We start from the raw sequence: 57,671 nt of genomic DNA on the forward strand, positions 1-57,671 counted from the left end.
TGGCCAGCGCCACCCGCTCTCCATCGTCAAGGAGGCCGCATGAGCCCCCCACGGATCATGGTCGGTGTCTCCGGCGGCGTGGATTCCTCGGTCGCGGCCTGGCGGCTGGTCCAGCAGGGCGAGCCGGTGGCGGGACTGTTCATGCAGAACTGGGCCGATGACGGCAGTGGCGACTGCCGTGCCGAAGATGACCGCCGCGATGCGGTGGCGGTCTGCGGCCTGCTCGGCATCCCGTTCCACTTCCGCGATTTTTCCAGCGAGTACTGGCAGGGCGTGTTCGAGCATTTCCTGGCCGAGTACGCCGCCGGCCGCACGCCCAACCCGGACGTGCTGTGCAACCGCGAAGTGAAGTTCAAGCATTTCCTCGACGCCGCGCGCGAGCTTGGCGCCGAACGCATCGCCACCGGCCATTACGCGCGGATCGCCCAGGTGGGCGGCCGCTGGGCGCTGCTGCGCGGCGCCGACCGCAGCAAGGACCAGAGCTACTTCCTGCACCAGCTGGGCCAGGAACAGCTGGCCGCCACCCTGTTCCCGATCGGCGACCTGCAGAAGAACGACCTGCGCCGGATCGCACGGGATGCACGCCTGCCGACCCACGCCAAGAAGGATTCGACCGGGATCTGCTTCATCGGCGAACGCGACTTCCGCGAGTTCCTCGGCCGCTACCTGCCGGCCAGGACGGGCGAGATCCGCGATCCCGATGGCGCCCTGATCGCCGAACATCCTGGCGTGTTCTATTTCACGCTCGGCCAGCGCGAGGGCCTGAACATCGGTGGCGTGCGTGGCCGGCCGGCGGCCCCGTGGTACGTCGTCGGCAAGGACGTGGCCAGCAACGTGCTGTACGTGGACCAGGACCGCGAGAGCCCGTGGCTGCAGTCCACCCGCCTGCATTCGGAGGCCGCCCACTGGATCGCCGGCGCCCCGCCCGCGCGCCGCTTCGAGTGCACCGCCCAGACACGTTACCGCCAGCCCGACGAGCCGTGCACCGTCACCGTGCGCGACGATGGCACCGTGGACGTGCGCTTCGCGCGCCCGCAGCGTGCCGTCACCCCGGGCCAATCGCTGGTGTTGTATGACGATGAGGTCTGCCTTGGTGGCGCCGTCATCGCCGCCACCGATGCGCCGCTGGAACAACGCCTTCGCGCCACCCCTTCTCCTTTCGAGGTATCTGCTGCATGAGTTTTTCCGTCGACGACCGCGTACTCGCTCTGGCCGGCATCGCCCAGGCCCTGCAGCAGGTGCGCCGCATCGCCGAAACCGGCCACTCCGAAGCCGCCGTGGTCCGCACCGCGGTGGAGAGCGTGTTCCGCATCGATGCGGCCAGCCCGCAGGACATCTACGGCAGCGCCAGCAATGTCGCCCCCGGCCTGCGCCTGCTGCACAACTACCTCAGCAGCCAGGGCCAGGACGAGCAGTTGCCGCGCCTGGCGCTGTCGGTGCTGCAGCTTGAGCGCCGCTTCGTGCGCGAGGACGCGATCGTGGCCAAGGTCAGCACCGGGATCGAGCGCGCCCGCGCCCAGGCCGGCGAGCTGGGCGACAGCGCCCACCCGGACGTGCTCGCCGCGCTGGGTGGCCTGTACGCGGACACCATCAGCAACCTCAAGCCGCGGGTGATGGTCCAGGGCAACCCGCACTACCTCGGCCAGGCGGGCGTGGTCGCCGAGATCCGTGCGCTGCTGCTGGCCGCAGTCCGTTCGGCGGTGCTGTGGCGCCAGACCGGTGGCCAGTACTGGGACTTCCTGTTCTCGCGCAAGACGATGCTGGAAGCGGTCGCGCGCCAGCTGCGCTGAGCTCGGCAGCCACCCATCGGGTGGCTCCACCCGGGGGGCCGGGACGCGCGGTTTTTGATCGAATGTGTTGTGCAGGACTAAAGCAAACGGGGGTACGGCCGATACAGCATCCGTGCACCTCCCCGAGAACGTCCATGTACTCACGCCTCTTCATCCGCCTGGCCGCCCCCCTGGTCCTGACCCTTCTGCTTCCCTTTGCCATCGGCTTCGAGTGGCCCGCCGCCCTGCGCTGGGCGATCCTGAGCACGATGACGCTCAGCTGGCTCGGGTTTGCCTGGTGGAGCGCCCGCGCCCAGACCCAGCGTTCGCCTGAACAGGCCCGCATCATGCGCGAGCAGGACCAGCTGCTGACCGAGCTGCGCTCGTTCGTCGGCAACGAAATCGACGGCTCGCGTGGCGAAGTCGAACGTGCCCGCGACCTGATCCGTCATGCGGTCGGTGGCCTGGGCAGCAGCTTCGATGCGATGAACCGCAAGTCGCGCCAGCAGAGCCAGGCCCTGGCCCGCATCGTCGACCGCGCCGGCGAAGAAGGCGGTGCCGGCGTCGACGTGGCCCGTTTCGCCCAGCACGCCAGCCAGCGGATGGAGCAGCTGGTCGAGGCGCTGGAACAGGTCAGCGGCCAGAGCAGCAACACCGTGCAGCACATCGATCAGATGGCCCAGCACCTGGATGGCATCTTCGCGCTGCTGGAGGACGTCAAGTCGATCGCCGACCAGACCAACCTGCTGGCCCTGAACGCGGCCATCGAAGCCGCACGTGCCGGTGAAGCCGGCCGTGGCTTTGCGGTGGTCGCCGACGAAGTCCGTAACCTGTCCGAGCGCTCGACCACCTTCAACGAGCAGATCCGCAAGCTGGCGCACAGCTCCAAGGACGCCATCGCCAAGGTGCGCGAGACGGTCTCGCACATGGCCTCCCGCGATATGGACCGTTCCCGCGAAGCGCGCCACGAGGCGGCGCAGATGCTGGAGAACGTGGCCCAGATCAATGCCTCGCTCGGTGACGGCATGCGCGAGATCTCCGAATGCGGTCGCGCCATCGACAGCAGCGTCGCTGAAGCCGTGCGCGCCCTGCAGTTCGAAGACATCGCCACCCAGGCCCTGGGCGGCGTGCACACCCACCTGGACCGCCTGACGGCGATCAACCGCGAGGCCGTCGCCCTGCAGGAGCTGCTGCATCGCAGTGGCGGCGTGTTCGACGAGGAGGTCGTGACCGCCCTGCAGCGCACCGGCAGCCGCCTGCGTGACATGCGCACCGAGTGGGAGCGCCCGCCGCACAAGGCGGTCGCCCAGCAGAGCATGGCCGCAGGCGCGGTCGAGCTGTTCTGATCCAGATGTCCCGTGCCGACCCCGGCACAGCCAACGGCCCCGGTTTCCCCGGGGCCGTTGCGCTTGCACGACCCGCCTTGGCTGCAGATGATTACCCGATGTTGAACGCGTCCGTGTTGTCCGTTGCATCCGTTGTCCCCGCCGAGCTGGAGCCGGCGGTGCAGCGCACTGAGACTGTCACCGCCGTTGCGGCGCCTGCCGCTGCGGCAGCGCCGGTTGCCCCGCTGCAGGGCCGCGCCCTGATCGCACGGCTGGAGCAGCTGGCCCAGCAGGAACTCGCGCAATTGGCCAAGCGCCCCGCGCCGGGCATCGTCGCCCTGCCCTCCGCCGTCGACCCCGCCCTGGCCGGGCTGGCCTGGGATCTTGGCCTGAGCGGTGATGATCTGGATGCGGCGGCGCGCTGACGCTGCCTGCCCGATCTGCGCTGCGGGTCGCCGAGCGCACTCGGTCGCGCCCTGAGTTGATCTACTGAAACGCCGGTCGATTGCGACAAGCAGCATCGACATCTGCCGCGGCTGCCATCAACCTCCGCGTTCCTCCCTGCAAACCCAGCGCGATGATGACGCCTGCCTTGCGCCTCGCAATCGTCCTTCAACCGTTCGCGGACGATGCGCAACCGTGGATCCTGGAGCCGGCAACGCTTCAGGCGCTGAGCACCACCATCGACGAGACCGGGGGATTTCAGCAGCGCTACGCAGCGCTCGTCGACGTCACCAGCCCCGAACTGGGCACTGTCGATGCCACAGTCGAGGTCTCCGCCGCACAGCTTGAAGACGGCACACCGGTTGTTGTCTTTGAAGACGATGAAGGCGACGGAAGTGCCCGCTTCCTGGTTCTGCAAGCCCAATGGCAGGAATTTCCGGCAGGCACCCTGCTGCAAGGGCGGGATCCAGCCATGACCGTCGTCACGCGTGCTGATGACGATGCGTCGGGGATGCGTGCGCAGGCGCTGCTCGGCTCCCTTGAGCTGTTGAAGATGGCGACACCGCAGCGCGATCGGTCCGATCTGCAGGCGGTGGCGCATCGCGTACCGGACGACCTGCCGGGGTTCCTGGCCGCATTCACTGCCAGCACGGCGGGCGAACCGGTGGATGGCGCTCTGCTTGATCGCTGGCAAGGCCGGCTGCCTGATACGCTGCTGGCGCTGTGGCAACGCGACGGTCTGGCGCGCTACCTGGAAGACCGGTTGATGCTGGTCGATCCTGAGCGTTATTACGCCACACTTGCGCCGCTGCTGGTGAACAGCCGGCTGGAAGGCGTTGATACCTTCCATGCATTTGCAGTAACGGCCTTCGGCCAAGTCTTCGTCTGCGGTGAGAACACTGCCGTGGAAATCATTGCCGACCCGTACACCGGTGCCATCCAGGTGCACCCGTCGATGCTCGCGGCAAGCGACGCTGACGAGCGCAATGGGCGGTTGCGTTTTCTGCTGACCCTGCTCGAGCCGGAAGAGCTGGACGTGACGGACATGCAGGGCGACTCGGTGTATGCCATGACCCGCGACCGGCTGGGTCCGTTGGCCGCAGATGACGTCTACACCCCCGGCCCTGAGGGCCTGGTGGAAGGCTGGGAGACCCGACTGATCCGGCAGGACGCGTTCAAGGCATGGGAATGGTCAAGGCACTGGGGGACGCGGTGATGCTTGGCAGACCCTCATGAACATTGACCGCGAACGCGCACTTGAGACCTTTGACGACTTTCTGATGCTCATGGACGGGCAGCTGGCTTGGCTGATCGATCAGGCGCAGGCGCGTGGCGTGGATCTGGATGGCCGTGTGGAAAGCCTTGATCGTCTTGAGGAGCTCCACGACGTCATGGCCGCGACCCTCGATGAAGACGAATGCTCCGCCCTGCATGTGGTATTCGCTCGATACCTGGGGGAATGTGTCCGTACCTGTCATGGCGGCCAATGGATGCTCCCGCTGGATGACCCGAAGGACGTGAACTTCAACATGCCGGTAATCATCGGGCATTCCTCCTGCACCTGGCTGGAGTTCAACCCTATTCACACCATTCGCTCCTATTCGCTGCGTCCTTACGCGGGAAAGATCCGCGACATTGTGAAGCACAGCGTTGCGCCGGCGATATTGGATCTCAGCGATCTGACCGACGAATGAGGGCATCCAAGCAGCGCACCTCCCCGTTCGATCGGGGTCCAGCGGCACCCGATCTGGATGTGCCACTGTCGGGCTGTCCTCTCTGCCCTCGCCGGCCTGCAGCGATACCGGCCTGAAGAAGGAACGGCATGAAGAACGGAGGGGACCGGGGCCGATGACGGCTGGACTGACATCTACCGCATGGCCGTGCAGACCTACGAAGGCGCCACGGTTGCGAAGATACCGGGGCCCCGGCGTCAGGACCCAATACGGACGCGTGGATAGGTAGAGCCGACCGTTGGTCAGCTGCCGCGGAAACGGCCGACCAACGGTTGGCTCCACTGCGGACCGTCCGCGTCCGGCCAATGGGCCGCGGGTCGCGCGCGCTCAGACGGCGTGGCTCAGCGCGACCACCGCCTCCAGCGGTGCGATACGCGTGTCGCCGGCCTTCAACCACTGCGCCAGATCGCGCGGCGCCAGCGGGCGCGAGTACAGGTAGCCCTGGATCTCATCGCAGCCCTGGCGGCGCAGCATCGCCTCCTCCTGCTCGGTCTCCACGCCTTCGGCGACGACCTTCATGCCCAGCGCGTGGCCAAGGTGCACGATCGCCTGCGTCACTTCGGCCGTGCCGGCGTCATGCAGCATGCCCTGGACGAAACTGCGGTCGATCTTCAGGCGCCCCACCGGGAAGCGGTTGAGGTAGTGCAGGTTCGAGAAGCCGGTACCGAAGTCGTCGACCGCCAGCGGCACGCCGTGGCGTTCGAGCACCTCGAAGCAGTGCCGCAGCACGTCGGTGTCACGGATCAGGGCGGACTCGGTCAGCTCCAGCTCCAGGCGCTGCGGCGGCCAGCCGTGGGCATGGCAGATGTCGATCACGCGTTCGGCGAACCCGCGGTCGCGCAGCTGTACGGCCGACACGTTGACCGCCACGCGGTCGAACTGCAGGCCGGCGGCGTCCCACGCGGCGGCCTGGCGGCAGGCCTCGGCCAGCACCCAGTCACCGATCCGCACGATCTCGCCGCACTTCTCGGCAATTGGAATGAACTCGGCCGGGCTGCAGTAGCCGATGCCGGGCCGATGCCAGCGCAGCAAGGCCTCGATGGCTGGCGGCTGGTCGTTCTCGGCATGCAGCAGCGGCTGGTAGGCCAGGGTGAATTCTTCGCGCTCGATCGCGCCGAGCAGTGCGTGCTCGATCTCCAGCTTGCGCTGGATCTTGGCCAGGGCATCCTGGCTGTAATACTGGTAGGTGTTACGCCCGGCTTCCTTGGCCGCGTACATGGCGGCATCGGCGGCGCGCAGCAGCGATTCGAAATCCTGGCGGCTCTCATCGAGCATCGCGATGCCGACGCTGGCGCCGACTTTCAGCGTGCTCTCGCCGCGGTGCAGCGGCTCGGCCAGCGAGGCGATCAGTTTGCGCGCGACATGGCCGGCATCTTCCGGCGCGGCCAGGTCGCGCAGCACGACGATGAACTCGTCGCCGCTGAAGCGGCCGAACAGGTCGTTGTTGCGCAGGCTCTGGTGCAGGCGCGAGGCAGCCGCCTTGAGCAGCGCATCGCCGGTGGCGTGGCCGAAGGTGTCGTTGATGGTCTTGAAGCCGCCCAGGTCGATGAACAGCATCGCCAGCGGGCTGCCGCGATCGCGCGCCACCTCGATGGCATCGGCGGTCTGCTCGCGCAGCAGCATCCGGTTGGGCAGGCCGGTGAGCAGGTCGTAATGGGCCAGCAGTTCGATGCGCTCGTTGGCTTCGCGCTCACGGGTGATGTCACGGAACAGCACCACGAACCGCGTCGGCAGGCCATCGCGGCGGTCCAGCTCGATCAGCACCTGGACCCAGATGCGCAGTCCGGACTGCCGGTAGAAGCACAGGTCCAGCTGCTCGGGCAGGCCACCCTCGGCGATCCGCACCAGCGCCGCCTCGAACGCATCGCGCGAATCCTGGGTGTACAGGCTCAGGGCCTGGTCAAGGCTGATCGGCTCCTTGCGCAGCCCGTGGATGCGGTAGCACTCCTCGGTCCACTGCATGTGGCGGGTGCCCACCTCGATCTCGCAGCCGCCGATACGACCCAGGGCCGAGACGCGGTTGAGCAGCTCGGTACGCCAGCGGATCAGCGCATCGGTCTGGTGTTGTTCGGTAATGTTCTGGACCTGGCCCAGCAGGCGCTGGATGCGACCGTCCGGCCCGATCAGCGGCTGCATCCACACGCGCAGGTGCAGCGCGCCGTTGTCGCGGATCAGCTCCAGCTCCAGCGTGGTGGCCGCACCGTCGCGCCACATCCGGCGCCAGGCATGGCGCAACCGGCCGCGCGACTGCGGTTCGAGCTGACGCAGCCAATGGCGGCGACCGTGCGGCGGTGTTTCGCCGGTGCCCAGCAGCACGCGGAACTCGGGCGACCACCAGAACCGGCGTGCCTCCGGATCCCAGGACCAGCTGCCCATGCTGGCGATGCGCTGGGCTTCGCGCAGCTGCACCTGCTGCTCGCGCAGCTGGACTTCCATCTGCTTCTGGGCCTGGATGTCGGTATGGGTGCCGACCATGCGCAGCGGCTGGCCATCGGCCGTGCGGGTGACCACCCGGCCCCGATCCAGCACCCAGCGCCACTCACCATCGGGGTGCCGGGCGCGGAACTGGGCCGTATAGGCCTCGCTCTCGCCGCGCAGGTGCGCATCCATCGCCAGCCGCACCGCCGGCTGGTCGTCCGGGTGGACGTTCTCCAGCAGCGCGCTCACGCCCTCGGCACGGCTGTGGGAGTCCTCGATGGGCTGACCATCCCAACGCCGCGAGCGGCGCACGCTGTCGCTGGGCAGGTCCCAGTCCCACAGCCCGTGCCCGGCATGATCCAGGGCGACTTCCCAACGGCTGCCGGCATAGGCGGCGACCGGCTCGGGCACGCTCAGGGTGAAGGCCAGCAGATGCCCATCCGGATCGTGCACGGCGCGCATCCAGCCATCGAAGCGGCCACCGGGCCCACCGGGCAGCTGGCAGGGCACCAGCCCGCCGTCCGCGGCGAGCAGGCGCAGGTCTTCCAGTACCTCGCCGTACGCGGCGACGGTTGCCGGCAGGCCGTGCTCGCGCGCGGCCGGGTTGGCGGCGATCGGACGACCGGCACGGTCGAGGATCACCAGCGCCGAGGCCAGTGGGTGCTGCAGCAGACTCGCGATAATGCCTTGGTCCACGCCCTGTAACTCCGAAAACGCACCCGACAACCGGGGAACGCAATCGTTAACGGCGGAGATTGCGGATTATTGAGTTCCCTGGCGACCTGCATCCTCACCCCGGGCAGGTAAGATGACGCTCGCCTTGTCCGACTGGCCCCGCCCTGCCCCATGCCGACCCACCTGCCAGGCCCTTCCGCACCCGCTGACGACACGCCCCTGGCCCGCGATCTGCGCCGCGACCGCTGGCGCGTGGTCGTGGCCTACCTGGTGCTGGCCCTGGTGTGGATCCTGTGCAGCGATGCGGCGGTCAAGGTGGTGGCCGGCGACCTGCAGACCGCGGCGCAGTGGCAGACCATCAAGGGCACGTTCTTCGTGGTCGCCAGTGCGGCGCTGATCTATCTGCTGCTGCGGCCGCTGGCCCAGCACGTGCTGCACACCCATGCGCGGCTGGAGAGTTCGGAAACCCGTCATCGGCAGATGTTCGAAGGCAATCCCGGCCCCATCCTGGTGTATGACCTGGAATCGCTGGCGATCCTGGACGTCAATCCGGCGGCGGCGGGCTTCTTCGGCTACAGCCGGGAAACCTTCACCGCGATGCCGATCACGGCGCTGTGGCCGCCCGGTCACGAGGCCCTGCTCGAAGCCAAGCTGGACCACATCCGCGCCAACCCCGAGCAGCTGTGCGTGATCACCGCCGATCTGCGCCTGAGTGATGGCAGCACCCGGCGCATGGAGATGCGCAGCAATTTCATCGATTACGGTGGCCGCCGTGCGCGACTGCTGATCGCGATCGACCGTACCCGCGAAGACCAGGCCCTGCTGCGCCGCGACCAGGCGTTGGCCCGCGTGGAGGAAGCGCACGAGATGGCGCGCATCGGCGCGTGGGAGATCGACCCGGCCACCGGACTGGGCCGCTACGCCAACCAGGTCTACCGCCTGCTGGGGCGGCGCGCGCCGGAAGCCCGGCGCTGGCACCGTTTCGAGGAACTGCTGGTGCCCGCCGATCCGGCCACCGCCGCGCTCAGCGAACAGCTGTTGCAGGAAATGAGCTCGGGCGAACCGGTGCAGATCGATGTGCTGCTGCCGTTGCTGGCAATGGACGGGCGCGCCTTGATGGTGCACCTGCGCGCCGAGAGCGGCCAGGACGATGCCGGGCGCCCGCGGGTGCTGGGCACCCTGCAGGACGTCACCGAGCGCGAGCAGTCGCGGCGCCTGCTGCGTGAGCGCGAAGAGCAGTTCCGCGAGCTGGTGCGGGTGCTGCCCGATGGCGTGGTGATCCTGTCCGAAGAACACGTGCTGTACGCCAACGCCTGCGCCGCCACCCAGTTCGGGTATGGCCACAACACCCTGCTCGGCGAGCCGCTGGCCGCGCTGGTGACCGCCGACGATCTGCCCCGCGTACGCGCCCAGCTGTTCGCCCAGCTGCCGTTGCACCATGGCGGGGCCGGCGAGGTGATCGGCATGCGCCGCTTCAACGGCCAGGCGTTCCAGGCCGGCCTGGCGGTCGGCGATGTGCGGTATGGCGGCCGCAACTGCAAATTGTTGATCGTGCGCGACCTCAGTGAGCCCGAGCGCATCCGCGAGGCGCTGGAAACCAGCAACCGCGAGCTGCAGGCGATGGCCGGGCGGCTGTTCTCGCTGCAGGAAGACGAGCGCCGCGCCATCTCGCGCGATCTGCACGACGATATCGGCCAGGCGATCACCGCGATGAAACTGTCCGCGTATGCGGCCCAGGATGAGCAGGACGCCGCCCGCCGCGACGAGGACCTGGCCCAGATCATCCAACTGGCCGATGCGACCGTGGGCAAGCTGCGCGACATCTCGACCCTGCTGCGCCCGCCGCAGCTGGATGCACTCGGGTTGGAAGCGGCGCTGCGCTGGCAGGCCGGCGTGCTGTTCCGGTCGGCGGCGATCGAGCTGCTGCCCGATATCCAGTCCCTGCCCCGGCGCCCGGCCGGCGATATCGAACAGGCCTGCTTCCGCATCGCCCAGGAAAGCCTGACCAACGTGCTGCGCCATGCGCGTGCGAGCCAGGTGAACCTGCATCTGCGCGATGTGGACGACCACGGCCTGCACCTGCAGGTCCGCGACGACGGCGAGGGCTTCGACCCGGATGGCCCGCGCGGGCTGGGCCTGATCGTGATGCGCGAGCGCGCGCAGAGCGTGGGTGGCACATTACGCATTGAATCGGCCCATGGCGCCGGTACCCTGATCGACCTTTACCTGCCGTACCGCGCCACCGGCGCGACGGCTCACGACGCACTGGAACACTGAGCTCATGTGGAACCCTTCCCTGCCCCTGGTCAGCATCGAGGACGCCCCGGCCCGCCTGGGCGCGGGCAATCCCGAACTGCAGGCGATGGTGACCGAGGCCGCGTCCGGCGGCACGCCGCTGATGCTGATGCACGTGGACATCGACCACTTCGCCTCGGTCAACGAGAACATGAGCGCCGAAGTCGGCGACCAGGCCCTGGTGCTGGTCGCCCAGCGCCTGCAGCACCACCTGCGTGGCCGCGGCAAGCTGTGGCGCCACGGCAGCGATGAATTCCTGCTGGCCGTGCCGCGCACCGCCGACATGCCACTGCCCGAAGACCTGGCCGAGGAAATCCGCCAGCAACTCGAGCTGCCGCTGTCGGTGCTGCCCTACACCCTGTTCATGACCGGCAAGCTGGGCGTGAGCCTGTGCCCGGAACACGCCACCGGTGTCTCGCGCCTGCTCGACCACGCCGAAGATGCGCTGTACCAGGCCGCCCGCGAAGGCGGCAACGCCGTGCGCATCCACGCCGTGGATACCCCCTCCAGCGCGCACAGCGAGAGCATCATCGCGCGCCAGATTGTCGATGCGATCCCCAACGGCGAGCTCAAGCTGCGTTACCAGCCGCTGGTCAGCGCACGCGACGGCCACGTGGTGGGGATGGAGGCACTGCTGCGCTGGCAGTCGCCCACCCTTGGGATGCTGGTGCCCGAGCGCTTCATGCGTACCGCCGAGCGGCTGGGCATCATCGTGCAGATCGGCACCTGGGTGCTGGAAGGCGCACTCAAACAGGCCAGGCTGTGGCGCGACCAGGGGTTTGATGACTTCACCATCGCGGTGAACGTCTCCACCCTGCAGCTGCTGCGCCCGAACTTCTTCGCCGAGGTGATGTCACTGATGCAGGCGGCCGGCGTTCCGGCGCAGATGCTGACGCTGGAGATCAACGAAAGCGCGCTGACCAACAACGTCAACTTCGTCCACGAGACCCTGGTCAACCTGCGCAACGAAGGGATCAGCCTGAGCCTGGACAACTTCGGCACCGGCGATTCCAGCCTCAGCGCGCTGGTCCGCTATCCGGTGGACAAGCTCAAGATCGACCGCAGCTTCATCAAGAGTGCGCCGGCCGGCAATCGCGAGGCCGCCATCGCGCGCGCGATCATCGCCATGGGCCACCAGCTGGGCATGACGGTGATCGCCAACGGCGTCGAGTCGCAGGCACAGCTGGGCTTCCTGCGCCGCAACGACTGCGATGTGTTCCAGGGGTATTTGTTCGGCGAGCCGATGTCGGCCGACGCGGCCGGGATGACCCTGCGCCGCCGTTACCTGCGCCCGGAGGCCTTCGCCGAGACACGCCCGGACCGCACGCTGCTGCTGCTCGACGACGAAGAGAACGTGCTGCGCTCGCTGGTGCGCCTGTTCCGCCGCGACGGCTACCGCATCCTGGCCGCCGGCAACGTGCGCGATGCGTTCGATCTGCTGGCCATCAACGATGTGCAGGTGATCCTCTCCGACCAGCGCATGAGCGACATGAGCGGCACCGAGTTCCTGGGCCGGGTGAAGATGCTCTACCCCGACACGATCCGGCTGGTGTTGTCCGGCTACACGGACCTCAATACGGTGACCGACGCGATCAACCGCGGTGCGATCTACCGGTTCCTGACCAAGCCATGGAACGATGATGAGCTGCGCAAGCACATCCACCAGGCCTTCCGCACGCACGAGGAACAGCGCCGGGCGAACACGGCACCGGCGCCAGCGCTGCCAGCGGTTGACGCGGATTGACGCGGATTGAGGCGGATTGACGCGGCAGCCGACCAACGGTCGGCTCTACGTTGCACGCGCCAGATATCCAGGTAGAGCCGACCGTTGGTCGGCTGCTCTTGCTCAACCGAACGCGATGCCTGAAAGCCCCCGCAATGCCGGCCAGCGACCGGCACGACCATTGCCGGCTCAGCGCGGCTGCTTGATCGGCAGCACCACGCGGAACTTCGAGCCCACGCCAGGGGTGCTCTCCAGATCGATGCGGCCGTGGTGCTTGTTGATGATGCTGTAGGAGATCGACAGGCCCAGCCCCGTACCGCTGCCAACCGGCTTGGTGGTGAAGAACGGATCGAAGATGCGCTGGCGCAGGTCCGGTGAGATGCCGCCGCCGGTATCTTCGAATTCCACCCACACCGTGTCGCCGTCCACACCGGTGCGCACGTGGATCGTGCCGCGGTCGGCGATGGCGTGGCCAGCGTTGAGCAGCAGGTTCATGTAGACCTGGTTCAATTCCGAAGGCAGGCACTCCACCAGCGGCAACTGGCCGAACTCGCGGTGCAGGGCGACCTTGTACTTGAGCTCGTTCCAGATGATGTTGATCGTGGATTCCAGGCCCGCATGCAGGTCCACCAGCTTCCACGATTCATCGCGGCCCGAATACGAGAAGTCCTTCAGGTCACGCACGATCCGGGTCACCCGTTCGATGCCCTCGCGTGATTCGGCCATCAGCTGCGGCAGATCGCGGCTGATGAAGTCGATGTCGAAGCGTTGACGGATGTCGTCGATTTCCGGGATCAGTGCTTTCGGGTCCGGCGCACGCAACGCGCGCTCGTAGGCTTCGATCACGGTGAACAGGCTGCGCAGGTATTCCTGCAGACTGCCCAGGTTGGAATGCACGTAACCGATCGGGTTGTTGATCTCGTGCGCCACGCCGGCAGCGAGCTGGCCGATGGAGGCCATCTTTTCCGACTGCAGCAGCTTTTCCTGGGTGCCGTTCAGGCGCAGGTAGGCCTGGCGCAGTTCGGCATGGCGCTGCTGCAGTTCGCGTTCGTAGTCCTCCTGGCCCTCGATACGCCGGAACAGCGCCAGGTAGTGCCGCTGTCCAGCGTCGTCGTGATGGTAGACATGGGCAATGACCATGCGCTCGCCGACCGGCAGGCTGCCGTTCCAGTGGCCGTTGAGGCGCGCGTGTTCCAGGGCATCCGGTGGCAGCAGCTGGCGCAGCCATTGCGCCGGCGTCTGCTCGGCATCGCGTTCGGCCTGGCCGAGGATCTCGCTGACCGCGGCATTAGCCAGGGCCACGCTGCCATCCTCGCGGAACAGCAGCACGCCCTCCTTGATCCGCTCGAACAGGGCAAGCAGGACCGGATGCGGAGGCAACGGGGCGGTGACAAGGGTGGAAGTTACGGTCACGGTCACATCGAGGCGGCTGGAAACAGGCGCTCAATATACGCGGTGACGTTCACATCGGCAGCCTGGGGCTGCCAGACGGGGAGATCAGGCGACCGCGAGGGGCCGCCGGGTGTGCAGGATGTGCGACTGGCCCTTGGCGTCATACGCCGAGGATTCTTCACTGCGGCCGAGCTGGCGCAGCGCCCAGTTCACTTCGCGGCGGCGGCGCGACAGCAGCACCCCGTTGGCGTGGTTGCGCTCGGCCAGTTCCTGCACGCGTTCGGCCTGGCCGACCGGCAGCGCGGCCTCGAGCGCCCGAAGCGCTTCCAGTTTGGCGCCGGTCGCACGGATCAGCGCGTGCACGTCATGCTCGACCAAGGCCTGGCGTTCGACGTCCAGGGCATCGCTGAGGCGCTGCAGCGGCTCGCTCATCGCCAGCTTCATCCCTGCAGCTGCTGGTCCAGCTCAAGCATGCGCGAAGCGATCGCGTCAGGATTGATCTTGTAGCTGCCGTTCTGCAGGGCTTCGCGCACCGCCTGCACCCGCCCGGCATCGATCGCCGGCGCCGAGGACAGTTCACGCTGCAGGGTCTGCAGGCTGGTCGCTTCGCCGGTCAGGCGCAGGCTGTCAGCGGCTTCCACCGGGCGGGCCGGGGCATCGGTGCTGACGCTCGGCTTGTTGCCCGGAGCGACGCTGCGCAGATGGGCGGTGGCCGGGAGGTTGCCGTCGATTTTCTGGCTCATGGAGTTGTCCTGGGAATGCGGTTCACAAGGGATAACGGCCGGGCGGACGCCATCTTTAGGGGAATATTGCAGGTTTCGCGGGGAAAGTGGCGCGTATTCACAATGGTGTTCAGCGCGTCACTAAAACGTCACCGGTGGCCGCGACGGTGCCCTGCACGATCTTGCGCGAGGACAGGTTCTCGACCGAGACCCGCTCGTTCTCGCCGGCATCGGCCATGGCGCGTCCGGCTACCCGGACCTCCACCCCGCCCCGTCGCGACACCAGCGCGACACTGTCGCCCCGCCGCACCAGCCGCTGCGCGACCAGATCATTGGCCGAGAGCAGGCTGCCCGCACTGAGGGTCCTGCGTGCCACGCGACCGACCGCGGCGGCCGGATCGGCCAGCGCAGCACCGGCGATCCGTGCCGCATCACGCTGGCCAGTGGTGATATCGGCCGCCGAGAGGGTTTCTCCAGCGGCCACGCCACGGTTGAGGATCAGCACGGTCTGGTTGCGACGCACTTTCACGGGCACGAACAGGCGCCAGCCACCCGCATCGGGGCAGCTGACCTCCACGGTGCTGCTGCCGGTCGGCTGGGCCGCCAGCGGCTGGCCGCAGGCCGGCAGGCGCAGTGCCGAGTCCAGCGTGGTGTCACCTTCACTGCCGGCCGGCAGGGTGCCCAGCGCCGCCTGGCGGATGCTGTCCACGGGTTGCCAGCCACCGGCGGCCCAGGCGGGCGCCACCAGCAGCAGCGCGGCAAGGACAAGAGAACGCATGGGCACTCCACGGGCAAGGAACATGGGCAGCACGATGCAAGGGCCGTGCCGAACCCCTGCGCATGCCGCGCTCAAGTCATCGGCGGTGCCGCCGATACCAAGGCCATGTCCCATGACCTGCTCAACCGCATCGACCAGCGTACGCGCCTGGCCGGCCACAATCGTCTGGCCCTGCTGCTGTTCCGGCTGGGTGGACGTCAGCTTTTTGGCGTGAATGTCTTCAAGGTGCAGGAAGTCCTGCGCCGTCCCGGCCTGTTCCAGGTGCCGGGGCTGCCCAGCCAGTTCGCCGGCGTGGCCGATGTGCGTGGCCGCTCGGTGCCGGTGCTGGACCTGGGCCTGGCGATCGGCCACCCCGAGCGTGAGCCCGATGCCGACAAGGCACCCGGCTACCTGGTGGTGACCGAGTTCAACCGCTCCATCCAGGGCTTCCTGGTCAGCGGTGTGGAACGCATCGTCAACATCGCCGTGGAAGACATCCACCCGCCGCCGGAACTGGGCGCCGAGTCGAGCTACCTGACTGCCGTGACCCGTTTCCAGGGCGAGCTGATCCAGGTGATCGACGTGGAAAGCGTGCTGGCCGACATCGCTGAGATCCGCGGTGAGGCGGTGCTGGATCCCTCCATGGCCCTGCCGCCCGATGCCCCGCCGATGCAGGTGCTGGTGGTGGACGACTCGCGCGTGGCCCGCCAGCAGATCCGCAGCGTGCTGGACCAGCTGGGGGTCGGGGCGACCCTGCTCTCGGACGGCAAGCAGGCCCTGGATCACCTCCTGCAGATCCATGCTTCGGGCGAGAACCCGGCCGAGCGCTACGCCATGGTGATCTCCGATATCGAGATGCCGGCGATGGACGGCTACACCCTGACGACGGAAATCCGGCGTCACCCGGGCCTGGCCGGCCTGTACGTGCTGCTGCACACCTCCCTGTCGGGCGTGTTCAACAACGCGATGGTGGAACGGGTCGGCGCGAACGCGTTCGTGGCCAAGTACTCCCCGCATGAGCTGGCGGACTTCCTGCTGGACCGCCTGCGCAAGGTGGCGATGGCGGCATGACACGCCGCCCACCGCGGCCGGAATGACCCCCGGCCGCTAGACGACATCCACGCCCGGCGTGGATCCACCCCGGCGTGAACACGCCGCCGGGGAGCGGCCTGCCGCCCCTATGGCACGCCGCTTGCACTGCCCCAGGCATCGTCCCGTGGGAGTGCGTCATGCCCAATCTGATTTCGAACTATCTGGGTGTCCACGCCCAGGCCATGCCGTTGCGCGAGCAGCGGATGAAGCTGATCGCCAGCAACCTGAGCAACGCCGACACCCCCGGGTACAAGGCCCAGGACCTGGACTTCGATGCCGCCCTGCGCAATGCCCAGGGGCTGGATGCCAACGGTCTGATGAAGACCACCAACGAACAGCATTATGAGATCGGCAACGGCTTGAACCCGTTCCAGATTGCCAAGGAAGGCGTGCAGCCGAGCATCGACGGCAACACCGTCGACCCGGATGCAGAACGTGCCGCCTATGGCCGCGCCGCGCTGGAGTACCGCGCCTCGCTGAGCTTCGTCGAATCCAAGGTGCGCTCCATGCTCACCGCGATCACGGGGCAGTAAGCCATGAGCAATCTGCCCATCTTCGACATCGCCGGGTCCGCGCTGCAGGCGCAGTCCGTGCGCATGAGCACCATCGCCTCCAACCTCTCCAATGCCGACACCGTCGCCGGCTCGGCCGATGCGGTCTACAAGCCGCTGGAGCCGATCTTCCAGTCGGTGACCAGCCGCAACGATCCGAACATCACCACGGTGCAGGTCAAGGAGATCAGCCAGAGCAACGCCGCGCCGATCCAGCGCTACGAGCCGGGCCACCCGCTGGCCGATGCCGATGGCTACATCTACCAGCCGGACGTGGACCCGGTCGCGCAGATGGTCAACCTGATCTCCACCTCGCGCAATTACCAGGCGGGCGTGGAAATGCTGACCACCGCCAAGGAACTGGCGCTGGCCACGCTGACCATGGGTCGCTGACCCTCCAACCGCAGGAATCCCCTCCCATGAGCAGCACCACCGGCGTCGGCCAGAACAGCAGCGACATCTACAGCGCACTGGGCCTGAACGCGCCCAACAGCGATACCAGCAAGAAGAAGAGCACCCTGGACCAGGCCGATTTCATGCGCCTGATGACCGAGCAGCTGCGGCACCAGGATCCGCTCAAGCCGATGGACAACACCCAGATGGTCGCGCAGATGGCGCAGCTGTCGCAGGTCCAGGGCATCACCGACCTCAACAACACGGTCAAGGGCTTCCAGGATTCGATGTCCAGCGACCAGATCCTGCGCGGCGCGGCCCTGGTCGGCCACGAAGTGCTGGTGCCGTCGGAAAAGCTGGCCCTGGAGAAGGACGGCGATGTGACCGGCATGGTCGCCGCGCCCGGTGCGGGCTTCGTGACGGTGGACATCACCGACGCCAACGGCGTCAAGGTCAACCAGATCAGCGTGGAAGCCAAGGCCTCCGGCGAAGTCACCTTCGATTGGGACGGCAAGGATGCCAACGGCAACCGCATGGCCGAAGGCACCTACACCATCGCCGCCTCGCACACCGATACCGCCGGCACCAAGACCAAGCTCAACACCTACGTGCAGGCCCCGGTGGAGAGCGTCACGGTCGGCACGGACGGCCTGTACCTCAACCTCAAGGGTCTGGGCACGGCCCCGATCGATTACGTGCTCCGCATCAGCTGAGCCGCCTTACCCGCATCCACAGGAGCATCCCATGGGCTTCAACGTCTCGTTGTCCGGCATCAACGCAGCCAATGCCGATCTGAACGTCACCGCGAACAACATCGCCAACGTCAACACCACCGGCTTCAAGCAGTCGCGCGCGGAGTTCGCCGATCTGTTCTCGGCCACCAGTTATGGCCTGTCAAAGAACGCGGTCGGTTCCGGCGTGCGGGTGACCAACGTGGCCCAGCAGTTCTCGCAGGGCAACAACGAACAGACCGGGCGCAGCCTGGACATGGCCATTTCCGGCGAAGGTTTCTTCACCCTGACCATGAACGGTGAGCGCGTGTACTCGCGCGCCGGCAATTTCCAGACCGACCAGGCCGGTTACGTGACCAACCCGCAGGGTGCGCGACTGCAGGTGTTCGCCCCGAATGCGGACGGCACCAACTTCGATGCCGGCCGCCTGACCGACCTGCAGCTGATGACCACCGACAGCCCGCCGCGGCAGACCGGCAAGGTCGATGTGAGCTTCACCCTGCCGGCCAACGCCAAGCAGCCGACGGTCGCCGCCTTCGACCCGACCGACTCCAACAGCTACAACCACTCCACCGGCGGCATCACCGTGTACGACTCGCTGGGCGTGAGCCACACCCAGACCTCCTACTTCGTGAAGACCGAAAACCCGAACGAGTGGCAGGTTTACAACTACGTGGACGGCAAGGCCGCTGGGACCCCGACCACGCTGCAGTTCTCCGACAGCGGTGCGTTGACCAGCCCGGCCGACGGCCAGATCGTCATGGATCCGTTCATCCCGACCACCGGCGCCGGCGTGCTGTCGATGTCGCTGAACCTGAGCGGCTCGACCCAGTACGGCGAGAAGTTCGCGCTGCGCAACACCCAGCAGGACGGCTATGCGGCAGGCAAGCTCAACGAGATCACCGTCTCCGAAGAGGGCATCGTCTACGCCCGCTACTCCAATGGCGATGACAAGGCGCTGGGCCAGGTCGCCCTGACCACCTTCAACAACGCACAGGGCCTGGAAGCCAAGGGCAACAACCTGTGGACGGAAAGCTTCGCCTCGGGCACGCCGCGTACCGGTGCGCCGGACAGCTCCAACCTGGGCAAGATCCAGGCCGGTTCGCTGGAGGCCTCCACGGTCGACCTGACCGAGCAGCTGGTCAACATGATCACCGCCCAGCGCAACTTCCAGGCCAACTCGCAGATGGTCTCCACGCAGGACCAGATCACCCAGACCATCATCAACCTGCGTTGATGAGCCACTGACCGCAACACGGGACTACACCGATGGACAAGGCACTCTACGTGGCGATGACCGGTGCACGCGCCTCCCTGCAGGCGCAGGGCACGCTGTCGCACAACCTGGCCAACACCGATACCCCCGGCTTCAAGGAGGCGCTCGCCAACACCGAGGCCTTCCCGATCAAGGGGACCGGCTATGCCTCGCGCGTGGATGCCCTGCACGTGGATGCCGGCTTCAACCGGCGCATGGGCGCCCAGCAGATCACCGGCAACCCGCTGGATCTGTCCCTGCAGGCCGGCAACTGGCTGGCCGTGCAGGCACCGGGCGCCAATGGCGGCGAGGCGTATACCCGCGGCGCGGCGCTGTCGATCACGCCCAATGGCCAACTGGTGACCGCCGGCGGCCATCCGGTACTGGATGAGAACGGCAACCCGATCGCGATCCCGCCGCACCAGGCGATGGACATCGGCAACGACGGCACGATCTCGATCATCCCGCTGGGCGAAGGCCCGCAGACGATGGCCAACATCGGCCGCATCCGCGTGGTGCAGGCCGACGACGCACGGCTGGAACGCGGCCTGGATGGGCTGATGCGCAACAACGACCCGCAGCAGCCCTTCGTGCAGGCCCAGGGCAAGTCGCTGGAAAGCGGCCAGCTGGAAGGCAGCAACGTCGATGCGGCCGGTGCGCTGGTGCAGATGATCCAGCTGCAGCGCCAGTACGAAATGCAGGTGAAGGTCATCAAGCACGGCGATGACAACGCACGCAGCGCCAACAGCCTGCTGCGCCTGGGCGGTTGACCGCGCGCCGTGACGTAATCCCGGCGCGGTTCTGGCACGCGCCATGCATTGCCCTTCGCAAGGGCCGCACCACGCGGCCACCCGCTACAACACAGGAATGACGCCATGAACCAGGCATTGTGGATCGCCAAGACCGGACTGGATGCGCAGCAGACGCGCATGTCGGTGGTTTCCAACAACCTCGCCAACACCAACACCACCGGTTTCAAGCAGGACCGTGCCAGTTTCGAAGACCTGCTGTACCAGCAGGTCCGTCAGCCGGGCGGTGCGTCCTCGGCGCAGACGCAGCTGCCCACCGGCCTGCAGATCGGCACCGGCGTGCGCGTGGTGGCCACCGCCAAGAACTTCGAGCAGGGCAGCCAGCAGCAGACCGGCCGCGCACTGGATGTGATGGTCAACGGCCGCGGGTTCTTTGAAGTGCAGATGCCGGACGGTTCTTCGGCCTATACCCGCGACGGCTCGTTCCAGCGCAACCAGGATGGCGAGCTGGTCACCAACAGCGGCTACCCGGTGCAGCCGGGCATCCAGATTCCCGAAGGCGCGCAGTCGCTGACCATCGGCACCGACGGCACGATCAGCGTGAAGATGGCCGACGACGCAGCCTCGGTGGAAATCGGCGCACTGACCCTGACCGACTTCGTCAACCCGGCCGGCCTGCAGGCCCGCGGTGAAAACCTGTTCCTGGAAACCACCGCCTCCGGCCCGGCGCAGAACGGCAATCCCGGCCTCAACGGCCTGGGCACCGTGGTGCAGGGTGCGCTGGAAGGCAGCAACGTCAACGTGGTGGAAGAGCTGGTCTCGATGATCGAAACCCAGCGCGCCTACGAAATGAACGCCAAGGCGATCTCCACCACCGACGCGATGCTCGGTTACCTCAACCAGAACGTCTGATCGGTCGACCCGGGAACCTGCCATGTCGCGTCTTGCCCCTACCCTCCGCCTGCTCGCCGCCGCCGTCCTCATCGCCACCCTCGGGGGCTGTGTGATCGCCGGTGATGTCCGCCCCTACCCGGCCATGGCGCCGGTGGAACCGATCATGCCGCCGTCGGCCCAGGCCACCGCCGGCGCGATCTACGCCGCCGGCCCGGGCCTGCAGCTGTATTCGGACCGCCGCGCCCGCGACGTCGGTGACCTGCTCACGATCACCCTGACCGAGAACACCACCGCGCAGACCACTGCCAACACCTCCACCTCGAAAGAGTCGGAGCTGAGCATCGGCACGCCGACGATCTTCGGTGCGCCGGTGACGCTGGGCGGCAAGGACATCCTCAGCGCCAGCGCCGCCGGCTCGCGCGACTTCACCGGCAAGGGCACCAGCGCGCAGAGCAACCGCCTGCAGGGCAGCGTGACCGTCACGGTGATCCAGCGCCTGCCCAACGGCAACCTGGTCGTGCAGGGCGCCAAGAACCTGCGCCTGAACCGGGGCGATGAGCTGGTGCAGGTGCAGGGCATCGTGCGCGCGGCGGACATCTTCCCGGACAACACCATTCCCTCCAGCCGCGTTGCCGATGCTCGGATCGTCTACGGCGGCCGCGGCGCGATCGCCCAATCCAACGCGATGGGCTGGCTGAGCCGCTTCTTCAACTCGGCGCTGGCGCCGTACTGAGCCTGACATGACCTCCCTCTTCTCCCTCATTTGCGCGAAGCGAAGCCCCGAGCGGTGCACCGAGGCGATGCGGTCGGCACTGGGCGCGTGGCGACGCGCCAAGCCCACCGGCGCCCATCGGTCATGGGGCGCGGCGTCGCTCTACACGTCGCAGCAACGACGCGTGGTGTCGCACGGCGCGACGCGTGCCGTGCTGGCGCTGCTGGCCGTGTTCGCGCTGGTCGCGCCCGCCTCCGCCGAACGCATCAAGGACCTGGCCCAGGTCGGCGGCGTGCGTGGCAACGCGCTGGTCGGCTACGGTCTGGTGGTCGGCCTGGATGGCAGCGGCGACCGCACCAGCCAGGCGCCCTTCACGGTGCAGAGCCTGAAGAACCTGCTGGGCGAGCTGGGCGTCAACGTGCCGGCCAACGTCAATCCGCAGTTGAAGAACGTGGCGGCCGTGGCCATCCATGCCGAGCTGCCGCCGTTCGCCAAGCCCGGCCAGCCGATCGACATCACCGTTTCCTCGGTAGGCAACGCGGTCTCGCTGCGCGGCGGTTCGCTGTTGATGGCGCCCCTGCGCGGCGCCGATGGGCAGGTCTACGCCATCGCCCAGGGCAACCTGATCGTGGGCGGCTTCGGTGCGCAGGGCAAGGATGGCTCGCGCGTTTCGGTCAACGTGCCCAGCGTCGGGCGTATTCCCAATGGCGCCACCGTCGAGCGTGCGCTGCCGGATGTCTTCAGCGGCGGTGGCGACATCACCCTGAACCTGCACAAGAACGACTTCACCACGGTCTCGCGGATGGTGGCGGCACTCAACAATGCCTTTGGTGAAGGCGCCGCGCGTGCGATCGATGGCGTCACCGTGGCGGTCAACGCGCCGTCCGACCCGGGCGCACGCATCGGCCTGCTGGCGCGCATCGAGAACCTGGAACTGACCCCCGGCAGTGCGCCGGCCAAGGTGGTGGTCAATTCGCGTACCGGCACAGTGGTGATCGGCGCGCAGGTGCGCGTGGGCGCCGCGGCGATCTCCCATGGCTCGCTGACCGTGACCATCAACGAGAACGCCAACGTCAGCCAGCCGGGCGCGTTCAGTGGCGGCCAGACCGTGGTGACGCCGCAGTCCACCATCACCGCTACCAACGATGGCAGCCGCATGTTCAAGTTCAACGGCGGCACCACCCTGGATGAAATCGTGCACGCGGTGAATGCCGTGGGCGCGGCCCCGGGCGATCTGATCGCCATCCTGGAAGCCCTCAAGCAGGCCGGCGCGCTCAGTGCCGAACTCGAGGTGATCTGACATGCGCATCCAACCGGCTCTGGAACTCAATCCCGCCCAGCCCAACAGCCCGGCCAAGGTCGACAAGGTCGCCCGCCAGCTGGAAGGCCAGTTCGCGCAGATGCTGATCAAGAGCATGCGCGAGGCGAGCTTTGGCGATTCGCTGTTCCCCGGCGAAAACACCATGTTCCGCGAGATGTACGACCAGAAGATCGCCGATGCGATGACCCGCGGCCGCGGCCTGGGGCTGTCGAGCATGATCGCGCGCCAGCTGGGCGGCGCCGAAGGCGAGGCGGCCAAGCCGGTCGACACCACGCTCAATCCGGCCGCGGCGCTGCGCGCCTACCGCCTCAATGCACCGGCCGCCGGCATGCCGCTGCCGGCCAGTGCCGCGCCACCCGCGCCGCGCGAGGTAGACCTGCTGCAGCAGTTGAACGGCGATGCACCGTCCGCCGTGCTGCAGCCGATGGAACGGGCGCTGGACCTGATCGCTGGCCGTGAAAGCAGCCAGATGCATGAGGCGATCGGCCGCAGCGATCCGTATGCGGCGGCTGCCGGGAGCGACCCAGCCAGCGCCGACTGGGCCATGGGCGATGACCGCTGGAGCGGTGTGACCCGCCCGGCGGCCAGCGGCCCCAACGCCGTCGACAACCTGGCCGCCTCCACCGCCGCGGCCGAACTGGGTCCGCATACCCCGGCCGGCTTCGTTGCCAGCATCTGGGGCCATGCACAACAGGCCGCGCGCGAACTGGGCGTGGATGCCAAGGCGCTGGTCGCCCAGGCCGCGCTGGAAACGGGCTGGGGCCGCAAACTGGTCCGCCGTAGTGGCGGTGACAGCTCGAACAATCTGTTCGGGATCAAGGCCAATGGCTGGCAGGGTGAACGTGCCACCAGCGGCACCCACGAGTACGTCAACGGCGTGCGCCGCAACGAGACGGCAAGCTTCCGCGCCTACAACTCGGTGGGCGAGAGCTTCGCCGACTACGTGCGCCTGCTCAAGACCAGCCCGCGCTACCAGAACGCCCTGCAGGCCGGCAGCGATGTGCGCAGCTTCGCGCAGGGCCTGCAGCGCGCCGGCTACGCCACTGACCCGACCTACGCGGCCAAGATCGCCGCGATCGCCGGCGGCCCGACCATCGAGCGCGCCGTTGCGGCGGTGAGCGATGCCGGCCAGCGCCTGGGCCGCACTTTTGCCAGCACCGCCAGCCCGACCGGGCTGGGTGTCATCCGTCGTTGAGGTAACCCATGTCCAGCGTACTCTCCACCGGCACCAGCGCCCTGCTCGCTTTCCAGCGGGCCCTGGCGACCACCAGCCACAACGTCGCCAACATCAAAACGCCTGGCTACAGCCGGCAGAAGGTGGACTTCGCCACCGCCAACCCGCAGAACTACGGGTATGGCGACGTCGGCAATGGCACCCGCATCACCGATGTCCGCCGCGTGGCGGACCAGCTGGCCATCTCGCGCCTGCTCGATGGCAGCGGTGAGCTGGCGCGCCTGAAGCAGTTGTCCACGATGGCCGACCGGGTCGATGCCATGTTCTCCGACGCCTCCACCAACGTGGCCGGGGTCTGGTCGAACTTCTTCGATTCGGTCAGCGGACTCTCATCCAACGCCTCGGGCAGCGCCGACCGGCAGAACGTGCTGGACAGCGGCAAGACGCTGGCCAACCGCTTCCAGCAGCTCAATACCCAGCTCAACAACCTCAATGGCGAGGTCAACAACGGCCTGATCGCCGGCGCCACCGAGATCAACCGGTTGGCCCAGGAGATCGCCCAGCTCAATGGTTCCATCGGCAGCAACGCAGCCACGGCGGCCCCGGACCTGCTCGATCGCCGTGACCAGCTGATCGCCAACCTGGTCGGCTACACCGGCGGCAATGCGGTGATGCAGGACGGCGGCATCATGAATGTCTACACCGCCGGCGGCCAGGCCCTGGTGGTCGGCACCACCGCCTCCAAGGTCACTACCGTGACCGATCCGTACCAGCCCGAGCGCCTGCAGCTGGCGCTGGAGAGCCAGGGTCAGAAGATCACCATTGATGGCAAGACGCTCGGTGGGCAGATCGGTGGCCTGCTGGAGTTCCGCAATACCGTGCTGACCCCGGCGCAGGCCGAGCTGGGCAAGCTGGCGATCGGCATGGCCAGCAGCTTCAACGATGTCCACCGCCAGGGCGCGGATCTGTACGGCAACATGGGCGGCGACTTCTTCACCATCGGCAACCCACGCATCACTGCCAACAGCAGCAACACCGGCACGGCCAGCATGAGCGCCAGCTTCGGCGACCTGTCCAAGCTGGATGGCCAGAACATCGTGATGAAGTTCGATGGCACCCAGTGGCAGGCCACCCGCGCCGACACCGGCGCCACGATCCCGATGACCGGCACCGGCACCGCAGCCGACCCGCTGGTGCTCAATGGCGTCAGCCTGGTCATGAGTGGTACGCCGGCCAAGGAGGACCGCTTCCTGCTGCAGCCCACCGCAGGCGTGGCCGGCAGCATGGAAGTGGCGATCACCGACACCTCGCGCATCGCCGCCGCCGCGCCGATCAAGGGCAGCGCCGCGATGGCCAACACCGGCACCGGCAAGCTCACCGGGGTCAAGGTGACCGATGCGGGCAACCCGGCGCTGCGTAATCCTGCGGCGATCGTGTTCACCAGTGCCACCGAATACACCATCGATGGCGTCGGCCCGAACACCTACACCGCCGGGCAGACCATCACCGCCAACGGCTGGAGCTTCGTGCTGGACGGCGCACCCAAGCAGGGGGACACCTTCACCATCGGGCCGACCCCGGCCGGCTCATCGGACAACAGCAATGCGCTGCTGCTGGCCAAGGTCGAAGATGCCAAAACGTTCAATGCAGGCACGGTGACGCTCAGCGGCGCGCTGGGCGGCTTGACCACCCAGGTCGGCGCCGCCGCCCGCTCGGCCGAGTACTCGCTGCAGGCCCAGCAGGTGATCACCGATCAGGCCCAGGCCGCACGCGACTCGATATCCGGCGTGAACCTGGATGAGGAAGCGGCCGACATGCTTCGCCTTCAACAGGCTTACCAGGCTGCATCGCAGCTGATCTCCACCGCCGACACCATGTTCCAGACGATCCTGGGAGCCGTACGCTCATGAACAACCGCATCTCCACCGGCATGATGTTCAACCAGTCGGTTTCGCTGATGCTGGCCAAGCAGGCCAAGCTGAACCATCTGGAGAACCAGATCGCCACCGGGAGCAAGATCGTCTCCGCCAAGGACGACCCGGTCTCGGCCGGCGCTGCGGTCGGCCTGGATCGTGTCGTCGCCGGGCTGGAGCAGTTGGGCAAGAACGCCAACAACGTCCAGAACCGCCTCGGCATGCAGGAGAACGCGTTGGCGCAGGTCAACGACCTGATGTCGCGCGCGGTCGAGCTGAGCATCCAGGCCAACAGCCCGGTGCCCAAGAGCAGCGACCTGAAGGCCATCGTCAGCGAGCTGAAGACCATCCAGCAGAGCCTGTTGTCGCTGGCCAATTCCAAGGACGGCAGTGGCCGCTACCTCTTCGGCGGAAACAACGATGCTGACTCCCCCTTCCTGCTCACCGGCGGCAGTGTCAGCTACACCGGTGACCAGAGCCAGCGACAGGTGGAGGTCGCCCCCGGGCAACTGGTATCCGATGCCCTGCCCGGCAGCGACATCTTCATGCGCATCCGCACCGGCGATGGCACGGTGGATGCCAGTGCGAGCGCCGCCAACACCGGCAGCGGTCTGCTGACCTCGGTCAGTCGCGACGGCACCGGCGCGTGGGCAGGCGGTTCGCTGACCGTGCACTTCACCGATGCCGGTGAGGGCGCCTACGAGGTTCTGGACGCCGGCGGCGCCGTGGTCGGCACTGGCACGCATGCTGCCGGGGAAGACATCGTGGTCGCCGGTGTTCGTCTTCGTATCGAAGGCAAGCCCGCCGCCGGCGATGCGTTCAACGTCGGCGATGCGGAGACACGCGACATCTTCTCCACCCTGGACAAGCTGGTCAGCGCGCTGGAAACCGATCCGTCGACCGACAGCGATCGCGCGGCACTGCAGAACACCCTGCAGTCCAGCATCCGCGACATCACCCGCGCATCGGAAAACATGATCGATGCGCGTGCCAAAGGCGGAGCCCAGCTGGCCGCCATCGACAGCGCGGCCAGTGCGCGTGAATCCACCGCTGTCACCGTCAAATCCACGCTGTCGACCATGCGTGACCTCGACTACGCCGATGCCATCGGCCAGTACAAGCTGGAGAGCGCCGCTCTCCAGGCTGCGCAGACCATTTTCAGCCAGATGCAATCGATGTCCCTCTTCAACATGATCCGCTGATCCCTCCTTCCCTTCATCTGAATCCACGCAGGGCGCATCCCGCGCCAGATCCACCCGACCCGAATCGAGCACCCACGGAGACGCAACATGGCACAGATCATCAACACCAACACGATGTCGCTGAATGCTCAGCGCAACCTGACCACCAGCAGCAACTCGCTGGCCACCTCCATCCAGCGCCTGTCGTCCGGCCTGCGCATCAACAGCGCCAAGGATGACGCGGCCGGCCTGGCGATCTCCGAGCGCTTCACCACCCAGATCCGTGGCCTGAACCAGGCTGCCCGCAACGCCAACGACGGCATTTCGCTGGCGCAGACTGCTGAAGGCGCGCTGGGCGAAGTCGGCAACAACCTGCAGCGCATCCGCGAGCTGGCCGTGCAGGCCCGCAGCGCGACCAACTCCTCTTCCGATCGCCAGGCGCTGAATGCCGAAGTGCAGTTGCTGAAGCAGGAAATCCAGCGCGTGGCCGAACAGACCACGTTCAACGGCACGAATCTGCTCGACGGCAGCTTCACCAACCAGGCCTTCCAGATCGGTGCCGATCAGGGCCAGACGATCAGCATTTCGCAGATCGCCAATGCGAATGTACATAAGCTGGGCAGCTGGACCAGTGCCTCGACGAACGCCTCTGCTCAGGGCGTCATGCCGGACGGTGGTGCCGTCAAGGCGGAAGCGTCCATCTCGGCAGTGTCCGGCGTCTTCCAACCGGTCGCTGCGGGTGGTACGGACGCGTACAACCTTACTGTCGGCGGCGTAGAGATCCTGGGCCGCGCAGCCGGCACTGCTGTCTCGGCGGGTGAAATGCAGACGGCGATCGACGCCAAGACTGAGCAGCTCAAGGCCGCCGGCATCACCGTTACGGGTACCGTCACGGGTGGGGATATCCAGTTCAGCCGCGCAGATGGCGGCAACTTCACCATTACCCAGACCGGCGGCGGCTTCGACGGCGCCGCTTTTGCAGCCGCCGTCAACAACGGTATCGAAGCCACACCGGCAACCTTTGGCAAGACCAGCTTCACCATCACCGGCACCGTGAACGGCGCCCCGGGTCAGGCAGTGACCATTGACCTGGACAGTGCCAAGACCGCCGCAGAGCGCTCGACTCAGATGGTCAACGCCATCAATGCCAAGACCCATGAAACCGGCGTAAGCGCGTCGCTGGTGGATGGGGCGCTGAAGCTGACGTCGAAGGACGAGAACTTCACCGTCGGTGCCATCGGCACGGACCAGACCGCGGCTGCGGCCGCGTTGGCGCAGCAGACCGGCCTGACCGCCGGTGCCACCACCAACTACGCCGCCGGCACTGCGCAGGTTGGCTTCGCCGAGTTGGACATTTCCAACCAGGAGAACGCTGACAACGCCATCCTCGCGATGGACGCTGCGTTGAATTCCATCAACTCGGCCCGCGCCGACCTGGGCGCGATCCAGAACCGATTCACCTCGACCATCGCCAACCTGAACACGACCTCGGAAAACCTTTCCGCCGCGCGCAGCCGTATCCGCGACGTGGACTACGCGCAGGAAACCGCCGAGCTGACCCGCGGCCAGATCCTGCAGCAGGCGGGTACGGCCATGCTGGCCCAGGCCAACCAGGTGCCGCAGAACGTGTTGCGACTGCTGCAGTCGTAAGCCGCCGCCGGTAACAAGCTCTGAACGGGCCCCGCCATGCAGATGGCGGGGCCTTTTCGTTGCCCGCCACGAAAAAAACGGGAAAGACCGCTAAAGGCAGGGCGTGGGGTGCCGTTATTGATTTCAGCAGCGGTAGCACACCCCTTGGTGGGGCGCCAGCCACTGCCCCCCGAAACCGGTCAGGCTGCTCTGCCGGACACACTGCCAACAAGGAAACCGCACCATGGCACAAGTCATCAACACCAACACCATGTCGCTGAACGCCCAGCGCAACCTGAGCACCAGCGGCACCAACCTGGCCACCACGATCCAGCGCCTGTCCTCCGGCCTGCGCATCAACAGCGCCAAGGATGACGCGGCCGGCCTGGCCATTTCCGAGCGCTTCAGCACCCAGATCCGCGGCGCCAACCAGGCCGCCCGCAACGCCAACGACGGCATCTCGCTGGCCCAGACCGCCGAAGGCGCGCTGGGTGAAATCGGCAACAACCTGCAGCGCGTCCGTGAGCTGGCCGTGCAGTCGCGCAGCGCCACCAACTCGGATTCGGACCGCCAGGCGCTGAACGCTGAAGTCCAGCTGCTGAAGCAGGAAATCCAGCGCGTCGCCGAACAGACCAACTTCAACGGCACCAGCCTGCTGAACGGCAAGTTCACCAACCAGGCCTTCCAGATCGGCGCCGACCAGGGCCAGACGATCAACATCTCGCAGATCGCCAACGCCAACATCAGCAAGCTGGGTAACTGGACGACCGCCTCCCAGGCAGCAACTGCGACCGGCGTCGTGCCGGTTGGCGGTGCGACTGCGGGCACCCCTAACGCCACTGCCGCTACGGTCGCGGTCGCCGATTTTGATGCGCCGTCCGGCACCTTTGCATATGCCAGCTCCACCCTCACCGTGAACGGCACCGACGTGACGGTCGCCGCAGCCAGCGGCACCGACGAAGCCACCGCCCGCGTAGACCTGCTCGCCAAGACGGCCGCTGCCATCAACGGCAACGCGACCCTTGCTGCTGCCGGCATCACGATGGACGGCACCTCGGGCGTCGTGTCCAACGCGGGCGCTGGCTTCACCATGACCGGTGGCAACCTCACTGCTGACAAGACGGTGGCCGCTGCTACTGAACTGCCGGCCGCCGCCGACTTCTCGACCGGCGTCACCGCTGGCCAGCTGCAGATCAGCAAGAGCGATGGTTCGGGCTTCGTCGACATCACCGTCGGTGGCGCAAAGACCGCTGGCGATCGCAGCACCGCCCTGGTCAATGCCATCAATGCAAAGACCCACGAAACCGGCGTCACCGCATCGCTGGTGGAAGGCAAGCTGCAGCTGACCTCGGAGAAGGCTGACTTCGAAGTGAAGAGCAGCCTTGACGCCGATGCGCTGAAGGATGCGACCGGCCTGGCCGAAACCACCGCCAAGTTCACCGCCGGCAAGGCCGCTGAAGGCTTCGCCGACCTGGACATCTCCTCGGTCAACGGTGCCGACAACGCCATCCTGGCGATGGACGCCGCCCTGAACTCGATCAACTCCTCGCGAGCAGACCTGGGCGCCATCCAGAACCGCTTCACCTCGGTGGTTGCGAACCTGAACACCTCGTCGGAGAACATGTCCGCCGCCCGTAGCCGTATCCGCGACGTGGACTACGCTTCGGAAACCGCCGAGCTGACCCGCAACCAGATCCTGCAGCAGGCCGGTACCGCCATGCTGGCCCAGGCCAACCAGTCCAGCCAGAACGTGCTGAGCCTGCTGCGCTGATCCAGCAGTAGTACCTTGCAATAACGGGAGGGGGGCGAAAGCCCCCTTCTTCGTGTCCGGAGCAAACGTGGCACGGAGCTTGCAGCACGCAGGGATGCGCCCAGGCGCTCAAGCTAGTCCATCAACAGCCGATAGCAGATGCAGGACATCCGCACGGCCCGCCCCAGAACAAGGATCCCCTTCATGGCCCTCGGCACGATTGGCTCCGGCCTCGACATTCCCTCCCTGGTTTCACAGCTGGTCGCCAAGGAGCGCGAACCCCGGGAAAAGCAGATCAATACCGCCGGCGTGGCCGCCAGCGCCAAACTCTCGGCGCTGGGCACCATCAAGAGCGGCATGACCGGTCTGCAGACGGCGCTGACAACGCTGACAAAGGGCATGGCCACCCCCGGGCTGAAGACCAGCACGCCGACCGAGTCCAACTTCACCGCTGCATTGGATACCAGCACCACCGCTGGAAAAGCGGCAGCGGGCACCCACCAGGTGGAAGTCAAATCCCTGGCACAGAACCAGAAGCTGAGTTCGAAGGCCTATGAGAAAGAAGCGGTCGTCGGTGACGGTACGCTGACGATCGGCTATGGCGACAAGAGCATCAGTGTCACCATCGAAGCGGGCGCAACGCTGGCCAAGATCGCGGCCGAGATCAATTCCGCCGCCGCCAGCAAGGGCGTGACCGCGGCGGTCGTCACCGCCGACGATGGCGAGCACCTGGTGCTGACGGCGGTGGACGCCGGCACCAAGGGTGCCCTCAAGGTCAGCGCCAGCGGCGGCAACGGCGGGCTTGCGGCGCTGCAGTACGACGGTACCGATGCCTCGACGATGGACGTGATGGTCGAAGCCAAGGATGCGGTGGTGGTGGTGGACGGGTTCACCCGGACCAGCAGTTCCAACACCATTACCGATCTGGTGCCCGGCGTCAGCCTGACCTTGACCAAGGCCAAAGAGGGCGAGACCCAGACGCTGACCATCAGCCCGGACAACAGCACGCTCAAGACCAACCTCAACGCATTCATCACCGCCTACAATTCCATCCAGTCCACGCTGAAGAATTCCAGCGCCTACAACGCCGAAACCGGCACCGCCTCGACCATGACCGGCGATGCGATGGTGCGCGGCCTGCAGCAGCAGCTGCGCGGGCAGATAAGCGCGAACGTCAACGACCTGAAGGCGCTGGGCGTGACCATCGCCGCCGATGGCACCCTGAGCCTCAACTCGACCACGCTCGATACGGCGTTGACCAAGAATCCCGAGGCCGCAACGAAACTGTTCGGGGCCGATGGCGCCATGGGCAAGCCGATGACCGAGCTGCTCAAGAGCAATCTCGATGCGACCACGGGCACCATCACCCAGCGCACCAGCTCGCTCAACAAACAGATCAAGGCGCTGGAAAAGCAACTGGACGACCTGGATGCGCGAATGGAAAAAGTCTCCGATCGCTACACCAAGCAGTTCACCGCCATGGAATCGCTGGTCACCCAGATGCAATCGGCCAGCAGCTCGCTGGCCTCGCAGCTGACCAGCTGATCCGCCCCGCCTTCCCCCTTTGCATACGGCAGCCTCAAGTCGGCGGCCGTATGCGCCGATAACCCAGTAAGACCTGTGCCACGCTGCGTCAACCGCGCAGGTACTCCGGCACGCAGGCAACTCAGGAGAGTCCATACATGTACGGTCCCAATCGGCAGTTCGCCGAGCAGTACCGCAAAGTCGGCGTCACCACTTCAGTGGTCGATGCCGATCCGCACAAGCTCGTCGCCCTGCTGCTGGCTGGCGCCTGCGAGCGTATCCGTACGGCCGAAGCATCGCTGCAGCGCAATGACCAGCCGCGCAAGGGCAAGGCGATCGGCGAAGCCTGCGCCATCGTCGGGCACCTCAATGGTTCGCTGGATCATGAGGCCGGCGGAGAGATCGCGGCCAACCTTTCGGCACTCTACGATTTCATCATCATGCGCCTGACCGAGGCCAACCTGCACAACGATCCAACGGCGTTGAAAGAGGCCCTTGGACTGGTGATGGAAATCGACTCGGCGTGGAACGCCATTCCGGCTGACCACCGGCAGGTGCGGCCGGTTGCTGCGCCATGAACCTGCGCCCGCTCCACGACACTCTGGATACCCTGGAAGCTGCATTGCCCAGCGGCGACCACGAAGCCAGCCAACGCTTGATGACCGACCATCTGCAGGCGGTTGCGGCGCTGTCACTGGTGGTTGAACGCCCGACTGATGCTGCGATCCAGGCGTTGCGCGACCATCAGCAGCGCGTGCTTTCGCGCATGGTCCAGCTGCGCGACGAAGCTGCCGTGCAGTTGCAGCACAGCGGTCGCTCCCTCCGCGCCGCCCACGCCTACCTGCAGGCAGAGGCACTGTGATCGCCTCGCTCGGCTCGATCAACGCACGGCTGGATGCACTGGAAGCGGCCCTGCAGGATGAGAACCTGGTCGAAGCGGGTCGCCAGCTGGATGCCCTCGATGCCGCCCAGCGCAATTATCTGGCCGGTCCATCAGCCCTGTTCGACGTGCCGGGGCTGGCTTCACTACAGGCACGCCAGCAGCGCATCATGCTGTTCATGATGCGACAGCGCGAGGGAACCAGCCGCTCTGGCCGTGACCATCGCCACCCACCCCGCGCCACACAGGCGCGCCTTTGCGCAGAATCCCTGTCATGAACGAGCTTCGCACCAGCGCCATCCATCACCCGGCCGAAAGCGAGCTGTTCGATGAGACGCTGAGCTGCGAAGTGGCGCTGCCGGCCGAGTTCCGGATCGGCAGCGCAGTGATCCGCCCCGGCACGGCCGAGACCCTGCTGCGCAGCGTGGCGCTGGTGGAGGATGCCCGCGGCGATGACGGGCATGACGACCGCAGCGATGCCACCCTGCAGGTGCAGCGCCTGGAAGCCAAGCTCGATCTGGTCATGGTGCTGCTGGGCCGCCTGGTCCGGCAGAGTGCGCAGGACCTGCCACTGCGCCCCCTGCGCTGGTCACGCCGTGGCATCCGCCTGGAACAGGGCAGCCGCAGCGGCGCCGCGCCGGGCAGCATGGGCGTCATCCGCCTGCAGCCCTGCGATTGGCTGCCCGACCATATCGACCTGCCCGTGGTGATCGTGGCCGAAGCGGCCAATGGCTCCGGCGCGCACTATCTGTGGCTGCGTTTCGAAGGGCTCAGCGATGCGCTGGAGATGGCCCTGGAGCGGCATCTGTTCCGGCTGCACCGTCGCCAGATCGCAGAAGCACGTCGCCTGCGTTGACCGTACGGCCCCGACTGTGACGCATTCGGCTTGGCGGTAGGCCTTCACTCCGTTAAGGTGACGGCCTCCCCGCTCCCCAAGCAGCCTGTGCGCGTTCTCATCGTCGATGATCACACCCTGGTCCGTGCCGGCCTCAGCCGTCTGCTGCAGGGCTTTGCCGACGTCGAGGTCATCGCCGAGGCCAGCAACGCCGAGCAGGCGCTGCAGCTGAGCGTGCAGCATTCCCCGGATGTCGTCCTGATGGACCTGTCCCTGCCCGGCCGTACCGGGCTGGAGGCCCTGAGCGACATTCTCCTGCGGACGCCCGGCTCGCGCGTGGTGATGATGACCATGCACGACGATGCCGTGCACGTTCGCGATGCGCTGGATCGTGGCGCGGTCGGCTTCGTGGTCAAGGATGCCGCGCCGCAGGAACTGGAACTGGCGTTGCGCGCCGCGCATGCCGGCCAGGTGTTCCTGAGCCCGCAGATCTCGGCCAAGATGCTCGCCCCCATGCTGGGCAGGGAAAAACCAGTTGGAGTCGCAGCCCTGTCTCCACGGCAGCGCGAGATCCTGCGCCGTATCGGCAAGGGCGAGAGCAACAAGGAAATCGCCGCGGACCTGGGCATCAGCGTCAAGACGGTGGAAACCCATCGCGCCCGGATGATGGAATCGCTGGGCTGCCGCCGCGCCAATGACCTGGTGCTGCTCGCTGCCCGGCACCAGCACGAGCTGGAGTGATCAGCGCCGGTTCTCCGGCACACACGGCTTCCCCGACACGCAGGGTGACGGATTTTTGAAGCCCGGCCGGCAGGCTGGGCACGGAAAGACAAGGCCTCCGCGCCAACGCCCGTCAAAATACCGCGCCGATGTCGGGATATCCCCTACACGCTGTCAGGCATTTGACGACCCGACTCAGGAACCTCCTGATTCCCGGTGTACGGGAACACAAGCAAGATGTGTTCCATAACGCACCGGGGAGTCGGTGCGAACGGGGAACCACCTTGAAAGCCTCCATGTCGACCCAGATGGGTCAGCAGCTTCACCTCACCCCTCAACTCCTGCAGTCCATCCGTCTGCTGCAGCTGGACGGCATGCAGCTGGAACTGGAAATCCGCCGCGCGTTGGAGACCAACCCGCTGCTGGAACTGGAAGAGGCGCCGGAACCGGTCGCTGCCGACACCGATCCGGCCAGCACCACCCAGGACGTGGCCGCCTTCGATGAACTGCCGGAATCCTCCCTCTGGGATGTGCCCGGTGCCGGCTGGCAGGACGGCGACGATGACCGCATGCAGCGCGTGGCGGCCGGCGAGTCGTCTGATCCGCAGCTGCGCGCCCTGCAGCGCCTGGCGATGGAAATGGATGCCCGCGAGCTGGCCGTGGCCGGTTTCTGGCTGGAGCACTGCGACGACGCCGGCTATCTGGATGCCCCGCTCGCCCAGCTGACCCTGCTGGCCAGTGCGCGCTGCGATGTGGATGCGGCCGGCGTGGAAGCGGTGCGCCAGCAGATCCTGCACGGCGATCCGGTCGGCCTGGCCGCCCAGGACCTGCATGAATGCCTGAGCGTGCAGCTGCGCTGCCTGCCCGGCCGTGTGCCGGCCCGCCACCTCGCCCAGCGTGTGCTCGACGACGGCCTGGCCGCGCTGGCCGCACACGATTACCCGGCCCTGGCCAAGCAGCTGGATGCCGAAGTCGCCGACATCCATGAAGCCGTCCGCCTGATCCTCTCGCTGCAGCCGCGCCCGGGTGAGAGCCTGCTGCCGGACAGCAACGGGGTAGTGATCCCGGACGTGGTCGCCTGGCACGCCGATGGCCAGTGGCGCGTCGCACTCAACCCGGCCACCAGCCGCCGCCTCAGCATCAACCCGCAGTACGAGCAGGCGCTGGCCGAGACCAGCGACGCCGCACAGCCGCTGCGCGACATGATGCAGGAGGCCCGCTGGCTGACCCGCGGTCTGTCGATGCGCTACGACACGCTGCTGCGCACCGCGCGGGTGATCATCGAGCGCCAGGCCGGCTTCCTGACCCGTGGCGAAGAAGCCATGGCACCGCTCACGCTGAAGGAAGTGGCCGACGAAATCGGCATGCACGAGTCCACCGTCTCGCGCATCACCACCGGCAAGTACCTGCAGACCCCGCGCGGCACGCTGGAACTGAAGCACTTCTTCGCGGTGCGCCTGGAAGGTGCCAGTGTCTCCGGCCAGGCCGTGAAAGCGATGGTGCGCCGCCTGATCGAGTCCGAACCGGCCGCCCGGCCGCTGGCCGACGAAGCGATCGCCGGCCTGCTCTCGCGCCAAGGGGTGAACATCGCCCGCCGTACCGTTGCAAAATATCGCGAACAACTGGACATCGCCCCGGCGCGCGAACGCCGCCGCAGCCATGCCAGCACCCCGCACCTCCTGGCCCGGGTGGGCTGAAGGAAATGGAAGACATGAACAAGCTCACCGTCCTGCTGGTCGACGACCACGAAGGTTTCATCAACGCCGCCATGCGCCACTTCCGCAAGGTCGACTGGCTCGATGTGATCGGCAGCGCTGCCAATGGCCTGGAAGCGATCGAACGCTCCGAGTCGCTGCGCCCGAAGGTGGTGCTGATGGACCTGGCCATGCCGGAGATGGGCGGCCTGCAGGCCACCCGCCTGATCAAATCGCAGGATGACGCGCCCTACATCGTCATCGCCAGCCACTTCGATGACGCCGAACACCGCGAGCATGCCCTGCGCGCCGGTGCCGACAACTTCGTCAGCAAGCTGTCCTACATCCAGGAAGTGATGCCGATCCTGGAAGGCCTGAAGGGGAACGGATCATGAGCGAATCCCGCATCCTGGTACTGGACAACGACGCCGTGCGCGCCGAGCGCACCGTCGCCCTGCTGGAGTTCATGGACTTCAACCCGCGCTGGGTGGCCGACGCCAACGATTTCGACATCACCCGCCACCGCCCCAACGACTGGATGGCCGCGATCATCGGTGGCCTGGACGGTTCCGAGCGAAGCGATGCGCTGTTTGCCTGGCTGGGCAAGGGCGCGCTGCCGCCGCCGGTCATGCTGATCGACGGCGACACCACCGCTTTCGCCCAGCAGTACGGCCTGCACGAAGCCAATGTGTGGCCGCTGGAAGCGCCGCTGCGCCATGCACAGATGGAAGGCCTGCTGCGTCGCGCCAGCCTCAAGCGCCTGGATGCCGAGCACCAGGCCGGCGCCGTGCAGGAACAGGGGCCGACCGGTGAAGGCGCGGCGGTCACCCAGCTGCGCCGGATGATCGAGCAGGTGGCCGCGTTCGACACCACCGTGCTGGTGCTGGGTGAATCGGGCACCGGCAAGGAAGTGGTCTCGCGCTCCATCCACCAGCGCTCGCCGCGTCGCGATGGTCCGTTCGTGGCGATCAACTGCGGCGCGATTCCGCCGGATCTGCTGGAAAGCGAGCTGTTCGGTCACGAAAAGGGCGCCTTCACTGGCGCGCTGAGCGCACGCAAGGGCCGTTTCGAGATGGCCGAAGGTGGCACCCTGCTGCTCGATGAAATCGGCGACATGAGCCTGCCGATGCAGGTCAAGCTGCTGCGTGTGCTGCAGGAGCGCAGCTTCGAGCGCGTGGGTGGCAACCAGACCATCCGCTGCAACGTGCGCGTGATCGCTGCGACCCACCGCGATCTGGAATCGCGCATCGCCGACGGCAAGTTCCGCGAGGATCTGTTCTATCGCCTCAACGTGTTCCCCATCGATGTGCCCGCCCTGCGCGAGCGCAGCGAAGACCTGCCCGCGCTGGTCACCACCATTGCCGGGCAGCTGGCCCGTACCGGCCGCGGTGAAGTGCGTTTCACCGGCGAAGCCCTGCAGGCGCTGGCCGCCTACGAGTGGCCGGGCAATGTGCGCGAGCTGACCAACCTGGTGGAACGCCTGGCCGTGCTGCACCCCAGCGGCAACGTGCGCGTGCAGGATCTGCCGGCCCGCTATCGCGGCGACTTCGCTGCTGCCGCACCCGTGCCCGCGGCAGCAGCGCCGGCCCAGGCCGATGAACGGCTGGACCTGCGCAGCTTCTCCTTCCACACCCCGGGTGCACCGGGCAGCACGGCTACGGACAAAGGCACCGGCCCGGTCGCCCGCGCCCCGGCCCTGCCCGATGACGGCCTGGATCTGCGCAACCACATGGCCAGCATCGAGTTGAACCTGATCAACGAAGCGCTGGAGCGCACCCAGGGCGTCGTCGCCCATGCCGCCCAGCTGCTCGGCCTGCGCCGCACCACCCTGGTGGAAAAGCTGCGCAAGTACGGGATCGAACGCGACCAGACCGAACTGGCCGGCTGAGCGGGCCGGCACGCGGAAACCAGACGCCCGGGCATGTCCCGGGCTTTTTTGTTGCCACGACCGTCCGCCCCGCCGGTTTTCCGGCGTCGACTCTCCGGCACGGCGCGGCTTCACCCCGCCGCATGGGCACGCCGTCGCCCAAACAGGTCAGGCCGCCACGCGCTTGGGGGCTGCGTGACGCGCAACCCCGCGCCACCGTTACAAAACTGAATCACTCATCCATTTCGGCACGGCACTTGCAACGTCTCCCGGTGTAACCCACCCCTGCTTCGGAACGTTCCAGATGTCGCACTCCGTCACCTCGATCCTTTCTCAGATCCGCACCTTCCAGACCCAGATGGGGCAGCCCGCCGTCAGCCCACTGACGGAGCTGCCGCGCAGCAATGCCATCCAGGGTCTGGTGTCCCCCCAAGAGATCCAGGGCCCGAGCTTCACCGAAACGCTGCGCGGCGCCATCGCCGGCGTCAACGATGCGCAACAGAAATCCGGCGCCCTGGCCAGATCCTTCGAACTGGGTGAACCCGGTGCGGACCTGGCCAAGGTCATGGTCGCCTCGCAGCAGTCCCAGATCGCCTTCCGCGCCACCGTGGAAGTCCGCAACCGTCTCGTCCAGGCTTACCAGGACGTGATGAACATGCCGCTGTAAGGATAGAAACGCATGGCCCTGTCGCTCTCCAAGGAATCGCTGAACACCGAAAAGGCTGGGCAGTGGTTCGACCGGCTGCAAAGCCTGCAGATCACCCGTCGGCTCGGCCTGATGGCAATGATCGCCGTGGCCGTGGCGGCGGGCCTGTTCGTGTTCTTCTGGTCCCAGAAGCCGGGCATGGTGCCGCTGTACACCGGGCTGGACCAGAAGGCCACGGCCGAGGCCACCGACCTGCTGCGCGCGGCACAGATTCCGTTCCAGCTGGACCCCGCCACCGGCGGCATCACCGTGCCGGAAAAGAACCTGCACGATGCGCGCCTGAAGCTGGCCGGCTCCGGCCTGACCGACAGCGGCCGCCTTGGCTTTGAGCTGATGGAGCGCGACCCGGGCTTCGGCGTCAGCCAGTTCATGGAGAACGCGCGCTACCAGCACTCGCTGGAAACCGAGCTGTCGCGCACGATCAATACGCTGCGCCCGGTCCGTGATTCGCGCGTGCACCTGGCCATCCCCAAGCCCAGCGCCTTCACTCGCCAGCGCGACGTGGCCAGTGCCTCGGTGGTGCTGGAACTGCGCGGTGGCCAGCAGCTCGAACGCGGCCAGATCGATGCGATCGTGCACATGGTCGCCGCCAGCATCCCGGACCTGGCGCCCGAGCGCGTTACCGTCGTTGACCAGAGCGGGCGCATGCTCAGCGTCTCCGACCCGAACAGCGAAGCGGCCATGAATGCCGCCCAGTTCGAACAGGTGCGCCGCCAGGAAACCTCGTTCAACCAGCGCATCCGCGAGCTGCTCGAGCCGATGACCGGCCCGGGCCGGGTCAATCCGGAAGTCAGCGTGGACATGGATTTTTCGGTGATCGAAGAAGCCCGTGAGCTTTACAACGGCGAGCCGCAGAAGCTGCGCAGCGAGCAGATGAGCGAAAACAGCAGCAACGTGCCCGGCCCGCAGGGCGTGCCCGGCGCCGCCAGCAACACCCCGCCCGGCCCGGCGGCCGCCCCGGCCACCGCGCAGGCACCGACGGAAACCTCCAAGAACGCCACCCGCAACTACGAGCTGGACCGCACTCTGCAGCACACCCGCCAACCGGCCGGTCGCATCAAGCGCGTGTCGGTGGCGGTGCTGGTGGACAACGTGCCGCGCGCCGGGGCCAACGGCAAGATGACCGACCAGGCCCTCTCCGCGGCCGAACTGACCCGCGTTGAAGCGCTGGTCAAGCAGGCGGTCGGCTTCGATGCCGAGCGTGGCGACACGGTCTCGGTGATGAATGCCCCGTTCGTGCGTGAGGTCACCCCGGTCGAAGGGCCGAAGTGGTGGGAGCTGCCGCAGGTACAGGATGCACTGCGTCTGCTGCTCGGCGCGATCGTGGTGCTGGCCCTGGTGTTCGGCGTGCTGCGCCCGGCGCTACGCTCGATCACCGGTCAGACCAAGCCCAAGGACGACGCGCTGGAACCCCACAGTGCCGATGTGCAGCTGGTCGATGACGGCGAGGGCCTGCCCGCGATCGGCAGCGAACGCCTGCATGCGGCCGGACATGAACCGCTGGCTTTGCCGGTGGACTCCTACGAGGAACGACTGCGCATGGCGCGTGAAGCTGTAAAGACCGATTCCAAGCGCGTGGCCCAGGTGGTCAAGGGCTGGGTGGCCAATGATTGATGCACCTCCCCCGCTGACCGGCGTGCAGCGCGCCGCCGTCCTGCTGCTCTCGCTGGGTGAACTGGACGCGGCCGAAGTGCTGCGCCACATGGAGCCCAAGGAAGTCCAGAAGATCGGCATCGCCATGGCGACCATGACCGACATCACCCGCGAACAGGTCGAGCGGGTCATGGACCAGTTCGGCAGCGAGCTGGGCTCCAAGACCTCGCTGGGCGTGGGCTCGGACGACTACATCCGCAACATGCTGGTGCAGGCGCTGGGTACCGAAAAGGCCGGCAGCCTGATCGACCGCATCCTGCTGGGTCGCAACACCACCGGCCTGGACGCGCTGAAGTGGATGGATCCGCGTGCCGTCGCAGACCTGGTCCGCAATGAGCACCCGCAGATCATCGCCATCGTGATGGCCCACCTGGAAACCGACCAGGCCGCCGACGCGCTCAAGCTGCTGCCCGAACGCACCCGGGTGGACGTACTGCTGCGTATCGCCACGCTGGATGGCATTCCGCCGAACGCCCTCAATGAACTCAACGAGATCATGGAGCGCCAGTTCGCCGGCAACCAGAACCTGAAGTCGTCCAACGTGGGCGGCGTGCAGTGCGCGGCCAACATCCTGAACTTCATGGACAGCGGGCAGGACCAGGCGATCCTGGGCGAAATCGCCCGCATCGATGCACCGCTGAGCGGCCGCATCCAGGACCTGATGTTCGTGTTCGACGATCTGGTGGACCTGGACGACCGCGAGCTGCAGCTGGTGCTGCGCGAAGTCAGCGGCGAGCGGCTCGGCCTGGCCCTGCGCGGCGCCGACATCAAGGTGCGCGACAAGATCACCCGCAACATGTCCCAGCGTGCTGCTGAGATCCTGCTTGAAGACATGGAAGCCCGGGGCCCGGTGCGCCTGTCGGATGTGGAAGTGGCGCAGCGCGAGATCCTGGCCATCGTCAAGCGCATGGCCGATGAAGGCACGGTCACCATTGGTGGCAACGCGGAGGCCATGCTGTGAACAATGCCGTGCGCTGGCTTGCCCCGGATCTGCTGGCAGTGCCCGAGCCGCCACCGGAAGAACAGTTCGAGCTCACCGAACCCGATCCGGACCACGAGCCGGAGCCGCTGCTGCAGCTGCCCACCCTGGAGGAGATCCAGGCCATCCAGGACAGTGCCGAGAAGGACGGCTTCGATCAGGGCCACGCCGAAGGGCTGGCCCAGGGCCAGGCCGAGGTGCGCCGCCTGATCGCACAGATCGAAGGCATCCTGGACAACTTCAGCCGGCCGCTGGTGCGGCTGGAGAACGAAGTGGTCGCCGCGCTGGGCGAGCTGGCAGTGCGCGTGGCCGGCAACCTGGTCGGGCGGGCCTATGAAGCCGAGCCGGAACTGCTGGCGCAGCTGGTCAACGAAGCGGTGGATGCCGTCGGCGGCGCGAGCCGCGATGTGGAAGTGCGCCTGCACCCGGACGACATCGCCGCGCTGGCCCCGGTGCTCAACCTGGCCCCGAACCAACGCCTCACCCCGGACCTGAGCCTGAGCCGCGGCGACCTGCGCGTACACGCCGAAGCCGTGCGCATCGACGGCACTCTGGATGCACGCCTGCGCGGCGCCCTGGATGCGGTCATCCGCAAAGCCGGAACCACCCCATGAACACCGAGACCCTGCCCCCGCCCGCCGACTGGACCGCCGCCCGCAACCTGCGGCTGGCCTCGCGGCTGGACAACATCCGCCCGGATACCGCGCACGGCCGTGGCCTGATCCGCGAGGGCGTGCTGCGCCGCGCAGTCGGCCTGACCTTGGAGGCGGTCGGCTGCGAGGCACCGATGGGTGCCAGCTGCAAGGTGGAAGTTGCCGATGGCGGCTGGGTCGATGCCGAAGTCGTCGGCTTCGCCGGTGAACGCACCTACCTGATGCCCAGCGCCGAACTGCACGGCCTGCTGCCCAACGCGCGGGTCGTGCCCTCGCTCGGCCGGGGCGGCGTGGAAGTGGGCGAAGGCCTGCTCGGCCGCGTGATCGACAGCGACGGGGTGCCGCTGGATGGCAAGGGCCCGATCCGCGCCGAAGGCACCGTCGGCATGGCCGGCGTCTCGATCAACCCGCTCGCGCGCGAGCCGATCACCCAGCCACTGGACGTGGGCGTGCGTGCGATCAACGCGCTGCTGCCGATCGGCCGCGGCCAGCGTGTGGGCCTGTTCGCCGGCTCCGGTGTCGGCAAATCGACGCTGCTGGGCATGATGACCCGCTACACCGCGGCCGACGTCATCGTGGTCGGCCTGATCGGTGAACGTGGGCGCGAAGTGCGCGATTTCGTGGAAAGCACGCTGGGCGAAGAGGGCCTGCGCCGCGCCGTGGTGGTCGCCAGCCCGGCCGACCGTCCGCCGCTGGCCCGCCTGCACGGCGCCTACCGCGCCACCGCGATCGCCGAGTGGTTCCGCGACCAGGGCCTGAACGTCCTGCTGCTGATGGATTCGCTGACCCGCTTCGCCCAGGCCCAGCGTGAGATCGGCCTGTCCGTGGGTGAGCCCCCCACCACCCGCGGCTACCCACCGTCGGTGTTCGCCAAGCTGCCCGCCCTGGTCGAACGTGCCGGTAACGGCGCCAAGGGCCGTGGCTCGATCACCGCTTTCTACACCGTGCTGACCGAAGGCGATGATCCGCAGGATCCGATCGCCGATGCCGCACGCGCCATTCTCGACGGCCACATCCTGCTCTCGCGCCGGGTCGCCGACAGCGGGCTGTACCCGGCCATCGACGTGGAATCCTCGGTCAGCCGCGTGGTCACGGAAATCGCCGACGAACCGTGGCGCCTGCGCATCCGCAAGCTCAAGCGGCTGGTGTCGGCGTACTCGTCCAACCGCGACCTGATCGCGATCGGCGCCTACCAGCGCGGTAATGACCCGGCCACCGACGAAGCGCTGGAGCGCTGGTCGGACATCGTTGAATTCCTCGGTCAGGACGTCGGCAAGGCCGCCGACCTGCCGCACAGTCAGGCCGCCCTCAAGCGGCTGGTGGAACCAGAGACTTAAGCCATGATCCAATCCAAGCGCTTCGACCCCTTGCTGAAACGAGCCCAGGACCACGAAGACGAGGTCGCCCGCGACCTGGCCGAGCGCCAGCGTGCGCTCGACACGCACGTGTCGCGCCTGGATGAGCTGCGCCGTTACGCCGAGGAATACGCCGGCGCCCAGATGTCGGCCACCAGCCCGGCCCAGCTGATGAACCGCCGCGCATTCCTGGATCGCCTGGACAGCGCGGTCGCCCAGCAGCGCAAAACCGTGGACAACAACCGCGAAAAGGTCGACGCCGAACGCGCCCGCCTGCTGCTGGCCAGCCGTGACAAGCAGGTGCTGGAGCAGCTGGCCGCCAGCTACCGCGCCCAGGAAAAGGTCGTCACCGACCGCCGCGACCAGCGCGAGATGGATGATCTGGGTGCGCGTCGCTCGCGCCAGTCACAGCGCGAAGACGGCGAGAACGGAGGGGCCCCGTGATGCCCGCCGCCCTGCTCGGCGGCGCCGCGCCGGTACAGAACGCGGGCAGCACGCCTTCCGGTGCCCGCGCCGACAGCAACGACAACCGCACCGGCGACCGTCGGGACTTTGACGCACTGCTCAAGCCAGGCAGCGAAGCACCGCGCAGCGATACGCCGCGCAAGGCGGGCAGCAGCCGCGATGCCGGAAAGCACGCGGCGACAGACACATCGCGCCAGGACAAGCACGCAGCAACGCGTCCTGCCACGTCCGGTGCCAGGACTGCCGACGACACGCCCGCTCCTGCCGACGCCGGCACGCCAGCACCGGCCCGTGCCGAAAAGCCCGCCGCCGAGCCAGCGGACGACACCGAGGCGGCCTGGCCACCGCTTGGCCTGGCCGGACTGGCGTTGAACGGCCTGCCGGTACCCGCGTCGACCCCGGCCGTGGCAGGCCTCGCCGGCCCGGCGTCGGGCGCCAATGCGGCATTGCCCATGTTGACGGCGGGCGCCCAGGCGGCCGACGGTGCCGCACCGGCGCCGGCACCTCCCAGCCCCTCCACCGAGGGCGGCATCGCACTGCCCGCCCTGACTGCGGACGCTGCCGCGGCCGACGATGCCCCGCTGCTCAAGACCTTCACCGATGCCTTGACCGCGGCAACCGCCGACGGTCCGGATGCACCGGCCACGCCGCTGCTGCATGCCCTGCACGGCATGACCGAAGCCAAGCCGGTGACGGCCAGCCTGTTCACCGGCTCCCCCACCGCCACCCCACACCTGGGCGGTGAGGATTTCGATGATGCCGTCGGCGCCCGGGTCGGTTGGCTGGCGGACCAGAAGATCGGACACGCCCACATCAAGATCACCCCGAACGACCTCGGCCCGATCGACGTGCGCCTGCAGCTGGATGGCGACAAGGTCCATGCGAGCTTCACCAGTGCCCATGCCGATGTGCGCCACGCATTGGAAAGCAGCCTGCCGCGCCTGCGCGAGCTGCTCGGCGAACAGGGCTTCCAGCTTGGCCATGCCGAGGTGGGCCAACAGCAGACCGCGCCGGACGGCGGACGTGGCAACGCCGGCAGCGGGATGACCGGCGATGACGGAGAACCGTCACTGGCCGAGACCACGCTGTCGCCCTCGCAGTTGATCCGCCAGCGCGGCCTGGTCGACGCCTACGCGTGACCCCGCGCGGCGCGGCGGCGCGACCTCCGCCGCGCCGCCAGAAACCCGACGCACCCGATCCCCGGCATTCAGGCACACCGTTTGCATGTAGGCAGGAAGCAATCCTCTGGAGCTTCCCCTCGTGGCCGCAGCCGCCGATAAAACCAAGAAATCCGCCGAGAAGGACAAGGCCGCCAAGCCGCGCAGTCCGCTCCTGGCCACCGCCCTGGCCGCGGTGCTCGCCGCTGGCGCCGCCGGTGGCGGAGTCTGGTACTTCACCCAGCCCAAGCACGACGACAAGGCCACCAAGCCGGCTGCCAGCAAATCCGCAGTGCCTGCCCCGGCGCAGTACTTCGGCCTGGAGCCGCCGTTCGTCGTCAACCTCAACAGCAGCTTCGACGGCCCGCGCTACCTGCAGGTCGAAGTGCAGCTGATGAGCCGTGACCCGGCCGCGATGGAAGCGATCAAGCTTCACGCCCCGGCCATCCGCGCCAAGCTGCTGATGCTGTTCTCGCAGGTAGAGCCGAGCGACATCGCCGACCGCGCCGGCAAAGAGCGCCTCCAGGCCAGTTCCCTGGCCGAAGTGCAGAAGCTGCTCAAGGCCGAGACCGGCAAGCCCGGTGCCGACGAATTGCTGTTCACCAGTTTCGTGACCCAGTAAGGGCGACCATGAATGACCTGCTTTCCCAGGACGAGATCGATGCCCTGCTGCACGGCGTGGATTCCGGTGCGGTCGAGACCGACATCGACGCGCCCACGCCCGGCGAGGCGCGCTCGTACGATTTCGCCAGCCAGGACCGCATCATCCGCGGCCGCATGCCGACCCTGGAAATGGTCAACGAGCGTTTCGCGCGCCTGTGGCGCATCGGACTGTTCAACCTGATCCGCCGTTCGGCCGAACTGTCCGTGCGCGGCATCGAGCTGATCAAGTTCAATGACTACATGCACTCGCTGTACGTGCCGACCAACCTCAACCTGATCCGCTTCAAGCCGCTGCGCGGCACCGGGCTGATCGTGTTCGAGCCGACGCTGGTGTTCGCGATCGTGGACAACTTCTTCGGCGGCGACGGCCGCTACCCGACCCGCATCGAAGGCCGCGAGTTCACCGCCACCGAGATGCGCGTGATCCACCTGCTGCTCAAGCAGACCTTCGCCGACCTCCAGGAAGCCTGGGCGCCGGTGATGGACGTGGAGCTGGAATACATCAACTCCGAGATCAACCCGCACTTTGCCAACATCGTGACGCCGCGCGAGTACGTGGTGGTCTGCCGCCTGCATGTCGAGCTCGATGGCGGTGGCGGCGATATCCACGTCACCCTTCCCTACTCGATGCTCGAGCCGATCCGCGAGCTGCTCGACGCCGGTATCCAGAGCGACCGCAACGACCGCGACGCCAGCTGGGGCGTGATGCTGCGCGAGCAGCTCAACATCGCGGAAGTCACGCTCTCCAGCGTGCTCGCCACCAAGCGCATGAGCCTGCGCGACCTGACCCGCCTGAAGATCGGTGACGTGCTGCCGATCGATCTGCCCAAGCAGGTGCCGCTGTGCGTGGAAAACGTGCCGGTGTTCACCGGTGAGTTCGGCGTCGCCAACGGTTTCAACGCGGTGAAGATCACCGCCACCCATCCCCCGGGCATCCGCCCACGCGTTCCCGTACTGCAGGAAGACCCGCAATGAACGATATCGAATCCAACGAGCCGGCACCGGCACAGTTCACCCAGCTGCAGTCGGACGACGCCAGCGTCGGCGACGAGCTCAACCTGGATGTGATCCTGGATGTACCGGTGACCCTGTCGCTGGAAGTCGGCCGCGCGCGCCTGCCGATCCGCAACCTGCTGCAGCTCAACCAGGGCTCGGTGGTGGAACTGGAACGCGGCGCTGGCGAATCGCTGGACGTGTTCGTCAACGGCACCCTGATCGCCCATGGCGAGGTGGTGGTGATCAACGATCGCTTCGGCGTGCGCCTGACCGACGTGGTCAGCCCGAGCGAACGGATCCGGAGACTGCGTTGAGTGCCGGGCTGCTGATCGCGGCCGGCGCCTCGACCGTCAAGGTCGGCCAGCATGCCGCCGCCGCACCGGGCATGTTCGGTGCGGTGCTGGCGTTGCTGGGCGTGCTGGCACTGATCGTCGGCCTGGGCTGGCTGCTCAAGCGCATGCCCGGCAGCGGCTTCCGCCCGGCCGAGGGGCTGCGCGTGGTCGCCAGCCTCACTGTCGGCGCCAAGGAGCGCGTGGTGGTGGTCGAGGTCAATGGCACCCAGCTGCTGCTGGGCGTCACGGCCGGCGGCATCAATACGCTGCATCAGCTTCCCGACCCCCTGCCGCCGCCGGCGCCGGCGGGCCTTCCCGATTTCAAACAACTCCCGAATTTCGCCCAGTTGCTGCAACAGCGGCTGCGCAAGGAACCCTGAACATGCGTGGCCCCCGTACCTCCTGGACCCGTTACCTGCCGCTGTTGCTGAGTGCCCTGCTGTGCGCGCTGCCGGCCCTGGCCTGGGCCGCGCCCGGCGTGCCGGGCGTGCCCGCACTGCCGGATGTGAATGTCGGCAAGATCGGCGGCCAGCCGGTGAGCCTGCCGCTGCAGACCCTGCTGCTGATGACGGCGATCACCCTGATCCCGTCGATGCTGCTGGTGCTGACCGCCTTCACCCGCATCATCATCGTGCTCGGCCTGCTGCGCCAGGCGCTGGGCACCGGCCAGACCCCATCCAACCAGGTGCTGCTCGGCCTGGCGTTGTTCCTCACCGCGATGGTGATGCTGCCGGTGTGGCAGAAGGCGTGGGGCAGCGGCATGGCGCCCTACCTCAACGGCGAGATCGATTTCCAGACTGCCTGGACGCTGACCACCCAGCCGCTGCGCGCCTTCATGCTGGCGCAGATCCGCGAGACCGATCTGATGACCTTCGCGGGCATGGCCGGGCACGGCACCTACTCCAGCCCGGATGCCATTCCGTTCCCGATCCTGGTCGCCTCGTTCGTCACCAGCGAGCTGAAGACCGCCTTCGAGATCGGCTTCCTGATCTTCATCCCATTCGTGATCATCGATCTGGTCGTGGCCAGCGTGCTGATGTCGATGGGCATGATGATGCTCTCGCCGATGCTGGTCTCCGCTCCGTTCAAGATCCTGTTGTTCGTGCTGGTGGATGGCTGGGTCCTGGTGGTGGGCACCCTGGCCGCCAGCTTCAATGCGGTCTGACCGCCCTGCCCTGCTGATCGATACGGACCCTAGACCGACATGACGCCCGAACTTGCCCTGACCGAACTCCGTGGCGGCCTGATCACCGTGCTGTGGGTTGCCGGCCCGCTGCTACTCACCGTGCTGATCGTCGGCGTGGTGGTCGGCGTGGTCCAGGCCGCGACCCAGCTCAACGAGCCGACCATCGCCTTCGTCGCCAAGGCGGCGGCACTGACCGTGGTGCTGTTCGCGCTGGGCAGCCTGCTGATCGGCCACCTGGTCGAATACACCACGCTGCTGTTCCAGCGTATCCCGCACCTGATCGGCTGAGGCCAGCCGCCGTGGATTCCGCGACCCAGATGGCCGCCGACGGCCTGCAGGCCTTCGGCATGATCGGCACGATCCTGTGGACGATGCTGCGCATCGGCGCGATGTTGATGGCCATGCCGCTGATCGGCACCCGCGCGGTGCCGTCCCGGATCCGCGTGCTGCTGGCCGGCGCGCTGGCGATCGCGCTGTCGCCGATGCTGCCGCCGGTACCGGAATGGACCGGCTTCGATGCGGCCACGGTGCTGACCATAGCCCGCGAGCTGGCGATCGGCGTGTCGATCGGCTTCGTGCTGCGGCTGGTGTTCGAGGCCGGTGCGATGGCCGGCGAGCTGGTCGCGCAGGGGACCGGCCTGGCCTTCGCGCAGATGAGCGACCCGCTGCGTGGCGGCAGCTCCGGCGTGATCGGGCAATGGTTCTATCTGCTGTTCGGCCTGCTCTTCTTCACCGCCAATGGCCACCTGGCGCTGATCTCATTGCTGATGGACAGCTACAAGGCCCTGCCGATCGGCACCGCGCTGCCCGACCCCCAGGCATTCCTGAGCATCGCGCCGACGTTCCTGCTGCAGGTGTTCCGCGGCGCGCTCACGCTGGCGCTGCCGCTGACCGTGGCGATGCTGGCGATCAACCTGGCCTTCGGCGTACTGGCCCGTGCGGCGCCCGCGTTGAACCCGATCCAGCTCGGCCTGCCGGTCGCGCTGCTGTTGGGGCTGTTCCTGCTGACCGTGCTGGCCGGTGAGATGGGCCCGCCCGTGCAACGCCTGTTCGATGCGGCGTTCGATGCCGCCGACAGCGTCAGCCGCTGACCCGGGACACGTGCGGGACAACCGCGTGGGCACCGCATCGCCCTGCACGCCTGCCACTTGCGATCCCCCCGGTGCGTGGCGTTAGTCTTGGCTGACGACGAAATCTTCACCCGCGCTCTGCGCTGATGGCGGCGCGTTCTGTCGTATCGCTCAGGCGTTGACCAAGGAGAGCGTCATCCATGCTGATCGGCAGTTACACCCCGTGGTTGGTGATCGTGTCATTCCTGGTTGCCGTGCTGGCCTCGTTCACTGCGCTGGACATGGCCGGCCGCGTCACCACCGCGGCCACGCGCCGTACCACCTGGTTGTGGCTGATCGGCGGCGGCTGCGCGATGGGGCTGGGCATCTGGTCGATGCATTTCATCGGGATGCTGGCCTTCCGCCTGCCCATCCCACTCGGCTATGCGCTCGGCCTGACCACGGTTTCGCTGCTGGCTGCGATGGCCTCGTCCATCTTCGCGCTGTGGCTGGTCTCGCAACCGACCCTGCCGCACGGCCGCCTCGCCCTTGGCGCACTGCTGATGGGCAGCGGCATCGCCGCGATGCACTATCTGGGCATGGCCGCGCTGCACATGCAGCCCGGCATCGACTACCACCCCGGCTGGGTGGCCCTGTCGTTGCTGATCGCCGTCGGCGCCTCCTGGACCGCGCTGTTCATCGCCTTCCGCCTGCGCAGCAGCCATCGGCGCCTGCGCGACCGTGCCGCGCCGGCACTGGTGCTGGGCACGGCGATCGTGGGCATGCACTACACCGGGATGGCCGCCGCCCGCTTCCCCGCGGGCAGCATCTGCGGTGCCGCCGCCGGGGAGGGCCTGCAGGCGCAGTGGCTGGCACTGGTGGTGCTGGCCCTGACCATCGCGATCCTGGCGGTGGTGCTGATCGTGTCCTGGCTGGACCAGCGCATGGAGGCCCAGCTGCTGCGTCTGCGCAACACCGACCTGAGCAGTTCGCTTGACGATGCCTATGCCGAGCTGACCCAGGCGGCCCTGCACGACCCGCTCACCCGCCTCCCGAATCGCCGCCTGCTGCAGCAGCGGATCGAGCAATCCCTGGCCGAAGCGGAGCAGCGCGGCAGCCGGTTTGCGGTGATGTTCATGGACCTGGACGGCTTCAAACAGGTCAACGATGCCTACGGCCACCAGACCGGCGACGCCCTGCTGGTCGCCGTGGCGGACCGCACCCGCAAGCTGCTGCGCCCGGCGGACATGCTGGCGCGGCTGGGCGGCGATGAATTCGTGCTGGTGGTGCCGATCGAGAACGACGAAGACGTGGCGACACTGGCCAGTCGCATCATCCAGACTGTCGGCCGCGAGCCCTTGCTGCCGCGCCACGACCTGCAGGTGACGGCCAGCGTCGGCATCGCGATCTGTCCGGACCACGCCGCCAGCGAGCGGCAGCTGATGGCCTTCGCCGATGCCGCGATGTACCAGGCCAAGGAGGCCGGGCGCAATGCCTACGTGCTGTTCGCCGAGTGGATGAACGACAGCGCCGAACAGCAGTTCCAGCTGTTGGCCGACCTGCGCCGCGCGATCGGCACCGAGCAGCTGTTCCTGCACTATCAACCCAAGACCCGCGTGGCCGGGCAGTCGGTCAGTGGCGCTGAAGCCCTGATCCGCTGGCGCCATCCCCAGCAGGGGCTGATTCCGCCAGACCGCTTCATCCGCCTGGCCGAGCGCAGCGGCGTGATCAACGAGATCGGCCGGTGGGCGCTGGACGAAGCCTGCCGCCAGCTGCGTGTGTGGCACGACGCCGGGCATGACGGCTGGACGGTCTCGGTGAACCTCTCCCCGATCCAGTTCGCCTCGCCCAACCTGCTGCGGGAGGTGCGCGAGGCGCTGCAGACCCACCGGATCGAACCACGCCGGCTGATCCTGGAAATCACGGAAAACACGGTCATGCGCGACACCGAGGCGAGCCTCACGCTGCTGCTGGCGATGGCGGCGCTGGGCGTGGGCATCTCCATCGACGATTTCGGTACCGGCTACTCCAGCCTGCTCTACCTCAAGCGCCTGCCGGCAACCGAGATCAAGATCGACCACGCCTTCGTGCGCGACCTGGAGAACAGCTCCGAAGACGTGGTGATCGTCTCGGCGATCGTGGCGCTGGGACACGCGCTGGACATGGACATCGTGGCCGAAGGCGTCGAGACCGCCGGGCAGCGCGCCTACCTGGAACGGTTGGGCTGCGACTACCTGCAGGGTTACCTGCTGGGGCGCCCGGTGGACCCGGAGCGGTTCATGCAGCTGCATGACCACCCGCGCCCGCGGGTGGAGATCGCCGCCGGATGGAAGGCGCAGGCGCGGCCAGGCGCGGCGGCGGGCTAGCGCACGCGCTGGAAATTGGCGCCTGCGCGCAATACCCTGCCCCCTACCATGGGAACAGCAGGCAGCAGGATGTCAGGGAAGAATGTGTTTGAAGGTCCGCGCTGGCAGCGCGATCTTGTTCGTTTCCTTCCCTTGAAGAGCCAGTTCGTGCTTTCCGGGAACATCCGCGACCTGCAGGCCGCCGAAGTGGCACCGGGCACGGTCACCGCGCAGAGCTTCAATCAGACCCTGTGCAACACCCTGCTCGACCAGGGCTATGCGCAGGTGCTGGGCTGGGATCCGTTGGCCGGCTTCCGCGCCCTGGAACGCCCCGGCACCGATCCCGCCAGCGGCATCGCCCTGCTGCAATCGCTGGGGCTGACCCCGGTGGACGGCGCCGCGCCCGCCGGTATCGACCTGCTCAGTGCCACGCTCCAGCGGCTGGTCGTGCGCCCGGGCGAGCCGGTGGCAGTGATCATCGATTTCGCCTCGCGCCTGGCAGTGCGCAGCGACGCCCTCAGCGCCGCCGAACACCAGCTGTTCACCCAGGCCCTGGTGATCTCCCACCAGGCACGCAGCCGACCGGGCGGCGTGCAGCGCAAGCCGTTCTTCAACACGGTGCTCTGGGTGGTGGAGAAGGAAGGCGACCTGCCCGACTGGCTGCTGGTCGGCAATCCGCGCATCCGCCACATTCCGGTGGCCAAGCCGGACCAGCTCACCCGGCGCGCACTGGCCCCGGCCCTGCTCAAGGGTCTGGCCGGTGCGCCGGACGCCAGTGCCGAGGCCACCGCGCAGGCGGTGGATGCATTCGTGCAGAGCACCGAGGGGCTGCTGTTGCTGGACCTCAGTGCCATCGCGCAGCTGGCCCGCGTCGAAGGGGTGGCGGTGGACCAGATCGGCGACGCCGTGCGCCGCTACAAGGTCGGGGTCACCGAAGACCCCTGGCTGCGCATTGACCGGCAGCGCATCCGCATGGGCGACGCGTTCGTCCATCAACGGGTCAAGGGCCAGCACCATGCGGTGACCCACATGCTGGACATCGTCAAGCGCGCCATGACCGGTGTGGGTGCCAGCCGCAAGGGCAACCGGCCGCGCGGCGTGGCGTTCCTGGCCGGCCCGACCGGCGTGGGCAAGACCGAGCTGGCCAAGACCGTCACCAGCCTGCTGTTTGGTGACGAAAGCGCCTACATCCGGTTCGACATGTCCGAGTTCAGCGCCGAGCATGCCGACCAGCGACTGATCGGCGCTCCGCCCGGCTACGTGGGCTACGATGTGGGCGGCGAACTGACCAACGCCATCCGCGAGAAGCCGTTCAGCGTGGTCCTCTTCGATGAGATCGAGAAGGCCCATCCGCGCATCCTCGACAAGTTCCTGCAGATCCTCGATGACGGCGTGCTCACGTCCGGGCGTGGCGACCGCGTGTACTTCTCCGAGGCGCTGATCGTGTTCACCTCCAATCTGGGCATCTACCGTCAGGGCGAGCATGGCGAGCGCGTGGCCAACGTGTTGCCCGGCGAGCCTTTCGAGCAGGTGCAGAGCAAAGTGCACGACGAAATCGACCGGCACTTCAAGCTGGTCCTGAACCGGCCGGAGATACTCAACCGGATCGGCGAGAACATCATCGTGTTCGATTTCATCCGCGAGGAGGTGGCGGTGCAGATCTTCGACCAGATGGTCGACGCGACCCTGGCCGACCTGCAGGCCCAGCACCTGCGCGTGACCCTGGCCGCGCCGGCCCGCGACGCGCTGCGCGCGCTATGCCTGAAGGACCTCTCCAACGGCGGGCGCGGCATCCGCAACCAGCTCGAGGCGCACCTGCTCAACCCGCTGGCGCGTGCCCTGTTCGACCAGGACGCGCAGCCCGGCCAGCAGTTCACCATCGTTGCGGTGGATGCCAACGTACTCCACCTGGAACGCGGTTGAACCGTCCCCTGCAGCTGTCGCGCGTGCATTTCCCGGTGACCACGCTGGGGCCGGGGCAACGCCTGGGCATCTGGTTCCAGGGCTGCAGCATCCGCTGCAGCGGCTGCATTTCAGCCGACACCTGGGGGCCGGGGCGCACCGTCGTCGACGTGGCCTCCCTGCTCGAGCAGGTGGCCCCGTGGCTGGACCAGGCCGACGGCATCACCATTTCCGGCGGCGAGCCGTTCGACCAGTTCGACGCCCTGCTGCAGATGCTGGTGGGGCTGCGCCAACGCACCGCCGCCGACATCCTGGTGTACAGCGGCCACCCGCTGGAAATGCTGCAGCCCATGCTGGACCAGGCGCGCGACCTGATCGACGCGGTGATCAGCGACCCCTACCTCGAACAGGCGGACCAGTCGCTGGCGCTGCGCGGCAGCGACAACCAGCGCCTCACCCTGCTCACCGCGCTGGGTCGGTCGCGCCTGGCCGGCCTGGAGCGGGCCAGCACGCCGGCCGACAAGGCACTTGACCTGATGTTCGATGCCACCGGCACCGTCTGGATGGCCGGCATCCCCCGCCGCGGCGACCTGCTGCGCCTGCGCGAGCTGCTGCGCGCGCAGGGCCACCAGGTGCAGACCAGCGCACACACTTCATCGCGTCGTCCAGTCGAGTAACTCCATGATTCGTTTTTGCCCCAATTGCCACACCGAACGCGCGCTGGCCGAGATGTTCTGCGAAGGCCATGTCGATGCGCACGCGTGCGGCTGGGATCTGGCCGGCGAGCCGATCCATCCCGATGGCTGGCGGCCGCAGAGCGTGGTCACCCAGGCAGCGGTGCAGGCATCGACGGTCGGCGCCGTTGCCGCGGAGGTGGTCTGCGACAACGGCCACCCGATGACCCCCGGCGACCTGATGTGCCTGCACTGCGGCGCCAGCGCGACCGATGGGACGGCGGCGGCGGACCTGCCGCCCCCGGTGGCCGACAGCAGCGAAACGGTCATCGATGGCTGGCGGCTGCTGCGCCAGATCAGCAGCACCGACGGCGTGCGTGACCGCTACCAGGCCGAACACGCCGCCACGGCGGTGCAGGCCGTGCTGACCCTGTACCGCCCCGGTGCCGAACCCGACCCAGCCATCTACGATGTGATCCGCCGCCTGCCACGCGCGCACGTGCCGGAGATCATCGCCACCGGGCGCTGGGATGACCGCGCGTTCGAAGTGGTGGAAATGCTCACCGGTGGCACCCTGGCCGAACTGGGCAGCGTGATCGGCGACCGCGATGCGGTCCGGCATATCGTCGGCGAACTGGGCCAGGCGCTGCATGCGTTCAACGAAGCCGGGCTGCGCCACCGCGACCTGCGCCCGGCCAGCCTGCTGGTGCGAGCGCGCACGCCACTGGACCTGGTGATCAGCGGATTCGGTTCGGCCCGGTTGTCCGAGTTCGACCTGGACATCGTCTCGCCCCTGGAGATCAGCCGCTACATGGCGCCCGAGGCGATCGCCGGTGGCGTGGCTGCCGCGTCGGACTGGTGGAGCCTGGGGATGATCCTGCTCGAACAGCTCACCGAGGGCGCCTGCTTCGAGGGCATCCATCCCAATGCCTTCCTGATCCACGTGCTGGCCAATGGTGTCCCGATTCCGGAAACGCTGGACCCGGAGCTGGCGCTGCTGCTGCGTGGGCTGCTGGCCCGCGACCGCCACCAGCGCTGGCAATGGCCGCAGGTGGCCGACTGGTTGGCCGGCATCGCCGTGCCGGCGCCGCCGGCGGCGCAGCACGCGCACGATGAGGGCGATGGCGCCAGCCTCCCGCTCGGCACGCGCCGCTATCATCGCCCGGCCGTATTCGCGCTGGCCGCCGCCCAGGCCGATGGCTGGGACCAGGCGCTGGACCACCTGCTGCGCGGGGCGATCATCACCTGGGCCGAGCAGGTCGGCCTGCCTGCCACCGGCATCGCCGGGCTGCGCCAGATTGCCCGCCACGAAGGCATCGAGGACGATTTCCGGCTGATGCTGGCGTTGAAGGTGCTCAACCCGGAAATGCCGTTGATCCATCGGGGCGACATCGTCACGCCCGGCTGGTTGCTTGAGCACCCGTTGGAGGGCTACCGGCTGATCAGCGGTTCGGTGCCGGACCTGCTGGAACACCTGCAGACCGACAACTGGCTGTGCAGGCTCAAGCGGCGCGAGGAAAGCGTACGCCAGCGCGCGCTGCACCAGCACATCGCCCTGGTCGAGGAATCCCTGCGCGTCTACCTGCTGTCCACCTCGCGGGCCAAGCTGGCCTCGCAATGGCAGGAACGCCAGCGCCTGCTGCCTGACACCGCGCATCCCGGGCTGCTGTCGCTGGCCGAGCGCCGGGTGGTGGCCGAAGAAGACCTGATCGTGTTGCTGAGCGCGGAAATCGGCCAGTTCCGCAGTGCCGAGGCCATCCTTGCCGAGGCGGCCACACTCGCCGCCAGCGCCGGTCTCGACGCCTTCGACAGCGACGCAGCCGCGGCCCTGCTACAGCACCCGCGTACCGAGCTGTATCGCAGCGTGGACGCGCGCATCCTGGGCTTCGCCCGCTCCGGCCTGCCCGTGGTGGATGGCTGGGCCGAGCAGTTCCGGCTGGAACGGCGCATGCCGCTGGCGCGCGCCCTGGTGGTGCTGGCCGTGCCCGCCAGCCGCTGGCTGCAGCCGCAGAAGCAGCAGTACGTCTCGCAGATCCTGGACTTCTTCGAAAAGAAAGTGGTCACCGCGGTGATGCGTGGCCCGCTGGTGCGCATGAGCATCGGCAAGACCACCGCACGCGTGGACATGCACGACGTGGGCAGCGCCCGGCGACCCGCCGCCGCGCTGCTCGATCACCTGTTGCAGCGCAACGCGCGCGCCGTGCAGCTGGACCCCGAATCGTTCCAGCGCAACCCGCTGCTGGAACCCCGCCTGATGGCCCTGGCACGGCAGAGCGCGCTGTACAAGCGCGACACCGGCATCGATGGGCTGTATCTGGGTTTTCCGTTCCTGCTCAGCCGCGATCCGCGCGGCACCTCGCGCACCCGCATCATTCCGCTGCTGCTGTGGCCGGCCACGCTGCTGCTGGAGCCGGGCACGCGCGGCCAGGTCGGGCTGGCCTTCGATGGCGAACGCGAGGAAGTACGGCTCAACCCTGCGCTTGAAAGCGTGCTGGGTGCCGAGACCTGCAAGCGCTGGCGCAGCACCGCCGACGAACTGCTGGGACGCTCGGCGATTCGGGCCGCCGATGTGATGGATGCCTTCGGGATGCTGGCCACGATCCGCTCGCGCAGCCTGGTCGGCCTGCCCCCGAGCAGCGTGGAGGTGGCGCCCTACCAGGACGAACTGGAGTGCGCCGCGGTACTGTTCCATGTCACGTTCATGGGCCAGGCCATCGGCGAAGACCTGCGCCAGCTCAAGGTTCTGTCGCCGTCCGGCACCGGCCTCGAAACCGCGTTGCGGCTGGCACCGCCGACCGACACCGACGGCACGGCCCCGCCTGCCACGCCGGAGCTGCAGCGCTACTTCACCGTGGCCAGCGATCCCTCGCAGGAAGCGGCGGTGCTGCAGGCACGGCAGGGGCCGGGCCTGTTGATCGAAGGCCCGCCTGGTACAGGCAAGAGCCAGACCATCGTCAACATGGTGGCCGACGCGATCGGCCGGCAACGCAGCCTGCTGATCGTCTGCCAGAAGCATGCGGCGTTGGAAGTGGTGCACAAGCGCCTGGTCGCCGAAGGGCTGGGCCAGCGCGTGGTCATGCTCAACGACGTCAACCGCGACCGCGAACCGGTCATCCGCAGCATCCGCGAGCAGCTCGACGCCCTGTTTACCGCCGGCGCCACGCAAACGGCCTGGCAGCAGCGCCAGCAGGTGGCCGCGCGGATCGAGGCACTGGAAGGCGAACTGGATCGGCACCAGCACAGCCTGCACCAGATCGACGACGCCACCGGGCTGAGCTACCGGCGCCTGCTCGGCGAACTGATCGCGCTGGACGCCGGCACGCCCCCACTGGTCCTGCCCGCCCTGCGCCAACGCCTGCTGGCACTGGACCTGCCCACACTGGTGCAGCGCGAAGAAGCCTGCGCGCCCTTGATCCGGTTGTGGCTGCCGGCCCGTTA

55 protein-coding genes and 1 pseudogene (2 of these 56 running past the window's edge) are annotated in these 57,671 nt (G+C 67.5%); 51 read left to right on the forward strand and 5 right to left on the reverse strand.

Features of this window, described 5'->3' with window-relative positions:
- From PV764_RS00975 to PV764_RS01005, 7 genes are all read left to right on the forward strand, one after another.
- On the forward strand, positions 1 to 43 hold the 3' portion of the coding sequence (locus PV764_RS00975; RefSeq protein WP_046272451.1) for an NUDIX hydrolase. The gene continues 419 nt to the left of window position 1, outside the view; only the last 43 of its 462 coding nucleotides appear in the window; the start codon falls outside the window, past its left edge; its stop codon occupies positions 41 to 43.
- The gene (gene mnmA, locus PV764_RS00980; protein ID WP_070471585.1) at positions 40 to 1,179 is read left to right on the forward strand and encodes a tRNA 2-thiouridine(34) synthase MnmA; all 1,140 of its coding nucleotides are present in this window, start codon (positions 40 to 42) and stop codon (positions 1,177 to 1,179) included. The genes PV764_RS00975 and mnmA overlap by 4 nt, the downstream gene beginning before the upstream one ends.
- Positions 1,176 to 1,790, forward strand: coding sequence for a high frequency lysogenization protein HflD (gene hflD, locus PV764_RS00985; RefSeq protein WP_019184764.1), 615 nt, complete (start codon positions 1,176 to 1,178; stop codon positions 1,788 to 1,790). Before mnmA ends, hflD begins: the two co-directional genes overlap by 4 nt.
- Positions 1,791 to 1,924: 134 nt before the next feature.
- Entirely contained in the window at positions 1,925 to 3,115 is a 1,191-nt protein-coding gene (locus tag PV764_RS00990) for a methyl-accepting chemotaxis protein (protein WP_019184765.1), read from the forward strand.
- Between the two features lie 98 nt (positions 3,116 to 3,213).
- Positions 3,214 to 3,519: a hypothetical protein gene (locus tag PV764_RS00995; RefSeq protein WP_046272453.1), complete on the forward strand. Its 306-nt coding sequence runs from the start codon at positions 3,214 to 3,216 to the stop codon at positions 3,517 to 3,519.
- A gap of 152 nt (positions 3,520 to 3,671) precedes the next feature.
- The gene (locus tag PV764_RS01000) at positions 3,672 to 4,754 is read left to right on the forward strand and encodes a GAD-like domain-containing protein (protein WP_421116005.1); all 1,083 of its coding nucleotides are present in this window, start codon (positions 3,672 to 3,674) and stop codon (positions 4,752 to 4,754) included.
- A gap of 16 nt (positions 4,755 to 4,770) precedes the next feature.
- Positions 4,771 to 5,232, forward strand: a complete 462-nt coding sequence (locus PV764_RS01005; protein WP_399618092.1) for a hypothetical protein — start codon at positions 4,771 to 4,773, stop codon at positions 5,230 to 5,232.
- Between the two features lie 366 nt (positions 5,233 to 5,598).
- Here the strand turns inward: PV764_RS01005 and PV764_RS01010 are convergent, their stop codons facing one another.
- Positions 5,599 to 8,385, reverse strand: coding sequence for an EAL domain-containing protein (locus PV764_RS01010; protein ID WP_421116006.1), 2,787 nt, complete (start codon positions 8,383 to 8,385; stop codon positions 5,599 to 5,601).
- 150 nt (positions 8,386 to 8,535) lie between these two features.
- On the opposite strand from PV764_RS01010, the gene PV764_RS01015 reads away from it, so the two are divergent.
- Positions 8,536 to 10,641 carry a PAS domain S-box protein gene (locus PV764_RS01015; protein WP_341986694.1) on the forward strand — a complete coding sequence of 702 codons (2,106 nt, stop codon included), beginning with the start codon at positions 8,536 to 8,538 and terminating at the stop codon, positions 10,639 to 10,641.
- Positions 10,642 to 10,645: 4 nt separating this feature from the next.
- Positions 10,646 to 12,403, forward strand: coding sequence for an EAL domain-containing protein (locus tag PV764_RS01020; RefSeq protein ID WP_019184769.1), 1,758 nt, complete (start codon positions 10,646 to 10,648; stop codon positions 12,401 to 12,403).
- 168 nt (positions 12,404 to 12,571) lie between these two features.
- Here PV764_RS01020 and PV764_RS01025 read toward each other — a convergent pair whose 3' ends face one another.
- The 4 genes from PV764_RS01025 to flgA form a co-directional block, all read right to left on the reverse strand.
- Positions 12,572 to 13,795, reverse strand: coding sequence for an ATP-binding protein (locus tag PV764_RS01025; RefSeq protein WP_026070036.1), 1,224 nt, complete (start codon positions 13,793 to 13,795; stop codon positions 12,572 to 12,574).
- An 84-nt stretch (positions 13,796 to 13,879) separates the two neighbouring features.
- Positions 13,880 to 14,212 carry a hypothetical protein gene (locus PV764_RS01030; protein ID WP_026070037.1) on the reverse strand — a complete coding sequence of 111 codons (333 nt, stop codon included), beginning with the start codon at positions 14,210 to 14,212 and terminating at the stop codon, positions 13,880 to 13,882.
- Positions 14,213 to 14,214: 2 nt separating this feature from the next.
- The gene (gene flgM, locus PV764_RS01035) at positions 14,215 to 14,517 is read right to left on the reverse strand and encodes a flagellar biosynthesis anti-sigma factor FlgM (protein ID WP_019184772.1); all 303 of its coding nucleotides are present in this window, start codon (positions 14,515 to 14,517) and stop codon (positions 14,215 to 14,217) included.
- A 109-nt stretch (positions 14,518 to 14,626) separates the two neighbouring features.
- Positions 14,627 to 15,274: a flagellar basal body P-ring formation chaperone FlgA gene (flgA, locus tag PV764_RS01040; protein WP_399618101.1), complete on the reverse strand. Its 648-nt coding sequence runs from the start codon at positions 15,272 to 15,274 to the stop codon at positions 14,627 to 14,629.
- A 105-nt stretch (positions 15,275 to 15,379) separates the two neighbouring features.
- Between flgA and PV764_RS01045 the strand changes: the two genes are divergently transcribed.
- The 42 genes and pseudogenes from PV764_RS01045 to PV764_RS01250 all read left to right on the forward strand — a co-directional run.
- Positions 15,380 to 16,324, forward strand: a complete 945-nt coding sequence (locus PV764_RS01045; RefSeq protein ID WP_070427598.1) for a chemotaxis protein — start codon at positions 15,380 to 15,382, stop codon at positions 16,322 to 16,324.
- 158 nt (positions 16,325 to 16,482) lie between these two features.
- Positions 16,483 to 16,878, forward strand: a complete 396-nt coding sequence (gene flgB, locus PV764_RS01050; protein ID WP_046272455.1) for a flagellar basal body rod protein FlgB — start codon at positions 16,483 to 16,485, stop codon at positions 16,876 to 16,878.
- A 3-nt stretch (positions 16,879 to 16,881) separates the two neighbouring features.
- Positions 16,882 to 17,289 carry a flagellar basal body rod protein FlgC gene (gene flgC, locus PV764_RS01055; protein ID WP_019184776.1) on the forward strand — a complete coding sequence of 136 codons (408 nt, stop codon included), beginning with the start codon at positions 16,882 to 16,884 and terminating at the stop codon, positions 17,287 to 17,289.
- Between the two features lie 26 nt (positions 17,290 to 17,315).
- On the forward strand, positions 17,316 to 18,002 hold the full coding sequence (locus PV764_RS01060; protein ID WP_346462267.1) for a flagellar hook capping FlgD N-terminal domain-containing protein: 687 nt from the start codon (positions 17,316 to 17,318) through the stop codon (positions 18,000 to 18,002).
- Positions 18,003 to 18,033: 31 nt separating this feature from the next.
- A complete protein-coding gene (flgE, locus tag PV764_RS01065) occupies positions 18,034 to 19,257 on the forward strand; it encodes a flagellar hook protein FlgE (RefSeq protein WP_019184778.1) in 1,224 nt (407 codons plus the stop codon).
- A gap of 32 nt (positions 19,258 to 19,289) precedes the next feature.
- A complete protein-coding gene (locus PV764_RS01070; protein ID WP_019184779.1) occupies positions 19,290 to 20,045 on the forward strand; it encodes a flagellar basal body rod protein FlgF in 756 nt (251 codons plus the stop codon).
- Positions 20,046 to 20,150: 105 nt separating this feature from the next.
- Positions 20,151 to 20,936: a flagellar basal-body rod protein FlgG gene (gene flgG, locus PV764_RS01075; RefSeq protein ID WP_019184780.1), complete on the forward strand. Its 786-nt coding sequence runs from the start codon at positions 20,151 to 20,153 to the stop codon at positions 20,934 to 20,936.
- Positions 20,937 to 20,958: 22 nt separating this feature from the next.
- Positions 20,959 to 21,651, forward strand: coding sequence for a flagellar basal body L-ring protein FlgH (gene flgH / locus PV764_RS01080; protein WP_266085194.1), 693 nt, complete (start codon positions 20,959 to 20,961; stop codon positions 21,649 to 21,651).
- A 217-nt stretch (positions 21,652 to 21,868) separates the two neighbouring features.
- Complete coding sequence (locus tag PV764_RS01085) at positions 21,869 to 22,930, forward strand: flagellar basal body P-ring protein FlgI (RefSeq protein WP_421116184.1); 1,062 nt, start codon at positions 21,869 to 21,871, stop codon at positions 22,928 to 22,930.
- 1 nt (position 22,931) lies between these two features.
- Positions 22,932 to 24,146 (forward strand): glucosaminidase domain-containing protein, encoded by a 1,215-nt coding sequence (locus tag PV764_RS01090; RefSeq protein WP_421116007.1) that lies wholly within the window; start codon positions 22,932 to 22,934, stop codon positions 24,144 to 24,146.
- Positions 24,147 to 24,154: 8 nt separating this feature from the next.
- Positions 24,155 to 26,035 (forward strand): flagellar hook-associated protein FlgK, encoded by a 1,881-nt coding sequence (gene flgK / locus PV764_RS01095; protein WP_421116008.1) that lies wholly within the window; start codon positions 24,155 to 24,157, stop codon positions 26,033 to 26,035.
- Complete coding sequence (gene flgL, locus PV764_RS01100; RefSeq protein ID WP_421116009.1) at positions 26,032 to 27,240, forward strand: flagellar hook-associated protein FlgL; 1,209 nt, start codon at positions 26,032 to 26,034, stop codon at positions 27,238 to 27,240. The genes flgK and flgL overlap by 4 nt, the downstream gene beginning before the upstream one ends.
- Before the next feature lie 87 nt (positions 27,241 to 27,327).
- Positions 27,328 to 28,869 (forward strand): flagellin, encoded by a 1,542-nt coding sequence (locus PV764_RS01105; RefSeq protein WP_399618124.1) that lies wholly within the window; start codon positions 27,328 to 27,330, stop codon positions 28,867 to 28,869.
- Positions 28,870 to 29,092: 223 nt separating this feature from the next.
- A pseudogene (locus tag PV764_RS01110) lies at positions 29,093 to 29,740 on the forward strand (flagellin); the annotation flags it as partial.
- A gap of 198 nt (positions 29,741 to 29,938) precedes the next feature.
- Positions 29,939 to 30,619 carry a flagellin gene (locus PV764_RS01115; RefSeq protein WP_421116185.1) on the forward strand — a complete coding sequence of 227 codons (681 nt, stop codon included), beginning with the start codon at positions 29,939 to 29,941 and terminating at the stop codon, positions 30,617 to 30,619.
- Between the two features lie 183 nt (positions 30,620 to 30,802).
- Positions 30,803 to 32,143, forward strand: a complete 1,341-nt coding sequence (gene fliD / locus PV764_RS01120) for a flagellar filament capping protein FliD (RefSeq protein ID WP_399618130.1) — start codon at positions 30,803 to 30,805, stop codon at positions 32,141 to 32,143.
- A gap of 137 nt (positions 32,144 to 32,280) precedes the next feature.
- The gene (fliS, locus tag PV764_RS01125) at positions 32,281 to 32,700 is read left to right on the forward strand and encodes a flagellar export chaperone FliS (protein WP_019184789.1); all 420 of its coding nucleotides are present in this window, start codon (positions 32,281 to 32,283) and stop codon (positions 32,698 to 32,700) included.
- A complete protein-coding gene (locus PV764_RS01130) occupies positions 32,697 to 32,984 on the forward strand; it encodes a hypothetical protein (protein WP_399618134.1) in 288 nt (95 codons plus the stop codon). Before fliS ends, PV764_RS01130 begins: the two co-directional genes overlap by 4 nt.
- Positions 32,981 to 33,280 (forward strand): hypothetical protein, encoded by a 300-nt coding sequence (locus tag PV764_RS01135; RefSeq protein WP_421116010.1) that lies wholly within the window; start codon positions 32,981 to 32,983, stop codon positions 33,278 to 33,280. The genes PV764_RS01130 and PV764_RS01135 overlap by 4 nt, the downstream gene beginning before the upstream one ends.
- Positions 33,277 to 33,858 (forward strand): PilZ domain-containing protein, encoded by a 582-nt coding sequence (locus tag PV764_RS01140; RefSeq protein ID WP_019184792.1) that lies wholly within the window; start codon positions 33,277 to 33,279, stop codon positions 33,856 to 33,858. Before PV764_RS01135 ends, PV764_RS01140 begins: the two co-directional genes overlap by 4 nt.
- 87 nt (positions 33,859 to 33,945) lie before the next feature.
- Complete coding sequence (locus tag PV764_RS01145) at positions 33,946 to 34,578, forward strand: response regulator (RefSeq protein WP_026070039.1); 633 nt, start codon at positions 33,946 to 33,948, stop codon at positions 34,576 to 34,578.
- 263 nt (positions 34,579 to 34,841) lie between these two features.
- Positions 34,842 to 36,254, forward strand: coding sequence for an RNA polymerase factor sigma-54 (gene rpoN / locus PV764_RS01150; RefSeq protein ID WP_046274289.1), 1,413 nt, complete (start codon positions 34,842 to 34,844; stop codon positions 36,252 to 36,254).
- A gap of 14 nt (positions 36,255 to 36,268) precedes the next feature.
- Complete coding sequence (locus PV764_RS01155) at positions 36,269 to 36,646, forward strand: response regulator (RefSeq protein WP_026070040.1); 378 nt, start codon at positions 36,269 to 36,271, stop codon at positions 36,644 to 36,646.
- Positions 36,643 to 38,139 carry a sigma-54 dependent transcriptional regulator gene (locus tag PV764_RS01160; RefSeq protein ID WP_421116011.1) on the forward strand — a complete coding sequence of 499 codons (1,497 nt, stop codon included), beginning with the start codon at positions 36,643 to 36,645 and terminating at the stop codon, positions 38,137 to 38,139. The genes PV764_RS01155 and PV764_RS01160 overlap by 4 nt, the downstream gene beginning before the upstream one ends.
- Before the next feature lie 283 nt (positions 38,140 to 38,422).
- On the forward strand, positions 38,423 to 38,785 hold the full coding sequence (gene fliE / locus PV764_RS01165) for a flagellar hook-basal body complex protein FliE (protein WP_019184797.1): 363 nt from the start codon (positions 38,423 to 38,425) through the stop codon (positions 38,783 to 38,785).
- A gap of 12 nt (positions 38,786 to 38,797) precedes the next feature.
- Entirely contained in the window at positions 38,798 to 40,438 is a 1,641-nt protein-coding gene (fliF, locus tag PV764_RS01170; protein WP_019184798.1) for a flagellar basal-body MS-ring/collar protein FliF, read from the forward strand.
- A 13-nt stretch (positions 40,439 to 40,451) separates the two neighbouring features.
- On the forward strand, positions 40,452 to 41,438 hold the full coding sequence (gene fliG / locus PV764_RS01175; RefSeq protein ID WP_026070041.1) for a flagellar motor switch protein FliG: 987 nt from the start codon (positions 40,452 to 40,454) through the stop codon (positions 41,436 to 41,438).
- Positions 41,435 to 42,070 carry a FliH/SctL family protein gene (locus tag PV764_RS01180; protein WP_046274284.1) on the forward strand — a complete coding sequence of 212 codons (636 nt, stop codon included), beginning with the start codon at positions 41,435 to 41,437 and terminating at the stop codon, positions 42,068 to 42,070. Before fliG ends, PV764_RS01180 begins: the two co-directional genes overlap by 4 nt.
- Positions 42,067 to 43,446 carry a FliI/YscN family ATPase gene (locus PV764_RS01185; protein ID WP_019184801.1) on the forward strand — a complete coding sequence of 460 codons (1,380 nt, stop codon included), beginning with the start codon at positions 42,067 to 42,069 and terminating at the stop codon, positions 43,444 to 43,446. The genes PV764_RS01180 and PV764_RS01185 overlap by 4 nt, the downstream gene beginning before the upstream one ends.
- Before the next feature lie 3 nt (positions 43,447 to 43,449).
- Positions 43,450 to 43,908 (forward strand): flagellar export protein FliJ, encoded by a 459-nt coding sequence (gene fliJ / locus PV764_RS01190; protein WP_421116012.1) that lies wholly within the window; start codon positions 43,450 to 43,452, stop codon positions 43,906 to 43,908.
- Positions 43,908 to 45,068, forward strand: a complete 1,161-nt coding sequence (locus tag PV764_RS01195) for a flagellar hook-length control protein FliK (protein ID WP_421116013.1) — start codon at positions 43,908 to 43,910, stop codon at positions 45,066 to 45,068. Before fliJ ends, PV764_RS01195 begins: the two co-directional genes overlap by 1 nt.
- A 121-nt stretch (positions 45,069 to 45,189) precedes the next feature.
- Entirely contained in the window at positions 45,190 to 45,708 is a 519-nt protein-coding gene (locus tag PV764_RS01200) for a flagellar basal body-associated FliL family protein (protein WP_421116014.1), read from the forward strand.
- 8 nt (positions 45,709 to 45,716) lie between these two features.
- Positions 45,717 to 46,724, forward strand: a complete 1,008-nt coding sequence (gene fliM / locus PV764_RS01205) for a flagellar motor switch protein FliM (protein WP_046273535.1) — start codon at positions 45,717 to 45,719, stop codon at positions 46,722 to 46,724.
- Positions 46,721 to 47,059, forward strand: coding sequence for a flagellar motor switch protein FliN (gene fliN / locus PV764_RS01210; RefSeq protein ID WP_046273536.1), 339 nt, complete (start codon positions 46,721 to 46,723; stop codon positions 47,057 to 47,059). Before fliM ends, fliN begins: the two co-directional genes overlap by 4 nt.
- The gene (gene fliO, locus PV764_RS01215; protein WP_421116015.1) at positions 47,056 to 47,457 is read left to right on the forward strand and encodes a flagellar biosynthetic protein FliO; all 402 of its coding nucleotides are present in this window, start codon (positions 47,056 to 47,058) and stop codon (positions 47,455 to 47,457) included. The genes fliN and fliO overlap by 4 nt, the downstream gene beginning before the upstream one ends.
- 2 nt (positions 47,458 to 47,459) lie before the next feature.
- On the forward strand, positions 47,460 to 48,242 hold the full coding sequence (fliP, locus tag PV764_RS01220; RefSeq protein WP_421116016.1) for a flagellar type III secretion system pore protein FliP: 783 nt from the start codon (positions 47,460 to 47,462) through the stop codon (positions 48,240 to 48,242).
- Positions 48,243 to 48,281: 39 nt separating this feature from the next.
- Positions 48,282 to 48,551, forward strand: coding sequence for a flagellar biosynthetic protein FliQ (locus PV764_RS01225; protein WP_019184809.1), 270 nt, complete (start codon positions 48,282 to 48,284; stop codon positions 48,549 to 48,551).
- Positions 48,552 to 48,562: 11 nt separating this feature from the next.
- A complete protein-coding gene (gene fliR / locus PV764_RS01230; protein ID WP_266085208.1) occupies positions 48,563 to 49,354 on the forward strand; it encodes a flagellar biosynthetic protein FliR in 792 nt (263 codons plus the stop codon).
- A 179-nt stretch (positions 49,355 to 49,533) separates the two neighbouring features.
- Positions 49,534 to 51,678, forward strand: a complete 2,145-nt coding sequence (locus PV764_RS01235) for a putative bifunctional diguanylate cyclase/phosphodiesterase (RefSeq protein WP_421116017.1) — start codon at positions 49,534 to 49,536, stop codon at positions 51,676 to 51,678.
- Positions 51,679 to 51,747: 69 nt separating this feature from the next.
- Positions 51,748 to 53,580 (forward strand): AAA family ATPase, encoded by a 1,833-nt coding sequence (locus tag PV764_RS01240; protein WP_421116018.1) that lies wholly within the window; start codon positions 51,748 to 51,750, stop codon positions 53,578 to 53,580.
- Entirely contained in the window at positions 53,577 to 54,236 is a 660-nt protein-coding gene (locus PV764_RS01245) for a 4Fe-4S single cluster domain-containing protein (protein ID WP_421116019.1), read from the forward strand. Before PV764_RS01240 ends, PV764_RS01245 begins: the two co-directional genes overlap by 4 nt.
- Before the next feature lie 4 nt (positions 54,237 to 54,240).
- Positions 54,241 to 57,671, forward strand: partial view of an AAA domain-containing protein gene (locus tag PV764_RS01250; RefSeq protein ID WP_421116020.1) — the 5' portion only. It continues 2,869 nt past the right edge of the window; only the first 3,431 of its 6,300 coding nucleotides appear in the window; its start codon is at positions 54,241 to 54,243; its stop codon lies beyond the right edge, outside the window.

Source organism: Stenotrophomonas sp. AS1, from assembly GCF_048957655.1.
GTDB lineage: Bacteria > Pseudomonadota > Gammaproteobacteria > Xanthomonadales > Xanthomonadaceae > Stenotrophomonas > Stenotrophomonas bentonitica_A.

Coding starts and splice junctions, on each gene's coding strand:
- mnmA (WP_070471585.1), top strand. CDS start 40: ATGAGCCCCCCACGGATCATGGTCGGTGTCTCCGGCGGCGTGGATTCC.
- hflD (WP_019184764.1), top strand. CDS start 1,176: ATGAGTTTTTCCGTCGACGACCGCGTACTCGCTCTGGCCGGCATCGCC.
- PV764_RS00990 (WP_019184765.1), top strand. CDS start 1,925: ATGTACTCACGCCTCTTCATCCGCCTGGCCGCCCCCCTGGTCCTGACC.
- PV764_RS00995 (WP_046272453.1), top strand. CDS start 3,214: ATGTTGAACGCGTCCGTGTTGTCCGTTGCATCCGTTGTCCCCGCCGAG.
- PV764_RS01000 (WP_421116005.1), top strand. CDS start 3,672: ATGATGACGCCTGCCTTGCGCCTCGCAATCGTCCTTCAACCGTTCGCG.
- PV764_RS01005 (WP_399618092.1), top strand. CDS start 4,771: ATGAACATTGACCGCGAACGCGCACTTGAGACCTTTGACGACTTTCTG.
- PV764_RS01015 (WP_341986694.1), top strand. CDS start 8,536: ATGCCGACCCACCTGCCAGGCCCTTCCGCACCCGCTGACGACACGCCC.
- PV764_RS01020 (WP_019184769.1), top strand. CDS start 10,646: ATGTGGAACCCTTCCCTGCCCCTGGTCAGCATCGAGGACGCCCCGGCC.
- flgM (WP_019184772.1), bottom strand. CDS start 14,517: ATGAGCCAGAAAATCGACGGCAACCTCCCGGCCACCGCCCATCTGCGC.
- flgA (WP_399618101.1), bottom strand. CDS start 15,274: ATGCGTTCTCTTGTCCTTGCCGCGCTGCTGCTGGTGGCGCCCGCCTGG.
- PV764_RS01045 (WP_070427598.1), top strand. CDS start 15,380: ATGTCCCATGACCTGCTCAACCGCATCGACCAGCGTACGCGCCTGGCC.
- flgB (WP_046272455.1), top strand. CDS start 16,483: ATGCCCAATCTGATTTCGAACTATCTGGGTGTCCACGCCCAGGCCATG.
- flgC (WP_019184776.1), top strand. CDS start 16,882: ATGAGCAATCTGCCCATCTTCGACATCGCCGGGTCCGCGCTGCAGGCG.
- PV764_RS01060 (WP_346462267.1), top strand. CDS start 17,316: ATGAGCAGCACCACCGGCGTCGGCCAGAACAGCAGCGACATCTACAGC.
- flgE (WP_019184778.1), top strand. CDS start 18,034: ATGGGCTTCAACGTCTCGTTGTCCGGCATCAACGCAGCCAATGCCGAT.
- PV764_RS01070 (WP_019184779.1), top strand. CDS start 19,290: ATGGACAAGGCACTCTACGTGGCGATGACCGGTGCACGCGCCTCCCTG.
- flgG (WP_019184780.1), top strand. CDS start 20,151: ATGAACCAGGCATTGTGGATCGCCAAGACCGGACTGGATGCGCAGCAG.
- flgH (WP_266085194.1), top strand. CDS start 20,959: ATGTCGCGTCTTGCCCCTACCCTCCGCCTGCTCGCCGCCGCCGTCCTC.
- PV764_RS01090 (WP_421116007.1), top strand. CDS start 22,932: ATGCGCATCCAACCGGCTCTGGAACTCAATCCCGCCCAGCCCAACAGC.
- flgK (WP_421116008.1), top strand. CDS start 24,155: ATGTCCAGCGTACTCTCCACCGGCACCAGCGCCCTGCTCGCTTTCCAG.
- flgL (WP_421116009.1), top strand. CDS start 26,032: ATGAACAACCGCATCTCCACCGGCATGATGTTCAACCAGTCGGTTTCG.
- PV764_RS01105 (WP_399618124.1), top strand. CDS start 27,328: ATGGCACAGATCATCAACACCAACACGATGTCGCTGAATGCTCAGCGC.
- PV764_RS01115 (WP_421116185.1), top strand. CDS start 29,939: ATGACCGGTGGCAACCTCACTGCTGACAAGACGGTGGCCGCTGCTACT.
- fliD (WP_399618130.1), top strand. CDS start 30,803: ATGGCCCTCGGCACGATTGGCTCCGGCCTCGACATTCCCTCCCTGGTT.
- fliS (WP_019184789.1), top strand. CDS start 32,281: ATGTACGGTCCCAATCGGCAGTTCGCCGAGCAGTACCGCAAAGTCGGC.
- PV764_RS01130 (WP_399618134.1), top strand. CDS start 32,697: ATGAACCTGCGCCCGCTCCACGACACTCTGGATACCCTGGAAGCTGCA.
- PV764_RS01140 (WP_019184792.1), top strand. CDS start 33,277: ATGAACGAGCTTCGCACCAGCGCCATCCATCACCCGGCCGAAAGCGAG.
- PV764_RS01155 (WP_026070040.1), top strand. CDS start 36,269: ATGAACAAGCTCACCGTCCTGCTGGTCGACGACCACGAAGGTTTCATC.
- PV764_RS01160 (WP_421116011.1), top strand. CDS start 36,643: ATGAGCGAATCCCGCATCCTGGTACTGGACAACGACGCCGTGCGCGCC.
- fliE (WP_019184797.1), top strand. CDS start 38,423: ATGTCGCACTCCGTCACCTCGATCCTTTCTCAGATCCGCACCTTCCAG.
- fliF (WP_019184798.1), top strand. CDS start 38,798: ATGGCCCTGTCGCTCTCCAAGGAATCGCTGAACACCGAAAAGGCTGGG.
- PV764_RS01185 (WP_019184801.1), top strand. CDS start 42,067: ATGAACACCGAGACCCTGCCCCCGCCCGCCGACTGGACCGCCGCCCGC.
- fliJ (WP_421116012.1), top strand. CDS start 43,450: ATGATCCAATCCAAGCGCTTCGACCCCTTGCTGAAACGAGCCCAGGAC.
- PV764_RS01195 (WP_421116013.1), top strand. CDS start 43,908: ATGCCCGCCGCCCTGCTCGGCGGCGCCGCGCCGGTACAGAACGCGGGC.
- fliM (WP_046273535.1), top strand. CDS start 45,717: ATGAATGACCTGCTTTCCCAGGACGAGATCGATGCCCTGCTGCACGGC.
- fliN (WP_046273536.1), top strand. CDS start 46,721: ATGAACGATATCGAATCCAACGAGCCGGCACCGGCACAGTTCACCCAG.
- fliP (WP_421116016.1), top strand. CDS start 47,460: ATGCGTGGCCCCCGTACCTCCTGGACCCGTTACCTGCCGCTGTTGCTG.
- PV764_RS01225 (WP_019184809.1), top strand. CDS start 48,282: ATGACGCCCGAACTTGCCCTGACCGAACTCCGTGGCGGCCTGATCACC.
- PV764_RS01235 (WP_421116017.1), top strand. CDS start 49,534: ATGCTGATCGGCAGTTACACCCCGTGGTTGGTGATCGTGTCATTCCTG.
- PV764_RS01240 (WP_421116018.1), top strand. CDS start 51,748: ATGTCAGGGAAGAATGTGTTTGAAGGTCCGCGCTGGCAGCGCGATCTT.